The sequence below is a fragment of the Paenibacillus sp. J22P90 genome, from assembly GCF_059692195.1.
Map to the genome: position 1 here is coordinate 1 of NZ_JCAUAY010000016.1, position 57,671 is coordinate 57,671.

Consider the following 57,671-nt stretch of genomic DNA (forward strand, 5'->3'; position numbering starts at 1 on the left):
GATGGCGGAGGGGACCCACGCGTTCCCATCTCGAACACGACCGTTAAGCCCTCCAGCGTCGATGGTACTTGAACCGCAGGGTTCTGGGAGAGTAGAACGTTGCCAAGCAGTTTCCTTTTTGGAAACTTTGATCTATGACGCGGGGTGGAGCAGCCCGGTAGCTCGTCGGGCTCATAACCCGAAGGCCGCAGGTTCAAATCCTGCCCCCGCAACCAATGATTTGAGTCATTAGCTCAGTTGGTAGAGCACCTGACTTTTAATCAGGGTGTCGTAGGTTCGAATCCTACATGACTCACCATTTGCCTTATTTACAGTATGCGCGTATGGCGGAATTGGCAGACGCACTAGACTTAGGATCTAGCGGGTGACCGTGGGGGTTCAAGTCCCTCTACGCGCATCAAACATCCCCAAGTCGTACTTTACGGCTTGGGGATCCCTATGCGGAAGTGGCTCAGCGGTAGAGCATCGCCTTGCCAAGGCGAGGGTCGCGGGTTCGATCCCCGTCTTCCGCTCCATTTTTTATTAAGCGCCCTTAGCTCAGCTGGATAGAGTATTTGACTACGAATCAAAAGGTCGGGAGTTCGAATCTCTCAGGGCGCGCCATTTTTATCACAAATGTATCGGGACGTAGCTCAGCTTGGTAGAGCACCTGCTTTGGGAGCAGGGGGTCGCATGTTCAAATCGTGTCGTCCCGATCAAGAAAGAAAGCATAGAATGTCAGCTTCAAGCTGATAGATTCTATGCTTTTTTCGTTTGTCCGCAGGTTATCCGGATTTACTATTTTCTGGGCATCAAGATTCCATTGGTGTATAGTAGACAAGGAAGAGGAGGTTACTACATGGAAATACGCTGGAGAAGGAATCTATTTATTTTATGGATTGGAGCATTCTTTTGCGCGATGGCGTACACACTCTCGATCCCGTTTATTCCTATATTTTTGCAGGAAGACTTAGGTATACATAGCGGCTTGGAGGCTTGGTCAGGGATTACGTTCTCAGTGAGCTTTCTGGCGAGCGCGCTCATCGCACCTTATTGGGGCTCTCTAGCGGACAAATATGGCAGGAAACCGATGCTGCTGCGCTCAGGGCTGAGCTTAAGTGCTGTTTATTTTTTAAATTATTTCGTGAATGATCCTTATACGTTTATTATAGTCCGTGTACTGCAAGGCCTTATGGCGGGCTACATCCCTGCATCGATGGCTTTGGTCAGCACGAACACACCGGAGAAGCACGTTGGTTATGCCCTGAGTGTCATGTCAACGGCGACGGCTGCGGGAAGCATTCTAGGACCCCTGTTTGGCGGTATGCTCAGCCACTGGGTCGGGACGAGAGAGTGTTTCTTAGCGTCAGGTTTCATTGTACTGATATCGGCTGTCATTGCAGTAGTCGGTGTAAAGGAAGTGCATCACAAGAAAGCAGGCGCACGTCCAAGTGTGTTTCAGGACATTAAGCAAGCGACTGCGAATAAGCGGTTATTATCCATTTTTGGATTAACCCTGTTAGTGGCGACCTCGGTGATGATTTTGGAACCACTTTTAACCATCTATGTGGTGCAAATCGGAGGAAGCGCCGAGGGGGCATCGCTGAGCTCGGGCATTATTTTCTCGGCTGCAGGCGTTGCGACCGTTATCATGGGGTCAAGGTGGGGCATTATCGGGCAGCGAATCGGCTATGACAAAACACTGCTCATCGGCTTAATCGGCGGCGGTATTGGTAATCTACTGCAGCTGGCAACGCATCATTTAGTCGCATTTGGGGTGCTGCGTTTCAGTTATGGGTTGTTTTTTGCCGCGGTCTATCCAGCACTGAGTGCCCTTATTGTAAAATATTCAGATGCTGACTTCCGTGGACGAGCGATGAGTTTGAATCAAACGTCAAATCAATTGGGCATGATGATCGGTCCTTTGATTGGCGGATTTCTAGGCGGTTGGGTGGGGATCCACTCCGTATTTTTATTAACGGGGTGCTCGCTGCTCGTAGCAGCTGGCTTGCTGCAGGTCAATCTTAGAAAGCAAATGAAACAGATATCGGCTGACTGAGGTTTTAACGGGGATAGATTGGTTAATACAAGATACAAGTGAACACAAACTTGAACACAGAAGGAGCAATCAGCAATGTTGAAGAGAACGTTAGGACGTTTGAACAAGGAAACCTCTGTTGTGATGTTTGGAGCAGCTAGTCTTGGTCAGGTCACACAGGAAGAGGCCGATGCCTCGATCGCCTACGCGTTAGCGCATGGCGTCGAGCATTTTGATACAGCGGCGAGCTATGGAGACGCAGAAATACGGATGGGCCCGACGATTAGCCGGGTGCGGAATGACATTTTTTTAGCTACCAAAACAGGGCAAAGAACGAAAAAAGAAGCAAAGGAAGAAATCTACCGTTCCTTGGAGAGAATGAAGGTGTCGTCAGTAGACCTGCTGCAGCTGCATGCGGTTGGATCGATGGAGGAATTGGACCGTTGTACGACCAAGGGTGGTTCGTTGGAAGCTGCGTTAGAAGCGCAAAGCGAGGGCATTGTGAAAGAGATCGGTATTACAGGTCATGGGCATGAGGCGCCTGCTGTACATTTGGAGGCCTTGCGCAGGTTTCCATTCGCTACGATCCTATTCCCGTTGAACTACTATATGTACGGGTTGTCAGAGTATCGTGAGGCGGTAGATGCCCTGATGGAGGAAGCGAACAAGCAGCAGACTGCGATTCGGGTCATCAAAGCCATTGCGAAAGCACCGTGGATAGAAGGGGCGGAGCGTCCGTATGCGACGTGGTATGAGCCTTTTGATCAGCAGCAGATTATCGATGCATGTGTGCACTTCGTGCTATCGTTCCCAAGCGTGTGTGGATTTGCGAGCGCAGGGGATGTGCATTTATTTCCTAAGATCGTGGATGCGGTCGAGCGCTATGGCTCGATGAACAAAGATGACGTGGAGCGGATATTGAGCGGGATTAGCGGGTATACGAGCGTTTTTGGAGCGCCGACGTCGATCGCTTAATGTGAACAATAGGAGGAGCCTTCACCCGATTGTGGGTTGAAGGCTTTTTTGTGTCCATTTGCACACATACGACACTTAGTGGAGGGGCTCTACGAATAGCTATGAGGTACGTTAGGAGGAATGAATATGTTTAAATTATTAAAAGCAGTACCTCGACGCTTCTGGCAAGCTTGTGTTGCAGCAGTCCTAGTCGTGGGCGGGAGCATGGCGTTAATGAGCTATTTTTACATAAAAGGACTTGATGTGTCGCTATTGAATCAGCCGCTTCCCGAGACAACTGTTGTGCTCGATAAGAATGGGCAAATGGCATCTGAGCTGTCCGCGTCAAGAATCAATGCTGTTCCTTTTAAGGAAATCCCGCAGGTGTTGGTCGATGCCATTGTCGCCGTGGAAGATAGACGGTTCTATGATCATAAAGGTGTAGATGTGAAGTCGATCTTCCGTGCTGTTGCCCGCGACGTGCTGAAAGGCAGCTATTCTGAGGGGGCTAGTACGATTACGCAGCAGTTAGCACGTAACTTGTTTCTTACTGCGGATAAAACGGTAGGTCGTAAATTGCGTGAAGCTGCTTATGCCATCAAAATTGAGAGCAATTACAGTAAGGATGACATTTTGGAAATGTATCTGAACAAGATCTATTTCGGGGAAGGCAGTTGGGGTGTCCAGGGGGCCGCGAATACGTATTTTAATAAAAATGTGACAGACCTCACCTTGCCAGAGGCTGCGGTGTTGGCTGCATTGCCTAAGGCGCCAAGCCATTATTCCCCTTTTCAGGATGAGGAGCAGGCACTGGAGCGCAGGAATACGGTCCTTAAGCTGATGCAAAAGGAAGGCAAAATATCTGAGCAAGCGTATGAGAAAGCTGCTGCTTTACCACTTGGAGCCGTGAAGACGGTCAATACGAATGAGGCGAAAGGGAGATATCGCGCCTATGTGGATGCGGTGATTGAGGAAGCGGTGACCCTATATGGGTTTACCGAAGAACAATTGCTGACTGGCGGCTTGCGTATTACGACAGAGCTCGATCCTGCCGTTCAAAAGGCAGTCACTGAGGTATACAGCAATGACAGCCTATTTCCAAGCAGTAAGCCAGATCAGCTGATTCAAAGCGGGGCGGTTCTGGTCGATCAGCGGACAGGCGGCGTTAGGGCTCTAGCTGGTGGGCGAGGTGAGGGGGTATTTCGAGGCTTCAGCCGTGCGACCCAGTTAAAAAGACAGCCAGGATCAGCCTTCAAGCCCATCGTTGTCTATGGACCAGCATTGGAGCGAGGTTACAAGCCGTCCTCTATGCTGTTTGATGGCCCGCTTAATATCGGAGGCTATCAGCCTCAGGATTGGGACCACCAGTCGAGGGGGCAGGTATCGATGCAAGAGGCGATTACTTCTTCATGGAATATACCAGCGGTCTGGCTTTTACATGAAATCGGCATCGACAATGGCTTGCAGTTTGCGAAGTCATTGGGGATAAGTCTACCGACACAAGACAGGCAGCTGGGGATAGCGCTAGGCGGGCTTTCGGAGGGAGTTTCACCGCTGCAGATGGCGCAGGCTTTTAGTGCTTTTGCAGCGAAGGGAGTTATGAATCCTGCACACCTGATCTCTAAGATCGAGACCAGCGATGGACACCTACTAGTTCAAGCGAAAGGGCAGGGGCTGTCCGTGATGCGGGCGGAAACAGCGAATGCCATGACAGCGATGCTGCAGACAGCCGTCGCACAAGGTACTGGGAAAAATGCGGCCATGAACCGTCCCGTTGCCGGGAAATCCGGTACGACACAGCTGCCAGCAACGAAGGAATTTGAGGGGATTGGCAGCGGAAGCGCCAAGGATGCTTGGTTTGTCGGCTACACACCGGAGCTGACGGCTGCGGTATGGGTCGGATATGACCGAACCGATGCGGCGCATTATTTAACCACCTCAGGCGGTGCGGTGCCTGCTGTATTATTCCGGGAAATATTGAGTCGAGCCTTAGCTCAAACACCTGTTGTTCCTTTTGATATCCCAATGAGTGTGGTAGAAAAGCCTCAGAAGGAAGGCCCTGCTGCTCCGCCTTATGGGGATATATCACCCGAGAAGCCTGATAAGGATAAGGGGCCTAAAAAGCCGCCTGAACACAGTAAAGGACACGGGAAAGAAAAGGACAGATAGAAAGAAGCCCTCGAGATCCGAAGAAGGATTACGAGGGCTTTGTTTTGGTTTTTTTAATTAGTCGCGTCTGTTGTCGTTACCGTGATTTTTCTCGTTTTTCTGATTATCTTTGTTTTTATCATCCGTTTTTTCTTTGCCTTTTTCAATCGTCTTATCTCTGTCTTTGTTGATTTCTCTATTGTTGTTATCTTTGTTATTATCTTTGCCACGATCTTTGTCATCATTTTTATCATCATCACGATCTTTGGCATGCATGTTTAAATGAACATTCAATTTAGCAGCATCGAGATTGTACTGTTTGGCAAGCTGCTGACCAAGAAGCTTCTTCGCATCAGGGGAGCTTAAGTCAAGTGAACCAAGCAAATTAGCGATCCAAGCTTGGGCTTGAGCACCTGTTAGGTGAATATTGCCTGCATGCGGAGACTGGATTCGTAAATCAATCTGCGATCCCTTATTTTGCTTGATATGCAGGTTAAAATGCTGCCCATCCACGCTGACATCCAGATCCGCTAAGTCAGTTTTGTTTTCTGACGGCGTCGCTACAGGCTTGTTGTCCTTCTGTGTCGCAGGAGTAGCCGTTGGCTCAGCAGATGGGCTAGGTGCTTCTACGACAGGAGCAGGCTGCACACTTGGAACGGGAGTAGGAGACGGTGCTGTTGATGGAGCAACCACGGTTTCGGATGTTCCTTTTACGTAAGCTACCTGTTTTTTGTTATTTAAAATAACCTCAATCTCATCCCCGGCCTTTAAATCACTCGGCTGAGCTTTCTGCTCATTAAGATACACCCAGACGGATGAAGCTAATGGAAGGGTCTGATCACCAGCATCCGTATGTAAAGTAAGCGTATCGGCGGTCAGGGCTGACAGTTTGCCATGAATGGTCGTTGACGTCGCTGAGTTGGATGACGTTGAAGCATAAGCTGTCCAACCACAGAGCATCAGGGTAGCTACAAGTGCAGCAGCAATAATTAGTTTCATGCGTTTTAACATGTAAAACACCTCCGCTAACAACTTTCGCAGTTAGGGGAGGTTTTAGGACGGTACATATCAATCTACTTACAAAAGATGGGGAAACTAGTCGTTATCCGACTGTAGGCGCTGCATGAATTCCTCAGCTGCGCTATAGCCTTGCTGACGCAAATACCAGCTGTTAGCAGCGGCTTCAATCAGACCGGCGACATCGCGCCCAGGCTGCAGTTGGATTTCAATATGTGGTATCGGAATGTCCATATAGTCAGTGAAAGTCGGTTCCAGCTCCAGATCATTGTTCAGAGCATGCTCCTGCCACTTCGTTAGCTCAATATCGAGCACGATGCGTGTTTCGTCTTGAAAAGCCTTGCGGCCATAGAGCCGCGAGACGTTAATGAGTCCAACGCTGCGCAGCGCGAGGAATTCCTTCGTTTTGCCATTGTGCGTACCGAGCAGTGTTTCAGGGCTAATCTTCTTCAGCACCACAATATCATCGGCGACAAGTCGGTGGCCTCTGCGGATCAGTGTGTGGGCTGTTTCGCTTTTGCCAACACCAGATTTCCCTCGTAGCAGGATACCGATCCCCGAAACATTGACGCAAACGCCATGGACGGCAATTTCCTGAGCTAGTGATTTACTCAAATATAAATCGACTAAGTCCTGAAATTTACTCGTTGCAGCACCCGTACGAAGAAGAGGAATTTTCTCTTCCTCGCAGTATTTCGTTAAGTATTTTAAGCCTTCCTGATTTCTCGTTACGACGAAACAAGGCGGATGGTATTTGACAATATTACCTATATGCAAATTTCTTTCATTTTCACTGAGTTTATGCAAGTAGGTAATTTCTTTGCGACCTAATAGCTGTACATGTGCTTGTGGGAAATATTCAAAATAGCCGACAAATTCCAGCCCTGGGCGGTGTGCCTTGGTTTTGGTAATAGGGCGATGGAGCTCCGTATGGCCAGCGAGAATTTCGAGAGAAAAGCGGTCAACTAAGTCTTTTACAGTAACAGGCTTCAAACGGGAGATCCTCCTTCGAGTTGTGCTTACTATGTGGGAATAGTAATATACATTTCTACCTTTACTAGATTCTCTTAATGGTATTAACAATCCTGCTATGAAAGCGCTTGAACTCCTTATAAATAGCATATTATCAGCTTATCGGTTTTTCTCATTGCTTTTGTAAGTTATGTTGATATGATTAGAGAAAAAGCAGCAGGGGGATTGAATAGAGTTATGGAAGCTACATACAAAAACTGTCAAAGTTGCGGGATGCCTCTTGCGCGTGATGAGCATGGCGGAGGTACGGAGAAGTCAGGTGCCAAGAGCAAGATGTATTGCAGTCATTGCTATCAGGATGGCGCGTTTACATTGCCAGATATAACGGCGGAGCAGATGAAGGAACGAGTGAAGGAGAAGATGGTGGAGTTCGGTTTCCCCCGGTTTCTTACGGGACTATTCACCAGAAATATTCCGAAGCTAAAAAGGTGGTCCTCCCGTTAGTCGTAAGAATAACGTCACAAATAACGCTCTGTACCATGTTGGTGCAGAGCGTTTTCTCAATTTATTTCCTTTTCGCATCCACCTCTCTGTATGTAAAAGCAGCTATCTGTGAAAGCCGCATTTTTTGGCAAGTGTTGGCCATGTTGAGAGAAACATGCTTTCCCACCTGTCTTCAGGTAATACGAGGATCCATCTCGCGATTTGATCCAAGCCCATTTCGTAAAGCGTGTGCAGTACTTCTTCTTTTTCTGATCCGGTTTTTAATGCTAACATCTCAAAACCACCTCAATCGAATGTATTCAAACAATTATGTATATGCGAAGTTTTGAAAGTATGTGACGTTTATTTTCAAAATGCTTTCATAGCACAGAAAAGAGCGCGCCCATTGGGTTCCATTTGGTGAAAATAGGATCGCATTTTTACTTAGGCTTGTCTCGTAAACGGAGGAGAATAATTGTATGTTTCAAGTTAGAATGGAACAAATTGAGCCCAAATTCGGATTTAAGCCAGCAGGGGCATGCGGGTTTGAATTGAAGCAGTTTCAGGTGCCTGAAGATGTATTTATGGTGTATGAGTTAAAAGAAGGGGATGGCGTCCCACCGTTGAAAGGCGAGTTGGTGTATCCGGGGGCTTTTTTTTTAATGTGAGGGTACGAAACGGCTGGAAGCGGAACGAGGGTACGCTATTTTTGGGAAAATGGGCTATTGTGCAAAATTGAGGAACGTAGATCCGCTATTTGCTCGTAATTTAGGCATATTTTGACCTAAATGAATGAAATAGCGGACTGACGTTCCGTTTCACTGGAAAAACAGGCTAATTCGGTCAAATAGCGAACTGACGTTCCGTTGGCTGTCTCATTTTAGCTGATTGCGTATGCTGGGATCGATGGTCTGGAGCACCTGAGCAAGCTGCTCGTCAGAAATAGACTCTCGTCCATAGCGGACACGATTATAGGCACTGGTAAGTGCGTGAACCGAAGCTTCTGTAAGCTGTGTTTGATGCGTGAGCTCCCAGCCTGTTTCGTTGGGGGTAAGCGAGCGCTTAAAGGTATAACCGCTCTTACCAGCCTGCCCAATCAGTAAACGGTAAAGGTATCGGATCCGTTCCTGATTGTTCGGCAGCTGTGACCAAGAAGGCTCACGAACGGAAGAAGGCCACAGTTTGGAACTTGCTTTTTGCCACCATACATTGGGAAGCTCTCTCCAGTCGAGAAGGGCTTCTTTCTCATCGGTATAGCCCTCGGATGCATAGCCTTGATCGCGTCGTAACGACTGCTTCCAGAAGCGGCGAATGAACGAGAGTAGGGCTGGTGCGAGCTTCATCAGGATCAGATAGAGACAGGCTAAAACAAGTGCAATCACAAGGATATAGCCGACAATTTGCACAATCACCTGCAAGAGCATGCCAAACCAGCCTTGTTCATGAGGTTCAGCTGGCGGAATTACCATAGGCGGTTGCGCCGAAGGGCTGGTTTCAGGTACTTCAGGTGGAGCATCAGATGACATCAGTCCGAGCAGCCAAGCTAAGGTGCCACGGAGAATGCGCAGCAAGATCTGCTTCACTTGTTGGAAGTAAGCAACCGCAGCGATAACGGCAATAAAGCCGATCAGCCAAATGCGGCTGGAGCGTTTCACGGTTTGAGACAGCGATGAGGCAGCAGCACGATCGTTACCTGCTAAGGTAGCGCTAAGGAGCTGAGCGCGATTCATTATAAAGAAAAATAGGATCAGGGTAGCGAATCCGAGTCCGTTTAAGGCTATTTTATACGAATGCATATGCTCCATACGGGTCATGATGGGAACACCAATGAAATACATAATACCCGAGATCACAAATATGCCGGTGGTATAAAGGTAGAGCCACCCATCCTTGGTGTACCGAATCCCTCGATAGACGAGCAGGGCTCCGATTGCCGCACATAAAGCGACGTGCAAAGGATCCATTTGAAATAAATAAGATAATGCATATCCTATAGCAGCGCAGATTAGGAGCTCATAACCTTTTCGAGATAGCCAGTTGAACTGTCCGAAATAGGCGCCGATTATGAAGCAGAGCAGCAGATGGATACAAGTTAGTACAAGCATACTATCAGCCACATAGACTTGAGCTAACGTGACTAACGGGGCGAAGATAACAAGCTCGGCGCAACCGAATAGGAATGTAAAGCCGCATGTGCGAAGGAAATTATAAAGACGATTTGACCGAGAATTCGTTGGATTAAGCAAGGGCTTGAGCATCGGATGGAGCCGCCTCCTTCTCACTGATGACGTCAAGAAGGTTGTGATCTAACGGAACAATGAAGACGGAATGTCCTAATGCTTCTAGTCGTTCGATGCTGCGGGTGATGCCATCGGAAACGAACGCTGTCAGCAGAATGATGTCCAGCGCTTCCCCTTCTACCTCGATACCATAATCGAGAAAGTCCTCACAGGAGCGGGCACAAGAGATCGCGAGCTTCGCCATCGTTTGAAAAAGATGCTCTAACTGCGACCAGCCACCGTCAGGTGCGCAGTAAACGGGAATCCCCGGCTCATTCAGCAGCCAACCGTTATAGCCAAAACCAACAGGAACCCCACGGCTTACCGCATGTTCGGCTAGAGTGGCTGCGTAGGAGAGCGCTTTTTCGACGAGTTCAGGGTCTGTAACAGCATCCCACATCGTTGCGGTCACTTGACTATTCACGACGATAAGTAATCGAGGATCGGCGGTGAACTCCCGGTTATAGACCTGAAGACGCTGGCTGCGCGCTGTAGCTTTCCAATGGATGCTATTCATCGTATCGCCATAGCGGTATTCTCTGGCACCCGAAACGAGAAACGGATCAGGCATAATCCAACGCTGAACCGTCACGTCGCCTTGCCAACGGCTGGAAAGAAGCGGGATGTCATCGCGATTCACCAAACGCGGATATACGAGCAGCTCGACATGAATGCGATGTGTGGTCGAAGCTGCTTGCAAACCGACGCAATCGCCCATGGTCGCTGCAATCGTTTCCAGCTTGTACCAGCCGCGTTTGGCTGCATGTACACCATGGCGCCGCACGATACGGGTATAAGGCATGAGGCTGAACAAGCTGCGGTGATTTTGAAAAAGGGAGCCGCTGCTCACTTCCAGATTATTCATTTGGTTGAAGCGGAGGCCCGCATGAATCGTTGACTCCAGGCGCAGCCAAGGAATTGGTGCGAGCTTGCGGTTTACGATCGTTTCGATCATGACAATATCGTCGCCGACATGGCAATGTGTCGTATTGAAGGTTCGTTCAATGCGGAGTCCGCGAAACCCCCAGCGGGCGAAAAATTGAAACTGGAGGAGGAATAGAACGGCAGCGATGATTACAATCCAGCTTATGCTCATCCGTTCGTTACCCTATTTTCACTTCCGTTGGAACGGGAGTAGCAGCAAGTACGCTCGTCAGCAGCGCAAGCACCTGCTGATCCTGCTGGCGTGAGCGCGTGCGCAGCAGGATGCGATGCGCCCAGACGGGCGCAACCAGCGCCTTGACGTCGTCCGGCAGCACATAATCGCGGCCGCGCAGCGCCGCGTATACCTGCGCCGCCTTCATCAAGGCGCGAACACCGCGCGGGCTGACGCCGAGCGCGGCATCCGCATGCGTGCGCGTCGCTTCCGCGAGCTGCACGATGTAGCGCAGCAGGTCGTCGCTGACGCGCACCTGCGTGAACTGCAGCTGCGCCTCGAGCAGCTCCGCGCGGCTCACGACCGGCAGCAGCTGATCCAGCGGATCCTGCTGCTGGTAGCGCTGCAAGATCAAGACCTGCTCGGCTGCCGTCGGATAGCCGAGGGACAGCTTCATCAGGAAGCGGTCGAGCTGTGCTTCCGGCAGAGGGAAGGTCCCCTGATTCTCGACAGGGTTCTGCGTGGCGATGACGAGGAACGGCGCTTCCAGCTTGCGCGTTTCCCCGTCGATGCTGACCTGGCGCTCCTCCATGCTCTCCAGCAAGCTGGACTGTGTGCGCGGCGTCGCGCGGTTAATCTCATCGGCGAGCACGATGTGAGCGAAGAGTGGGCCTGGGCGGAATTCGAATTCGCCAAGCTTTTGGTTGAAGAAATTGATGCCGCTTACATCAGACGGCAGCAAGTCAGGCGTGAACTGGATCCGCTTCATGGAGCCGTCGAGGGAGCGGGCTAGCGCTTTGGCCAGCTGGGTTTTGCCAGTGCCGGGCACATCTTCGAGCAGCACGTGGCCAGAGGCGATCAGCGCGATGACCAAGAGCTCGACGGTGTCGTCCTTGCCTATAATAACGTGTCCAACATTTTCTTTGATCAGGGATGCGATGCGTGCAATAGGTGCGATATTCAAAATGGTTAACCTCCTAAATAATGTATGATGCGAATGAATGCAATTCTGTGATCTGAGATGATGCTCGTCGGGCATAGGGAACGTCGTTCCGCTATTTTGCTAATTTTGGCTAGTCTTAGCGCACTGAGGTTCCCTATCGTTGTCGGGGTGGGTTGGGTATGTGGATTCCCATTCGGTTTCTATTTGTTTCCATATCTGGAGTAACCATGTGGTTCATCCGGTTAAAGATGTAGACGTGTCAGGATTTACATATCCTCAATCCTAATTTTAACACTCGACAGGGTATTTTTACCAACCTTTCCTCGTGCACTTCTCTCGCACCTCTCGATTTCCATTTGTATATTGGGTAGCCAGTGAGTACAATGGTGGTGATAATTAGAAATACGATGAACGTTGTTGCTAAAATGGGGAGTCCTGGGAGGTCAGGCATGTACAAGCTGCTGTTGGTGGATGATGAAGAGGATGTGCGCGAAGGTGTCGTCCGTGAAATAAATTGGGAAGCGATTGGCTTTGAAGTCGTCGACAAGGCGGAGAATGGGAAAGAAGCGCTGGAGATGGTGGAGCGTCTGCAGCCAGATGTCGTCGTAACGGACATTCAGATGCCGTTTATGAATGGGTTGCAGCTCGCAGAAGCAATTAGAGAGCGCTTTCCCACCATAAAGCTCATCATCCTGACAGGGCATGATGAGTTTGAGTATGCTCAGCGGGCCATTAAGCTGCATATTGATGAGTATGTGCTGAAGCCTTTTTCCGCGCAGGAGCTGGTGAATGCCCTTTTGAAAGTAAAAGGACACATCCAAGAGGAGGTTGCGCATCGTGAGGATGTGCAGCTGCTGAAGGAGCATTACCGCAAAAGCATGCCTGTGCTGAAGGAGAATTTCTTAGCGACATTAATGAATCGCAAGCTTCCGCGGGACGAGGTATTTGAGAAGGCAGCGAACTATGGGATTGAGCTCAGTGGAAATAGCTATGTGGTGGCTGTTTTGAGCATCGATGGAATCTTTATTTCGGAAGAGGATTCGGAGAATCGAGAAGAGATCTCGAAGTCGCTGTCACTGAAATATTCCGAGGATCAGGCGTTGAAATATTTTGCCCTCTTAAATATTACCGAGGAAATAGCGAATAAGCGCGGACTAGGCCTTGTTTTTATGCATAATGATCAGGTTGTGTTGTTAGCGGCGAGAGAGAATAGAGACAAGGAAGCGGCGCTGCAAGAAACGATGCGGGTGTTGGAAGAAATTCGGCAGAGTGTTGAAAAATATTTGAAATTCACCCTGACGGTTGGGGTCGGCAGTGTGATGAAGGATGTCACGAAAATCAGCTATTCGTATGAAGATGCGGTGCTTTCTCTCGACTACAGACTCATTCTAGGCAGCAATCGCATGATTTATATTGATGATGTGGAGAAGCGCAGCGTTGATAAGATTCGGTTTGACGATGTGAAGGAGCACGCGTTGACACGTTGTATCAAGGTAGGCACGATACAAGAGATCCGGGAGACGATTGATGAGCTTTTTCAGGGTATCGAGGCTGGCGTGTCGGTCAAGGATTATCAAATTTATTTGCTTGAAATTCTTACGTGCATTCTGAAAGCAGCGAAGGACTCTAATCTGAATGTCGATGAGGTATTTGGTGAGAGCTTTATTCCTTTTACCGAAATTAATAAGTTCACTTCCTTGGAGGAGGCGAAGCATTGGTTGGCCGAGCTGTGCGCGGGCATGATGAATCATATTGCAACAGATCGTCAATACACGTACAAAAACCTCGTAGATTTAGCGAAGGATTACACGAAAAGCCACTATCATGAGGGCGATATCAACATCAACAAGGTGTGCGGACATTTGCATATCAGCGCGGGGTATTTCAGTTCTATTTTCAAAAAAGAGACGAAAATGACCTTCGTGAACTATCTGAACCATATTCGAATGGAAGCTGCGAAAGAGCTGTTGCGTTCTACAGATATGAAAGCGCTGGAGATCGCGGAGAAGGTGGGCTATGCGGATGCGAATTATTTCAGCTTCTCGTTCCGTAAAAATGTTGGCGTTTCCCCAAAGGAGTATCGCAATAACAGCGCCAAAGGGCTGTAGCAACTAGAAAGGGGAGAATCGCTTTGAAACGCAGAGTGAGTGCGCTGCTAAGGGCTTTATATAACGTTATACTCGACACGATGCGGGTTAAAAGTATTCAGTTTACGATTACGTTGTCATTCATCCTTATTACCGTGACGGTTATGCTCGTCGTGTCCTTAGTCCTCTATAACAAGTTCTCCAAAACGGCAGAAGAGAGCGCCTTTCTGAATACTGCACAGGTCATTGAGCAGGTACAATTCAACCTGGAGCAGTATATCAAGGGGATGTCGGATACGTTTGAGGTCGTGGATGCTAAAATTGCAAGGAGCCGCGGCATCCCGTCGGACAAGCTGCTTGAACAGCTAGACACCATCGCGAGTACGCGTGAGGATATTGTGTCTATTCATCTTTTTACCGCGGATGGCGGATTAGTCACGGGTGTGCCCTCGACAGAGATGCGCAAAAATACACGGCTGCTCGAGCAGCCGTGGTTTCGATCTGCCCTCGACAACCCGAACCATCTCACTTTTTCCTTGCCGCATATCCAGAACCTATTCAAAGATCCTTACAAGTGGGTAGTTTCCATGAGTAAAGGGGTCACGATCGAGCAGAATGGGAACATGGTGGATGCGGTTATTTTGGTGGATATTAATTTCAAAACGCTGGACGATGTGTTCCGCACGGTTTCGCTGGGGAAGAAGGGGTATGTCTATATCATCGACGATTCGGCTGGCAGCATTGTGTACCATCCGCAGCAGCAGCTTATTTATATTGGGCTAAAATATGAGAATGTGGAGCAGGCGCTCAAATTTTCATATGGCCGCTATATGGATGTAAGTGAGGGTGAGTCACGCTTAAACGTTGTACGGACAGTCAATAATATCGGCTGGAAAATTATCGGGGTCTCCTACATGGATGAAATGGTGACGACGCGCAAGGAAATTTCCACGTTTATGATTTGGCTGCTCGTGATCGTTTTGCTCTTTATTTTGTTGATTTCCTCCTTCATGTCCGCGCGTATATCACAGCCAATTAAACGACTCAAGAAGTCGATGGAGATGGTGGAGAAAGGACATTTTGACACCTATATTCATGTTCGTGGTGCGGATGAGGTTGAGCAGCTGTCGCGGCGATTCAATCTGATGGTATCCCGTGTACGCGAGCTGATGGATCAGAGTATCGAAGAGCAGGAGATTAAGCGAAAGAACGAGCTGGAGGTTCTGCAATCGCAGATTAATCCGCATTTTTTATACAATACACTCAATTCGGTCGTTCGTATGGTTGGTAACGGGAGGAATGAGGAGGTCGTGACGACGATCACGTCGCTATCAAAATTTTTCCGGATCTCGCTGAGCAAAGGGAAAAGTATTATTACGATTGGGGAAGAGATCGAGCATATTCGCAACTATTTGATTATCCAGAAAATGCGCTATAAGGATAAATTCGAGTACGAGATTCGCGTCCCAGATGAGGTGCTTCCCTACAAAACGCTCAAGCTGATTCTGCAGCCTTTTGTGGAGAATGCGCTCTATCATGGCATTGAGTATATGGTGGACGAAGGGCTTATAGAGCTGTCTGTCACGATGGAAAAGGGCAAAATTGTGTTCGAGATTCGCGATAATGGGGTAGGCATGTCGGAGGAAACGCTCAAGAATATTATCGCGGGTCAGGTGAAAAGTGACAAAGGCTCGGGGGTCGGACTGCGAAATGTGCATGAGCGGATACAGCTGTATTTTGGCATGGAGTATGGGGTTCATGTGACTAGTGAGCTTGAAGAAGGCACAATCGTCACGATTACGATTCCAGCCTTACTCGATGGGGAGGGAGAATAGGTCGATGAGAATAAAACCCATGATGATTGCCGTGCTTATCGCCTTGCTCTCCATGTCATCTTGCACAGAGCGTGTCGAAACGATGCCTACGGAACAGAAGAAGCATTTGGAGGTCGTTCTCCGCAGTCAAGAAGGCGACTATTGGAAGACGGTGAAGTTAGGAGCAGAGGTCGCGGCGAAGGAGTTCGATGTTGCGCTGGACTTCCGAGCACCAGGCGATGAAGCAGATGTGAAGGGGCAAATTGCTCTCATGGAGCAGTCCATTTCTAGTAGTCCAGATGCGATTGTGTTGGCGGCTAATGATTATATGGAGCTGTCTGCGGTCGTTGATGAAGCGGATAAGGCGCATATTCCTGTTATTACGATCGACTCTGAGGTTGAGACGAAGCGCGTGCAGAGCTTTATCGGTGCGAATCATTACGAAGCGGGTCAATTAGCAGGGAAACAACTGATCAAGCTGATCGGGAAGAGCGGGCAAATTGCGATCGTGAGCTTTAAGCCAGGAGAGCGTAATACCGAACTGCGGGAAAAAGGACTGTTGGACGAATTAGCGAAATACCCCGACGTTCAGGTGATCGATAAGGCGTACAGCATGACGGATCGGGACCTGGCTGCTCAGCTGACGGATAAGATCATTGATAAGCATCCCGAGCTGGATGGGATTGTAGCACTGAATGAAATTTCCTCAAGCGGCGTTGCCAGCGCGGTTCAGAATCGGAATTTACAAGAGAAGGTGAAAATCATTACTTTTGATAGTACCTCTGAGGAATTGGAGCTGCTGCAAGAGGGGATTATTCAAGCGACGATTATTCAAAATCCATTTAGTATCGGCTATTTGGGTGTGAAAAGTGCTGTGGAAGCTGTTGAGGGTAAAAGTGTGCCCAAGCGCGTGGAAACTGGGATTAAGGCGATTGATTTGAGCAATATGTTCTGGTCGGACAATCAAAAACTGCTATTTCCTTTTATTAAGTGATGAAAAAGTGATGAGAATTTCGATAGAAGACATGAGGATATTGCATTTGTTTATGTTCTTTGAACCATTATAGTAAGGAATGTAAACAAACAACATACCTTTTAGGGAGGGTCTTACTTTGAAAAAATTACTTACACTTGCCGTAGCAGGCGCACTAGTGGCAACCGTTGCAGGTTGTGGAAATAAAACAGAAACTCCAGCAGCATCAACAGCTCCAGCAGCTTCCACAGGTGCAGCAGCAACGACAGCTCCAGCAGCTGGTAAAAAACCAACAATCGGTGTAGCGATCTATAAATTTGACGATACGTTCATGTCTGGTGTTCGTGCAGCGATCTCTGATGCAGCAAAAGATAAAGCGACTGTTGATATCGTAGACAGCCAAAACTCCCAACCAACACAAAACGATAAAGTTGACCTTTTCATCACGAAAAAAGTGAACGCACTTGCCATCAACGCAGTTGACCGTACAGCGGCTGGCGTAATCATCGATAAAGCTAAAACAGCTAACATCCCAGTTGTTTTCTTGAACCGTGAGCCACTTGCTGACGATATGAAGAAATGGGACAAAGTTTACTACGTAGGCGCTAAAGCTGAACAATCCGGTACTATGGAAGGCCAACTATTGGTTGACTACTTCAAAGCTCACCCAGAAGCTGACAAAAACAAAGACGGTAAAATCCAATACGTTATGCTTAAAGGCGAGCCAGGACACCAAGATGCTGAGCTTCGTACGAAGTTCTCCATCCAAGCGATTACAGATGCTGGTATGGGCGTAGAAAAAGTAGCAGAAGATACAGCTATGTGGGACCGTGTTAAAGGTCAAGAGAAAATGGCAGCATTCCTAGCTTCCAGCGAAAGCAAAATCGAAGCTGTTCTTGCGAACAACGATGACATGGCGCTTGGTGCAATCGAAGCATTGAAAGCAAAAGGCTATTTCAAAGACAACAAATTCCTTCCAGTTGTTGGTGTAGATGCAACAGCTCCAGCTCTACAAGCACTTAGCGATGGAACGCTTCTAGGAACAGTACTAAACGATGCGAAAAACCAAGGTGCAGCAACAACAAGCGTAGCAGCAGCTCTTGCAAATGGTCTAGTACCAAGCAAAGAAACGACTGGCTATGATGTAACGGATGGTAAATATGTTTGGATTTCCTACAAAAAAATCACAAAAGCTAACATGAACGAAGCGAAGTAATTGTAAGTACGGGCAAGAGAGGCGATATGTGAATAACAATCGCGCTTTTGCCTTCCTTTTTTGGAAATATAAACCCGTGCCAAGATAAAGAGAAATAAGCTTCGAATAAAGGCTTCACTTTGTGGGGATTATCGTGAGCTGTAGGGGGAGTTACCATGACTGTACATGACTATTTATTGGAAATGAATCAAATCTCCAAAGAGTTCCCCGGCGTCAAAGCGCTGGATAACGTCACCCTCAAAGTTCGTCCAGGAAGCGTACACGCGCTGATGGGAGAGAATGGAGCGGGGAAATCGACGCTGATGAAATGCCTGTTCGGTATTTACAAGCCCGATGGTGGAGAAATAAAGCTTAATGGAGAAGTAGCTTCGATTACGAACTCCAAAGATGCGTTAGCAAACGGTATTTCTATGATTCACCAAGAGCTTCACCCTGTTCCACATCGCGATGTGATGGAGAACATTTGGTTAGGCAGATTTCCGCTAAAAGGGATCGGACCTTTGAAACTAGTGGACCATAAAAAAATGCGTACAGACACAGAGAGTTTGTTCAAACAACTCCAAATGGATATTAATCCGGATACACTTGTTGGTACGCTATCGGTATCCAAAGTGCAATCTATTGAAATTGCTAAGGCAGTATCTTTCAATTCGAAAATCATTGTTATGGATGAGCCGACTTCATCGCTTACGGGTAATGAGGTTGAACAGTTGTTTCGCATTATTCGCGACCTGAAAAGCCGCGGTGTTTCGATCATCTATATTTCACATAAAATGGAAGAAATTCTTGAGATTTCGGATGAAGTAACGATTATGCGCGATGGTACTAAGATTGGTACATGGGCATCATCTGAACTGACCACAGATATGATTATTTCGAAGATGGTTGGACGTGATTTGAAGGAGCGCTTCCCAGAGCGCAGTAACGTACCTGAAGGCGTATTGATGAAGGTAGAGGACCTGACTTCGGTTGTTCCTAAATCATTCAAGAATGTGTCTTTTGAGCTGAAAAAGGGTGAGATTTTAGGTGTTGGCGGTCTTGTAGGCGCGCAGCGGACAGAACTTGTCGAAGCTTTGTTCGGATTAAGAGCAACAACCAAAGGGACCATCTCCATTCATGGAAAACAAGTGAAAATGAAGTCGCCGATCGATGCGATTAAGAATAAAATTGCGCTTCTGACGGAAGAACGCCGCGTTACTGGGATTTTCCCAGTGTTATCTATTCTTGAGAATACGGTCATTGCGAACTTGGATCGATACATGAAATTTGGATTTATCCAAGAAGCGAAGCGTAAAAAAGAAGTTAAAGAAAGTATCGAGAAGCTTCGTGTTAAAACGCCTCATATGTATCAACTGATTAAGAATCTATCTGGTGGTAACCAACAAAAGGTATTGCTGGCCAGATGGTTGCTGACTGAACCGGATGTACTCTTGCTTGATGAACCGACTCGGGGAATTGACGTAGGAGCGAAATTTGAGATTTACTCCATCATTGCTGACCTTGCGAAGCAGGGAAAAAGTATTATCATGATCTCTTCTGAAATGCCCGAGCTTCTTGGGATGTCAGACCGAATTATGGTTATGTGTGAAGGACGTCTTACGGGCATTGTAGAAGGAAAAAAAGCAACAGAAGAAGAGATTATGCGCCTTGCTGCACAGCATATGGCATAATGGAGGGAGCCTAGAACTATGACTACCAAGACAGAAACATTGAAATCCAGAGACTTTAGCGGGTTCATTACTAAATATGCTATTTACATCGTACTAGTTGTTCTAGTTATTGGGATCGCGATTTATGATCCACGATTTTTATCCGTAAGTATCCTTCGTGATATCTTATTGCAGTCTTCCACACGTGTCATTATCGCGTTGGGGGCAGCGTTCATTCTGATCACAGGCGGAACGGATTTGTCCGCAGGGCGCATCGTTGGTTTATCCGCGGTAATCTCCGCATCCATGCTCCAAACCGAGGAGTATGGCAGAAGATTTTTTCCAGACTTACCGCAATTACCGATGATTGTACCAATTGCGATTGCGATCGTAGCTGGTTTATTAGTGGGGTTAATTAACGGGATTGTCGTTGCTAAGTTCCGAGTCCCGCCATTTATCGCCACGTTAGGTACGATGGTTGCCGTGTATGGTGCGAATTCCTTGTACTTTGATATGAAACCGAACCAATCCCAACCGATCGGTGGTTTGAGACCGGACTTTGGCAGCCTGGGAACTGGCGCAATTGGTTCCAGCTCCACATATTCCATTCCATATATCGTTATCTTCGCGCTCGTTGTTTCCGTTATCGTATGGATTGTTTTCAACAAAACGAAGCTTGGTAAATATATGTACGCGATTGGCGGAAACATTCACGCCGCTGTCGTATCTGGTATTAACGTAAATCGTTACTTGATCTACATCTACGCGATTGCTGGCGCACTTTATGGACTTGCAGGGGTGCTTGAAGCAGCTAGAACAGGTGGAGCAACGAACAACTATGGTAACATGTACGAGCTTGATGCGATTGCAGCTTGCGTCGTCGGTGGTGTATCGACTTCTGGTGGTATCGGAACGGTTCCTGGTGTTCTTGCTGGGGTATTGATTTTCAGCGTTATCAACTACGGTTTGACGTTTATCGGTATCAGCCCGTACTGGCAATTGATTATCAAAGGTGTGATCATCGTTGCTGCGGTAGCGTTTGATATGCGGAAATATATGAATTCGAAGTAAGTAGTGCAGGCTGTCGAAATTATCGGCAGCCTTTTTTATTGGAAGAATTGTAAGCGTTTACGTAAAAGGAGGTAGGACTATGAAGACTAATCACAGCAGGGCTATTTCTTTACAAACGAAATTGGTGGGGGCATTTGTTCTCGTCTCTTTGCTCGTTGGGATTACCAGTGGATTATCTTATATCTATATTAAAAAAGTGGACAACTCTTATACCGAACTGCTCGATAAGAACGTGAGACTGCTTCAGGATGTCGCTGAGATTAAAGAAAAAACTCTGATGCAAACGAGCTTATTGTTTGGGTATGTGCTGGACCCGACGAAAGACAGGGAAAAGCGTTTAACGGATATGAACGGGGAGCTCTCTTCGATCATCAGTAAAATGAAAGATGCCAATGGGAATGAGGAGGAGCGATCCGCAGTCGGGGCAATGCTGGAGGCGAATCAAACCTTTGCGAGGCTGGTTCAAAAAGTGGTTGCTTATGGTGAAAAAGGAGACACCTCGCTAGCGAAGGCGGAAGCCATGCAGTGGGCGATTCCAACTACGGAAACCTTGACTCAAGCGGCGGCTAAAATAGAAGAGCTCGAGGCCGTCATCCAGGCAGATGCTTCAGCTCAAAATCATAAGACCGTTGTATCCACGATTAGGACGTTAATTTGGGTGAGTGGCGCGGCGTTAGTATTCGCATTAGCTTTGGGTATCTTCGTGTCGCGCTCGATTGTAAAGCCTGTACGAATGATGGTGAGAGCGGCTGATCGAATCGCGAATTGTGATTTATCTGTAGGCGATGTTGGGGTAAAAAGCCGCGACGAGCTGAGTGACTTGGCGACTGCCTTCAATCAGATGAAAGGCAATTTGCACGGCTTGATTCGCCAAGTTGGCCATAGTGCGGAACAAGTAGCCTCAGCGTCAGAAGAGCTTAGTGCGAATTCCAATCAAGTTAGTGAGTTATCGGAGCGGATCACAGGCACGATGCAGGTGATCTCGCAAGGCACGAACGCGCAGGTGGGCAGTGTACATCAAGGCGTTGCCATCATGGAAGAAATGTCAGCCGCGGTTACGCAAATTGCCAGTGTGACACAAACGGCGAATAAGCAGTCTTTGTTCGCCCAGCAAGAGGCCGGGGAAGGCACGGTGGCGATTGATACAGCGGTAACGCAGATGCAGGCTATTTATGGAAAGATGAAGGAGCTCGCTGTTTCTGTAGAAAGATTGGGTCAGCGTTCGGAGAAGATCGTGGCTGCAAACGCGATGATCGCGGGTATTGCGCGCCAGACCAACATGCTGGCGCTCAATGCTTCGATTGAAGCGGCACGTGCTGGCGCCGCGGGGAAGGGGTTTGCAGTGGTTGCGGAGGAAGTCCGCAAGCTATCCATGCAGACCGGCGCAGCGGCGGAGGAAGTGGCTTCTCTCGTCACGAGTATCCAGGAGGAGACGAGGGACGTGATGCGCTCCACCGAAGCGGGCAGCCGCGAGGTGGAGACGGGGCTTGGGGTCGTCGGCGAAGCGGGAGCGACGTTTGGGCGTATTCGTTCGGCGATGGACGAGGTCGCTCGGCAGATCGAGGAAGTGGCTGGCTGCTCGGAGGCGATCTCCGAGAAGACGCTCGTCGCCGTGGGCGTGATTCGCGCCATCGACGAAGTCGCCGGGCAGACCGCCGCGGGAGCGAAGAACGTCTCCGCCAACATCGAGGGCCAGTACGCGAGCATGGAGGAGATCGTGTCCTCCGCGACGGTGCTGAGCAGCATGGCTGCGGAGCTGCAGGGGTTGATTGGGCGGTTTCGGGTGTGAGGAAAATACTACCCATATTTTTACAAATATAGTATAATGGGAGTAATTAAATGGTGGTGAAGCACACCCCTGTCTGGCAAGCGTAGTTTATACGTCTGCTAGTCAGGGGTTTTTGCATTCAACTGCCTTTACAAGGAGGAAGCAGAACAATGAGGCAAGCATTGCTGTATGAAACACCTGAAGAGTTTGCTTGTATGATGATTAGGCATTTTGAAGAAAGTTTAGGCATGCTAATCCAGCAGAAAGACCCTGTAAATGAACCTCTTTTGTTGAGTATTATGGAAGCAGGTGAGGAGGAGATGATAGTCAGTCTTCACAGTGTATTTCAAACCTATCATAATTCAGGAGACATAAATATAGCGATCGCTTATTTGAATGGCATACTAGGTGTTACTGAGTATTGCAGTAATCAAGATGCAGTCATGAAGCTTGATTCTTCGTATATTTATCCAGTACTTCGGGATAAACGATATGTAGAAGAAGCGGGTAAAGGATTGGATATGATCACGGACAAGATTATTCCAGGTATGCGTGTTCTTTTTCTTGAGATCAAGACGGAGAATAACAAAATTGTGACTAGGAGTATGTTAGAAGCGAATACAATGCTAACGGAGGAGAAGGTCAAGAGAATCGGATACCGCAATCTAAGGTCTGAGGGTTGGACAAAGCCAAGGTTAGTGCTGGCAAGCCCAGCTAAGAAAACCTGTACGGTTGATGTGTTTATAGACAATCCTTTTCCCTTCGAGTGCCAATTTCTGAATCCGGGTTGGATACAGGAATATATGCCAGAGAATTTTCTGATTGCCTTTACGAATCGGAAACAGACGCTTGTCATGCGTTCAACGGAAGCGATCGATTCAGAGGTTACTGCCATCAGATTGGCTAAGAAAGCAAAGTTTGTTGATGTTGTTCGCAGAAGCTATTTGGTGATGCCTAAGCCAGTATCTGACCAGATTTATTGGGTACAGAAGGGAACATTTCATTTACTGAATATTGGGTAATCGAGCTTCGATAGAAGATTTATTCATGATATAATTATTGTACGGATATGGGTTGGAGGTGATGGGATGCGGTGGGAAGAAGTGCAAGAGAGGTTCCCTAATGAATGGGTTGTATTAGAAGCAACGAAGGCACATTCGGAAGAAGGTAGTCGATATATTGAAGAAGTTGTGGTCATTGACAAGTTTAATGACTCCATGGCAGCAATGCGTCGATATAGTGAATTGCACAGGCAAGATCCTCAACGTGAGTATTGTTTTTTTCATACTTCTAGAGCAACTCTAGTAGCCCGTGAACGCTACGTTGGAATACGAGGACCAAGATGAAGTATCATGTACACTTCGGTCTCCCTTTTGTAACTGCAAGCATTCAATTTCGTGGACAGAAACTATTTCTGGAGAAAATATTGTTAGATACGGGATCGGCGAGTACTATTTTTAATGCTAATGTAGTTGGGAGAATTGGTGTTATCCCTGAATCCGATGATATCCTTGATACGATTCGAGGCGTAGGTGGCTTTGAATATGTGTATACAAAGAATTTTGAGGCTATCTTCCTTGATGGTATTTCCTTAAATAATTTTCAAGTTGAAGTCGGTAATATGGACTACGGTATGGAGATTGATGGAATCCTTGGATTTGACTTTATCCAAACTGCGAATTTAATTATAGATACGACAACAAAGCAAGTCTTTACCATTGATCACATAAATGAATAATTTCCTAACACCATATGGGCTGTCCTGAAGTAGATTCATCTACTTCCATGGACAGCCCTTTGTCATTCTGCAACGGCTCAAGGACATCTTTCCTTTCACAATACCTAAGAAGAAGCAGATATGTCCTGTGTGTCCTGCATATAATCCTATATCAGCATACTTTGTACGGTAACAAGAAACGAATAATGGTCACCTTGTGAACTCGGGGAGTTGAGATCCAGAAGAGAGGAGTTATTCCCTTTGATTGTAACCGCAAATAAAATCATGAAATTGTTTGTGATTACGGGTGGGGTCGTTGTGTTTGATATTCTTGTGCTTTCTCCAGGATTTCTAGGGATCGCGATCGGCAATCGCGCACTGCAGACGGCATTGACGGTATCGATTCTGCTCGCGAGCACGCTAGTCTTGCTATTTGGCATTCATAGCGTATTAATGAAGCGAACCATTCAACTCCCCGTCAAACAGATGAAGAGTCCTGAGGATTTAGAGGGTGCGTTAAAACCATTCAAAGGTGTGAAACCCTTAACGCAGGAAGTCGCGCTTGCTGTGCACCAATTGGAGCGAATGCGCAAAAAACAAGAGACGCTGCGCAGTGTACTCATCCAGAGATTTGACCCGAGTGGACTCAGCTTTCAAAAGTTTGCTGCTACGACGCAAGAGGTGGAGAAGTTATTTTTTCACAATATACGGAGTATGATAAACCGTCTACGTGTGTTCGATGAAGACGAGTTTCAAAGTATCGCCAAACAGAGCGCGAGTACGTTGTCCCCACAGCTTCTTCAAGAAAAAAGAACCGTGTATAAGTCACATATTTCGTTCATTACAACCTCCTTACATATGAATGAAGAGATTTTGCTCAAATTGGATAAGTTGCTGTTAGAAATTTCCCGACTGGATAGCTTGGAGATTGGTGATATTGGACAAATGCCGGGCATGCAAGAGATTGATGATTTAATCAAGCAGACACAATTCTACAAACAGTAGAGGTGGTGCTCAAAACATGAATAAAACGAAGTTTTTCTTTGTCTCCTTCTTTATTGTGGTTATTGTATTTATCGGGGTGTATGCGGGCGTATCTGTCACAACCAATTTAGGAAAATCCCCAACTCAAGTTACTGCGGAAAATGCCGCTAAGCAGTTGAAGAAGATTTATGAGAAAATCTCCGTGGCTAACGGAACGCCGGTCAAAGGCCAGATCGACATTAATCCGACGGATGTGGCTTCGTCCTTGCCGGATATTTCAAAATTTCCGATTACCGTGAATAACACGACGGATTATTTTGTGGAAATCTTCTCATCGACGGAGAAGTCGGGTAGTGGCGTGGATGGTTGGTTAACGGACGTTGCGAATGAATTTAATAAAGCTAACATTCTTGTGAATGGGAAAGCTGCATCAGTTAAAATTCGCAATATTGCTTCTGGAACGGCGACGGATTATATCAAGTCGGGGAAATATGTGCCCGATGCTTTTACCCCTTCGAACGAATTATGGGGCGAGATGATCAAAGCGGGCGGCCCGAAAATACAGCTGGTCACGAACCGTCTTGTAGGTAATGTGCCAGGCATCGTCATTTCTAAAAAAAAGTATGATGCTCTCGTTGCGAAGTATGGATCCATCAATGTAAATACGGTCACGGAAGCTATTTCAAATAATGAATTTGCTATGGGTTACACAGACCCGTTTGCGAGCTCGACTGGACTTAATTTTCTGGTAACGGCATTAAGTACATTTGATAATAAAAATCCCATTAGCGACAAGGCTGTTCAAGGCTTTGAAAAATTCCAAACGAACGTACCGTTTATCGCGTCTACAACGATTCAAATGCGAGATGCCGCTAAGTCAGGGATGCTGGATGGTTTCGTGCTGGAATACCAAACTTTTCAAAATGCACCAGAGCTTACGAAGGATTATGTCTTTACACCTTTTGGCTATCGCCATGATAGCCCGCTCTATGCCGTAGGTGATGTGCCGTTTGTAAAGCTTGATATCATTAAACAATTTGCGGAATTTGTTAAACAGGCGAAATATCAACAAATGGCCACGGATAAAGGGTTTAATGGGCTAGAAAATTATAAAAGCGAACTCGCAGCGATAGATGGAAGCACACTTTCTTCTGCACAAAAGGTCTGGAAGGAAAAGAAGAATGGCAGCAAGCCGATTGCAGCGGTCTTCGTCACGGATGTATCGGGCAGTATGGACGGTAAACCGATTAGCCGATTGAAAGAATCCTTGCTCAAGGGACAGAAAAATTTAGGCAAAGAAAATAGAATCGGACTCGTTTCCTATTCGAGCGGGGTGACGATCAATCTTCCCATCGCCAAATATGATACGAATCAACAATCGTTATTTGTAGGTACCGTGAATAGTCTGCAAGCAGGCGGCGGGACTGCAACCTTCGATGCCATAGTCGTCGCGATGAAAATGTTAGAGGATTACATGGCTGTGGAGCCTAATGTGAAGCCGCTTATTTTCGTATTAAGCGATGGCGAGACGAATGCAGGGCACTCCCTGAAAGACATCCGAGGCTTAATTGAAACCTATCAAATCCCTGTCTACACCATTGGTTATAATGCTGATATTGGGGCGCTTCAGAGTATCTCGAGTATTAATGAAGCAGCAAGTATTAATGCGGACACCGATGATGTCGTTTATAAAATAAGTAACCTGCTTAACGTTCAGATGTAGGATTAACATACTGTCTATTAGGGGGGAGCCAGCATGTCATTTTCATTGGATATTACAGGAGTTGAAGAGCTTAAGGCCGTTGTAGAGGAGCAGGTGAAGCCAGTTCCAGAGGAAGTCCTTAAACTGAAAGCGCAGGCGGATCAGAATGTGCAAACGATCATGGAAATAGATCTCGATTCGCTGGAGAAACGAAAAAATATTTTGGCAGCAGTAGAAAACTTTGGCATAGAGACGATGCGAGCATCTTCACAGAAGAATGCTTTACTTCAAGTCACGATAGGGAAGCTTTCGAAGTCTGGGGATGAGGGAGGCATCGTGGCCAAAGGACTTGGCGAGCTGCAATTACAAATGAAGGATCTCGATCCAAGCGGGCTCGACTTCGCCAAACGCGGGTTTTTAGGGAAGTTTTTTAACCCAGTAAGGTCCTACTTTCATCAGTTCGATAAAGCAGATGTGGTCATTGCCGAGATTATGGAGACGCTGAATAAAGGGAAAGTAGGTTTGAGGGACGACAATACGACACTTCTTCTCGAACAGCACGCGCTTCGCGATCTAACGAAAAAGCTTCGCAAAGAAATTCAACTGGTCTCCTATATGGATGAAACCATCGAAGAACAAATCGCGCTCGCCAAAGCAAGAAATGATGACCCTGAGAAGATCAAATTCATTACAGAAGAGGTACTGTTCCCACTTCGTCAGAGGACACTGGATATGCAAGCCATGATGGCGGTCAATCAACAAGGATTTATCACCTTCGAGGTCGTTATCCGAAATAATAAGGAGCTTATCCGAGGGGTTGATCGGGCAAGCACAGTGACGGTAGCGGCGTTGCGGGTAGCCGTTACGGCTGCCAGTGCATTGGTCAATCAAAAGGTGGTACTGAAACAGCTCAATGCTTTGTATACAACAACGAATACGTTCATTGAACATACGGGGCAGATGCTGAAGCAACAGGGTGTCGAGATACATAAAGGTGCGATTGAGGCTAGTATTTCTGCCGATTCGCTCAAAAAAGCATTCGCTGACAGCTTCGAAGCTTTGCATGCAATTAGTACCTACAAGCAAGAAGCGCTGCCGAAAATGCGTGAAACGATTAACCAATTCCGTGAATTAGCGGAAACGGGGGAAAAACAGATTTTACGGCTGGAAAAGGGAGCGGCGGTGGGTCTGTAATGGAACAAAAGCAACCTCGGACTTCGTAAAGTCTGGGGTTGCTTTTATTTTGAGGGATGCGTCTGGCCTAGTCGCGAATCTCAACAATCAACTCAATTTCCACTGGTGTGTGGAAAGGCAGATCGCTAGTGCCGATAGCGGAGCGGGCATGCTTACCATTTTCGCCAAAGATTTCAACGAGGAAGTTAGACGCGCCATTGATGACATAAGGCTGGTCGCCAAAGCCAGGTGCGCTGTTGACGAAGCCGAGCATTTTTACGATTTTGACTACACGATCTAAGTCGCCTAAATAGCCTTTCATAACTGCTAAGCAGTTGATGATCGTTTGACGAGCTGCCTCTTGACCTTGCTCAATTGTGATTTCACGGCCGAGTTTACCTTCATACATCAGCTCACCGTTAATACGGCAATCTTGACCGGACAAGTAGATCAGGTTCCCTGTTTGGTTACATGGGAGATACGTGAAACGCGCTTCTGGGGACGGGGGAAGTGTGACGCCAAGCTCTTGCAAACGTTGTTCAATAACGGACATATAAATGACCTCCAAGTCAAAGTTAAAGTTAATTTTTAATTTTAATGTACGGGCTAAAATTTAGTGTCGGCAGCAATGCTGTGCACGAATGAAGCTGCCTTCCCGCGCATGTGTGTGTTGACCACCGGTCAATGAAAGGGCGCCATTCACCACGACATGCGAGATGCCATCCGGATATTGTCTCGGATTTTCGAATGTTGCATGATCCTGAATGGTATCTGGATTGAACACAGCGACATCGGCGATGTAGCCAGGCACGATCAATCCGCGCTTACCAAGCTTGAAGCGTGACACAGGGAACGAAGTTACTTTGCGTACCGCTTGTTCCAAGGTTAATATGCGGTGCTCACGCACGTACTTCGCAAACACCCGAGGGAACGTCCCGTATAAGCGGGGATGCGGTTTGCCTGTATCGCAAGTGAGACTATCTGAGGCGATCAGTGATTTATCGTATGCAACAACTTGCTGTACATCCTCGTCAGACATGTGGAAGTACACAATGGAGATGCGGCCTTCTTCTTCTAAAAGCAAGTCCATCATACAATCCGCTGGATGCTGCCCGCGAATTTCGCTGATCTCGGCAAGGTGTTTGCCTTCGAGATGGCGGTTGGTCTCCGTATGCATAGCGGAAAGGAACACACTTTGCCAACCTGTGGAGCAGACCAGGTTGTCCCACGTCGTCTGTTCGTGGCTCAATTCTTCACGAACACGGGCACGAAGTGAAGGATCGCGAAGCACTTCCAGCGCGCTTTCAATCCCGCCTTCAAGTACCCAAGGGGGAAGGATTGTGGTCAATGAAGTCGATCCTGCATTATATGGATACACATCGCAAGTGACGTCCATGCCGCGTGAGCGGGCATCCTCAATTAGCTCCAGCGCATCGTTGATTTGCCCCCAGTTGCGCTTGCCTGCGGCTTTGAGATGGGAGATGTGCAGCGAAACGCCAGCCTTCTCCGCGATCCAAATGACTTCCTTGACGGAAGGCAGTAAGTTGTTTCCTTCACCGCGAATATGCGTGGAGAAAAGACCGTTATACTTCGGCAGCACGGAGCATAGCTCAGCGATTTCCTCTTTGCTGGTATAGCTGCCTGGGGCGTACAAGAGTCCGATGGACAAGCCAATCGCTCCAGCACGCAAGCCCTCTTCCAGCATAGCCTTCATCTGGGCGATTTCAGGTCCGGTTGCTGGTCGATTCGCGAAGCCCATCACGGCAATACGCAATGCCCCATGAGCAACGTAAGTAGCCATATGCTCGGATGGACGTGAATTGGCAACCGCATCCATATACTCGGCAACGGATTCCCATGGCCACTGCCATTTGGTCTGACCAAGCACCGGCTGAACATAGCTTTGAAGCAATTCAGCTTGAGAAGGGACGAAGGGAGCGGGAGCAAGACCGCAGTTGCCAACGACTTCGGCTGTTACGCCTTGACGCATTTTGATTTCACTGTGCGGGTAATCGAAAATCATCAGATCGGAATGGCAATGACCATCAATAAAGCCAGGTGAGATCACTTGTTTGTTCACATCAATGACCCGCGTGGCTTCCTCATGAAGCTGACCTACAGCGACGATTTGATTACCTTGAATGCCGACATCGCCAGCAAACCATGGATTTCCTGTGCCATCGACGATGCGACCATTTTTCAAAAGTAGATCCAACATGATGCTGCACCTCCAAAATTTATTCCAGCATGCCCCGTGCGAGCACAGGCAAGCGTTCAAATGTGTCTCCAGTTTGCATCACAACATGATTGTGCAGGTTTACGGTACTGCAAATATGATTTGGAATAATGCGCAGCTGATCACCGACTTGCAGGTTGGCTGCTTGGGCCAGCGGGCCAAGCTCGACCATGCCGTGCTCTTCGTTCATCCGCACGAGAAGGGCATCTTCCAGGCCATGAATATGGCCGAAGCCGCGCAGCTGCAAGGGATTCGTCCCTGGCTGCACGTCCGTGGCGAAGGTTTTGCTGCCGCCGTCGACGATCGCCAGATCCGCGGACGGACGGCTCACGACGGTGACGAGCACGCTGCCGGCGCAGTCTTCAAGCTCACAGACGCCAAGCTGCGCCTGCATCCGGTCTTGATAGACGTAGGTGCCGGGGCGAACCTCCGTCACGCCTTCCACCGCCGCGGCATACAAAGCCGTCGGCGTAGAGCCTACGCTGACATCAGCGATAGCGATGCCAGCGGCTCTAAGGCGTTCGGCCAGCGCGACCATCAGCTGGCCCTCTTCAAGACCGGCGGCTGCCACGTCGAGCGTGGGCTTGCCGGCCAGCAGAGCGCCGCGGAACGTGTAGATACCGGTGAGCCGCAGATGCGGCATCCCCGCAATCTCCGTGGCAAGCGCGACGGCCTCTTCATACGGCACACCGGTTCTGCGCAGCCCGGTGTCGATCTCTAACCGAACCTGCAGCGAGTGGCCGAGCTTAGCAGCAGTTTGCTCCATGAGCTTAGCGCCAGCCAAGCTATCCACAGCAACGATGAGCTCAATTTCCTCACTAAGGCGAATAGCTCTCTCAATTTTAGACACCGTCACCAACGGATACGCGATGAAGATGTTATGAATGCCATGCGCCGCCATCACTTCAGCTTCAGACACTTTAGCGACAGTAATGCCGACGGCGCCAGCATCGATTTGAAGCAAAGCGACGGCAGGGAGCTTATGCGTTTTCGCATGCGGTCTTAACTTCACACCGCGATGCCCCTTGACCCGGTCGGCCATCGTTTGAATATTGCGAGTCATGATGTCCGTATCGATGATCACACAAGGGGTTTCCAAGGAGATGGTCATAGGGATTCACTCTCTTTCGCGTTACTTTTGCCTTCTTCCAGATGGCTGTATAGGGTATATTTCGAGATGTTTAAATACGTGCAAATCTTCTCGCCGCCTTTTTTAATCAGAAAAGCACCCTTGGCGTCAAGAAGCTGGATCATCCGCATTTTATCTTCTTTGGTCATAACGGCGACGGGCTTGCCGACAACCTCTTGCGCTTCCTGAATGAGGGCATCGAGCAAGTCGCTAACGCTTGTGACGAACGATTCCTTCACTTCAGCAGGTTGGCCTGCCGGGTTGATCAAGTTTTGCAGTGTTTTTTCGGCCACCATCAGATCCGTAATGTCCATGTTGATACACAGGGAACCGATGATTTTGCCTGCTTTATTTTTCATATACATCGAACTGGAGCGCAGAATGCGGCCGTCCTTCGTTTGTGTTAAATAGTTGAATTTGTTGCCGTTTACATGATTGCCTCGCAGCAACTCAAGACCTAGATTCGTGCCGGGATCTCCAACTTTGCGTCCAGTGATGTGACCGTTCGCAATGGCGACGATGGTGCTTTCGTAAGAGCCTGTCAAATCATGCAGTACGACCTCGCAGTTCTCGCCGAATTGAGCAGCAAGCCCTGTCACCAGATCGCTCAAAAATCCGAATTCATCGTGAATCGATTCCATGCTGGTTATCCCCCTCACAGGTTAAAGGTTATTCTGAGCAAAATAGTAACACAAACTTTTTAGTTGTCAAACAAAAAGTTTGTTAGACTGAAAAAAAGTATGATTTTCCAGGGGGGCTCATGATATTATGTTAAAAAGATCATGGTAAGAGAAAAGAATGGAGGATTTCCCATGATGCGGTGGTTTGCCAAATCTCTCAATCGTAAGCTCTCATTGCTTATTTTATTCGCCGTCGTTTTGCCGCTGCTTACAATGGGAACCGTATCCTACCGGATTGCAACCTCGGTGACGGAGGAGAAAGCGAAGGAAGCAGGGATGAATACCCTGAAGCAAATGACGGATAAACTCGATTTCGTTATACAGGATGTCGAGAATAGTTCGATTTTCCTGATCGGTCAGCGGGATGTCCAGTCGTATTTAGGCAAAGAAGAAAGCGATATCAACCTGTATTCGCAGCTCATCGGGACCTTATGGAACTTATCCTATTCCAAAAAGTATATTGCCAACATTACGATTACACCGAAGAATAGTAACCCTGCTTTATTTACAACCAGCATCACGAATTCAGGCTTAGCACCGCTACTGCAACAGTACGAGACGGTATATAAATCAGCGCCTAAATGGTGGTCACCCCTCTATGAAATCCAAACCTCTGATGGTTTAAAAAAGGTGATTTCACTGGTTAGGCCCATTCGGGATTTTAACCTGTTCAAAAACTTAGGCACGTTATCCTTTTCTCTAGATCAATCGGAGATTGAGCATTATTTGACCGATACTGGTTGGGAAACAAGCGGTTTTGTCGTCTTAGTCGACGCGAATAATCGTATTCTTGCTGGTGGCGATCCGAAGTGGCTCATGAAAAACATGGCTGATATATTCCCAAACCTGGAGGGACTATCGGAAACGAGCGGTGTAACGAATGTGCTGGATGGGATGCACCCGTATACCGTTCTCTACAATGGGCTTCCGCGGATCGGCTGGAAATTGGTCGGCTTCATTCCGACGGAGATTTACCAGAAGCAAAATAACTTCGTTTTGACCGTAACAGCTGTCACAATCATCATTGCGCTCCTGCTGGCGATGGGGCTGGTCATTTATTTCTTACGATGGGTCACGAATCCCCTGATGAAATTGACCAAATATTTAAAAGATCTGAATCCCGATGAAATGATTCCGACGTTAGAAGTGAAAAGTGTGGATGAGGTTGGCTTGCTCGTTCATAGCTATAACAAGCTTAGTGATCGGATCAGCCGTCTGAAGGATCAAGTCCAGCTCAATGAGGCGATGAAGAAGGAAGCGGATATTATGGCGCTGCAAGCACAGATTAATCCGCATTTTTTATATAACACCTTGTCGTCCATCCATTGGATTGCCTTGATGAATAAGGATCGACAAATTGCCGAGATGGTTGGCGCGCTTAGTGACTTTTTGCGTTTTAGCTTAAATAAGGGAGAAGAATTCTGCACCGTTCAGCAGGAGGTTTCCCATGCACAGAACTATTGCTATATTCAAGCGATTCGGTTCCCGGAACAGTTCGAGATTGAGTTCTTTATTGACCCTGAGATGACTCAAAATGTGATGCTGAAACTGCTGCTTCAGCCTTTGATTGAGAACAGCCTGATTCACGGCATTCAGAAGAAGAAAACGAGAGGACACATTTATGTGCACGGCGAGCTGCGTGAGCTTGATATGAAATTTGTGGTCGAGGATACGGGGATGGGTATGGATGAGGCCAAGCTGCAAGACATCTTGGGGCAATTGGCGCAGGCGAATCAGAAGCTAGGCATTCGAAGTGAAGCAGATGAAGAAAGGAAGAAGGTTGTGACTAGCTATGGACTCATCAATGTGCACCGTAGACTGCTGCTGCATTATGGCTTGGGGGCAGGTCTTGTCGTAGAAAGTACGATTGGGACAGGCACACGGATTACGTTTACCATTCCTCGTGAGATTGGAGAATCGTCGGTATGAGAATTTTGATTGTGGATGACGAGGTTATTATTCGAACGGGGCTATGTACCGTTATTGACTGGAAAGAGCTTGGGTTGGAGCTGCTGCCTGCAGCTTCTTCGGCCGAAGAGGCTTTAGAGCGCATTCCGCATGAGAAGCCGCATATTGTTTTGACTGATATTCGGATGTCGGGGATGGATGGCATCGAGCTTGCCCGGGAAATAAAGCTGATATTGCCCGATACAGAGATCGTGATTCTCACGGGCTATGATGATTTCAGCTATGCCCAACAGGCGTTGCGCGGCGGTGTAACGGACTATTTGCTGAAGACAAGCCGTCCAGAGGAGATCATTAAAGCAGCTTTAAAAGCGAAGCAGAACATCATGGATAAATGGGAGTCCGTGAAAAAGGACAACCTCCAGCAGGCTGCGCTGCGCTCCCAATTGCTTGAACGAGCGCTGAATCATGGCCTGCGCGATGATGAAGAGGCACGGACCCAGCTGCACCAGTGGTTTCGCCAAAAAGGCGTCGATACCGCGGCGGGTGAAAGCACGGGGGAAGGGCACGTCAGACAGGTGCTTCTTGTCGCATGCTCCGGATGGGCGACCTTCGCTAATCTGCTGCAAGGTGCTGCGGAAAATATGCTGTACGAGCTTCTCCCTTGTGTGACGCTGATGAGTAAGGATCATTTCGTCGTCGTTGTTCGCTACGAGGAGGGGGTGACCGATACGGCAGGGCTGAACGAAGCATTGAAACGTGTCGCGGATACACTCAAATGCTCTGTATTCGCAGCGCTTGGTCCTGTTGCATTTGACGATGAGGGACTTCGTGCCTCTTTTCGGACAGCTAAGGACGTTTTCGCCTATCAGGGGCTGCTTGGTTCGGCAGGGCTTTACACATCGCAAGATATTCGGGAACGCAGTGGGAGTCGCACGGTTTGCACGGAGAAAGAGGAATCGGAGCTTGCCGCGATTCTTATGAATGATAATGCGACAGACCTTAGACATTGGGTCAATCAGAAGGTACGGGCACAGCTGGAGGATGCCGCGGCAACGCCGCTTTCCGTTCAGGGATACTTACAGTCCATGGTGGTAGCTGGACATCGTTGGTTAGAGCGAGCGAGCACGGCTCAGCAGGATATGTCCGCCTTAAGCGTCCTTTCCAAGCTAGAGGGGGAGGGGCGTCCAGAAGAAGAAGTATTCAAGGTGCTGTCAGCGATCATGAGCATTTATCACCAGGGACTTGATCAGAATAAGTATGCGTACATCCATAAGGCGATTGCCTATATTCGGGACAATTTGCATCAGCCGATTTCGCTCCAGCAGGTTGCGGGATTCGTCCATATCAATCCTAACCATTTCAGCGAGGTTTTCAAACGGGAGACCGGCTGTACCTATATTGAGTTTGTGACACGGGAACGAATGAAACTGGCAACGGACATTGTGCAAAGCACGCAAATGAAAGTGAGCGATATTGCCCGCCGAGTGGGCTATGAGGATATCAAATATTTTACCCAGCAGTTCAAAAAGCACACAGGAAGAACCCCTTCAGAGTATCGACAAGGAGGCAAAGACTGAAAAATGTCCCCCTTCGCGCCGAAGTCTCTCCCGTACCTGTACAGAGAAATGTCCCCTATACTAAAGGAGTAACGAAGAAAGCTTGCAAATTAAGGAGCTAGTTGCTACGAAACTATTAGGAGGTCCAACAAATGAAAAAGTCATTTATCGTTACAGTGGCGGCTGCGATGTCACTTTCGTTGTTAGCAGGTTGTGGTTCAAGTGGAACGACAGACGGGGCGCAGGGAAGTACGGCACCAGCTAAAACAGAAACAGCGAAGCCTGGTGAGAAAGTTAAACTTTCAATCTGGCATAACTATACGGGCGAAGATACGCGTGCCAAAACGATGCGCGAATATATGGAAAAATTCAAGAAGGACCATCCGAATATCGAGTTGGATATTCAGGGGATTCCGCCCGATGGATACCGTCCTCGTCTTAAAACCGTAGCAGCAGCGAATGAAATGCCAGACCTATTCGTTATGTGGCCAGGTGTTATGACGAAGGAGTTCGTCGGTGGTGACTTGATTCAACCGATCAATGAGCTTCTCGACAGCAAAGCGGAGTGGAAAGGCAATTTCTTGCCGGGATCTTTTGATGATTTCACAATTTCTGGCAAAACTTATGCGGCACCTATGGCTTTATCGCCAACATCCATTCTTTACTACAACAAAGAAATCTTCAACAAATATAACGCACAACCGCCAAAAACTTGGGATGACCTGATGAAGCTGGTGGATACGTTTAAAAAGAATAACGTGACGCCAATCGCGCTTGGAAACAAAGCGGCATGGGTTGCACAATCCAGTATTTTGAGTTCCTTGGCCGACCGTGTAACGGGAACGGATTGGTTCTTGAAAGCTGTTGATCAAAACGGTGCGAAGTTCACGGATCCTGAATTTGTTCAGGCGCTAACGTATCTGCAACAGCTTGGCAAAGCAGGCGCTTTCCAAGAGGGCTTCAACAGCATTGATAATACGCAAATGGAACAAATGTTCGCGCAAGGCAAAGCGGCTATGATGATCGACGGCGGTTGGGCACTTCCGAACCTGGCAGCGAACGCTTCTAAAGAAGCGCTAGCCAACATGGCTGTTACTGTACTGCCATCTGTACCGAATGGTAAAGGCGATCCAAATACGCTATCCGGTGTTGTTGGAACAGGTCTAGGGATGAGTAAAAAGGTAACAGGCGCGAAGAAACAAGCAGCTTACGAGTTGATCTATGCGTTGTCTGGTCCAGAAGCACAGAAGTCGATTTTGGAAGGCAATCAGCTGGTTAGCTACAAAGTAGCGTTGGATACATCGAAAGTAACATCCATCTTCGCGGAAGTTTACAAAATGATGGGCACTGTGAAAATGACGCCAGTCTACGATGGCAGACTTAGCTCTGCAAGCGCAGACGTTGTGAACAACGGACTTCAAGAGCTTCTGATGGGCGGTAAACCAGAGGATGTTGCCAAAAAAGTACAAGAAGCACAAGCGAAATCTCTCGGTAAATAAGGTGTGACATAGGACTCCAGCCTCTGCTCGGCTGGAGCCCTTTTTCTAAAAAAGCTTACAAGGAGGGGCATCATGAACGTGTCCGCAAGAATAAGAGGATTCATTACCATAGGGCTCCTTCCAGCCTTAATCATCTATTTGTTTTTCGTTATCGTTCCGCTCTTTTGGTCGGCGTACTACGGGTTTTTCGACTGGAAAGGTATCGGGGCAGCCAAATTCATTGGTATGGACAATTATATCGAAGTATTTACAGATCCGATTTTCTGGAAAGCTTTTAAAAACAACATGCTGATCGTAGCCGCTTCCGTCTTCGGACAAGTGCCGATCGCGATGATCTTAGCGCTTCTCCTTATGCGCAGCACACCGTTTCAACGTATCATTCGAGCTTCAGTCTTTATGCCAATGGTATTGTCTTCTGTTGTTGTCGGGATTATCTGGGGATACATTTACCACCCGGAAATCGGTATTCTGAACTTCTTGCTGGATGGCGTTGGTCTAGATAGCTGGAAGAAAGCTTGGCTCTCCGATCCGAAAGTATCGATGTTCGCACTGATGGTGCCGATCATCTGGAATTATATTGGTCCTTACATGATTATGTTTATTGCTGCTTTACAAAATATTTCACCGGAAATTGAAGATGCTGCCCAATTGGATGGCGTCGGACCGGTTCGCAAGCTATTTGCCGTCACACTGCCAATGATTTGGGATACGGTGAAGGTTGCCATCGTGCTTTGTATTTCAGGCTCCTTGAAGGCGTTCGATCTGATTTATGTCATGACAGGCGGCGGACCTGCGCACTCCACGGAATTGCTGGCTTCCTATATGTACAATAGTACGTTCAATGTGTATCGTTTTGGGTTCGGTAGTGCACTTTCCACAGCGATTATTATTTTAAGCCTGCTCTTGATTGTAGGCAGTCAGTATTTAATGAAGCGAGACTATCGCTAACATCGATAATTCGTCAGGAGGGACATCTATGAAGCAGGTTGTAGCGATGCAGACGGGTTTTCCCGCTGGAGCTAAGCAACGTAAAATATGGTCACGCGGCGCCATTAATATCGTTCTATCCTTATATGCGATCGTCACGTTGTATCCATTAATATGGTTATTTATAAGTGCTGTTAAATCCAATGAAGAATTTCATTCCCGGCCTTTTTTGCTGCCGACCGTTTGGAAGTGGGATAACCTTGTTCGCGCCTGGAAAGTTTCAGGAATGGGGCTCTCCTTGTGGAATTCGACAGTGGTCACAGTGTTATCGCTCGTATTAACCTTGGTTTTAGGCGCATTGGCAGCCTTTGTTATTGCGCGGTTCGAGTTCAAATTAAAAGTATTTTTCACCGGATTGTTCTTGCTGGGAATGCTAATTCCAATCCACAGCACGCTCGTACCACTCTTTATTATCATGAAAAAAGTAGGTCTACTGAACACGTACGGGGCACTTATTCTGCCTTATGTCGCATTTGAGCTGCCGTTAGCCATCTTCATTGTAGCTGCGTATCTTGTGAGTATTCCAAAAGAAATCGAAGAAGCCGCGCTGATTGATGGCACGGGCTACTGGGGCATTTTCTTCCGCATGATGCTTCCGCTAAGCTTACCAGCGCTATCAACCGTTGCGATTCTTGGTTTCTTGCGATTCTGGAATGACTTCGCTTTCGCGCTTGTCTTCATTAGTAAACCTGCGCTCAAGACTGTACCGCTCAGCTTATCTGCCTTCGCGACGGGGTACATGACCGATTATGAATTAACGATGGCTGCACTAGCGATTGCTGTGCTTCCGACGATCGTTGTGTTCTTGTTGTTCCAAGAGCAGATTATGAAGGGCATGACGGCGGGGGCTGTGAAGGGGTAGGGACACTATCTCAGCCAAAGCAACACAAACAAAACAGACCACCAAGCAGATTCCTTTGCATGGTGGTCTGTTTTGTATTATTTCCGCAAGCGAAACCCCTAGTTTTGAGATCGCTTTTCACGATACTGACTTGGTGTTTGCCCAGTTGCCTTCTTAAAAGCGGTAAAAAAGTGGCTCTTAGATTGAAAACCAGACTGAGCGGCGATCTCCACGATTGACCAATTGGTTTGCAAGAGCAATTCTTTCACTTTCTCAATTCTGTTCTCTAGAATGTAGTCCGAAACAGAGAATTGATAGTGTTCTTTAAAAATTAATCTTACATAGTTCACAGATAATGAGACATGTTGGGCAATATCGTCGATGGTCAGCATTGGATCATGAAGATGATTGGCGATGTAGGTTAGGATATCGGTGAATACTTCTTCCTTTTGTGCATGACGATTCGACATGTCTTCCATGAGATTTAGCAGTAATTGTTCAAGCCAAACCTGAACTTCCCGAAGGTTCGTAAATTCATTTAATTTATGCTCAATCTCTTCCATGGTAAGGGGGGCATGGATTTGTTTGAAAGATTTCTGCAAAGTGAACAGGAGCTGAGTAAGCTGCAATTTGGATTCATTGGCTGGCAATACTTTTAATTCTTCAAACAAAGTATGTAACAGTTTAAGGACAGCCTCTTTGTCCCGAACACGTATGGACTGAATTAATGTAATGAGCTGGTCAATATCCATCCCGCTGACTTGCCCTTCTTTGACTATGGTACTGAGGTCACTTTGTCTGAAAATAAGGTTATCGCCAGTAATAAAACTGAGCTTGGATAATTCGTAAGCGGATTGATACACCTTATAAATATCTTCGGCAGGAGAGGTTGTGGATTCACTGAGTCCAACCACTGCGGGAATATCAATCCAACGATGTAATTGAAGCTTGGCTTCTTCCAAAATTTTGACAATGGTGGCCTCCGATTGTTGTTCGCACTCATGTGAAGAGAAGAGCATAACGATATGGTCAGAGCCTAAGTCCGCGGACTCAGAGGTTAAACCATAGTTCGTGACAACCTCGCTAATTATATTCTGCATCGCAAATTTCATCAGTTTACGAGACTGGAAGCTATAGTTTGCGTTAAATTTACTATAATTTTCGATTCGAAAAACAGCAAATCGAACCGGTTCATCTAGATTAATTTGGATCATCTGCCCAAGCTCTTCCTTCAACGAGGAGGTGATCGTGTTACTTGAAATCCACTGACGAAGCAGTTCCCCTTTGACAATGTGACCGCTATTTTTAATAGAACGGTCTTGTTCCTCGACACGGTCCACAAGTGTATCGAACCCGGAATGGATTAGTTTATATCCTTTACTAAGTGAGTACCAAGACATATCCTCTTCGATTGCTTTATTTCCATTGTAATAGTTGCGAATTTTTTGGAGCACCTCAACAAAGGGTTTGTAGGTCTGTTTGGACAGAAAATAAAGCAATACCAATAGGAAAGCAATCATGATAAAAAAAGAGCCTAAGATTTTTAAATTTAGCTGAAACAGTTTTTCTTTCCAAATGCCTAAAGGAGAGACCAGATACAATTTCCAACGATCCCCTGCTAAGGAGATGGATTGAACACCCCATTCTTGCCCGTCATATTTCCAATCAAAACCTTCAACGACAGCATTATCAACGGGTTGATCATTGTTCTTGACGTTGGCACCGCTTAAAAATTGATGAAATGCTTTCTCAAAGTCATGATTGATGTCGCCCATTAACATGGAGTTATCCGAATCAAGAACCAACAGCTTGCTTTGGAATTCATTGTTGCCTAGCAGAAGTTCTTCTGTAAGCATTTTCTGATCTAATACAATGGCTAATCGCCCTTGTTGGGTGACATTAATGTCTTCGCTGGGGAAGAAGAGCATAATCTCTGAATTGTTGTTCAGCACTTGTTTGGTGAATTGAAGAGGTCCTTCAGGCTTTTGAATAATTTTTTGCAGAAATTTTTGATCGCTAAATCCATCAAAAGGACTAGCGCCGCCATTAGCTGCAAGGATTTCTCGAGTAGCCGGGTTAAAGAGATAGACATCTTTAACAAGTCGCTCAGAGGCTTTAAAGTCGTTAAGCGACAGATCAACCAAGTGATCCAGGTAGGTATCTCTTTCTTGGGTTGTGAGCCAATACCCCACATTTCGGTTTTGATACAAGTTAGTGCTATTAATTTTTAACCGTTGAAGGATTAATTCCATGCTGTTTTTCACATGTGTAATCTTAATAGAAGCAACGTCATTGACTTCATTAATGGCGTATTTTGAAATTTGACTCGTTAAGTAGTAGGAATACAGACTAGCCATCGTTAAAAACAAAAAAGCCACCAATAAAAAAATTCGCATATACAAACCTTGCATGCGATTCAGCTTTAGCATCTGACGCTCCCCCAAGATGTGAGTTTAGGTAAGTTTTCACATAGATTTTACCTATATATATTGTGGATGCGCCTTGCCTAAATTGCAAGACTGTAAACCCGAATCGTGAGTATTCAAACTGGGTATGAGAAGCAGAACCTAGGAATCGTTCATTTCAGAACCACCTATAGATTCAGAACTATTCAACCATGCATTCATCCATTATGATCAGGGCAATCCATCGATTCCAAGCATGCATGCGAGATCGAGAAGAAAGGTGACTTCATGGAAAAGATCGTTGTACATCGTGAAAGGGTGCGTGAGCGTGAGAATGCGTTAATCCGATTGGTAAAGTTGATGCACCTTCATAGGGTTCACTACTTTATGCTAGTGCCAGGAATTCTATATTTTATCATTTATAAATACTTGCCGATGTATGGAGCTATTATTGCATTTAAAGATTTTAATATTACCGAGGGTATCGTAAACAGTCCGTGGGCGAATCCCTGGTATAAGCATTTTAAATACTTTTATGATTCTCCCTACTTTGGGCAAATCATGACTAATACGTTATTGATCAGTGTTTACAAGCTGGTATGGTTGATGCCTCCAGCCATTCTGCTGGCTATTTTATTATCTGAAATTCGTGGGAAGTACGTTCGCAATGTGGTTCAATCCATTTTGTATATGCCGCACTTTATTTCTTGGGTCATTATTTATGGGATTTGTCTCTCCCTATTTTCAGAGGCAGATGGTCTTATTAATATGATGCTCAAGGATGTTGGGTTGAAGGCAGTTCCTTTCCTAACAACAAACGAATGGATACGCTCTTTAATTGTAGGAACAGACCTCTGGCAAAACTTAGGTTGGGGCGCAATTGTGTATTTAGCTGCTATAGCGGGAATCGATCCAACGTTATATGAGGCGGCGAGAGTAGACGGTGCAGGCAGAATTCGTATGATATGGCACATTACTTTACCGGGCATTCGAAATGTTATCATCCTGATGTTTATTTTACGCTTAGGGACGATATTAGACGCAGGATTTGAACAAATTTATGTGATGTACAACATCCAGGTGTATGAAAAAATCGATATTATCGACACGTGGGTGTTTCGAACAGGCCTTGAACAGTTCAATTTCAGTCTTGGTGCAGCTGTAGGTCTCTTTAAATCGCTTATTGCTTTAATCCTAGTCATTGGGGCAAATAGCCTAGCGAAGCGATCGGGGGGGAGCATATGGTAATGAATTGGAAAGAGCGGCTGTTTAGTAGTGTAATCTATGTAATTCTGCTGCTATTATCCGTGTGCGTTTTGTTCCCGTTGCTATACGTGCTAGCGGTATCCCTGACTCCCTTCAGCGAAGTATTGAAGAATGGCGGATTTGCGATCATACCGAAAAAAGTGACCTTCGAGGCGTATGCCTTATTTTTAAATACGTCTACCATCCCAAGAGCTTACGGTATTTCATTCTTTGTTACGGTAATTGGTACGATCATCAATGTTGCGCTTACCGTATTAATGGCGTATCCACTTAGCAAGAAGACGTTGCCGGGACGCTCACTGCTATTATTTCTCATCATGTTTACGATGATGTTTAGCGGGGGGATTATTCCTACCTATTTGATCGTGAAGGCAACAGGGCTCTTGAACTCGGTTTGGGCCATGGTTATCCCTACAGCAGTAGGAACATTTTCCTTATTGATTACGAAGACATTTTTTGAAAATATTCCGGAATCCTTAATTGAGGCTGCTCGCATAGATGGTGCTTCGGAAAGCAGAGTTCTACTCAGCGTTATTTTACCGATGTCGCTTCCTGTTATTGCAACGATCAGCACCTTCTATGGTGTGATGCATTGGAATGAATTTTTCAATGCGATTATGTATATAACGGATTCTTCCTTATATCCACTGCAAGTGGTGTTACGCAATATATTGAATGCTTCAATGTCATCTGAAATCAATCTGGAACAGACCGTTCCTGCAACGACACTTCAAATGGCAGGTGTCATCTTGACCGCACTTCCAATTGTGACTGTCTACCCATTCATCCAAAAGTATTTCACCAAAGGAATGCTAGTTGGCGCAGTGAAGGGTTAGCAGTTAACATATAGCTACACGAAAAAAATATAAGGGGATGTACGTATGAAGAAAACGTTGAAATTATGTGCTGCCGCATGCTTATCTTTAAGTTTGGTGCTTAGTGGATGCGGTTCCAAGAGTGAAGTAGCGAAAACAGAAGGCGCTACGAGCAGTCCCAGCGCGACAAGCGCTCCAGAGAAATCAACCACTCCCGTTAAATTGAGTGTGCTCGTATCTGGACCTGGACTAAGTGAGGATGACAAAGCGCTTCAAGGAGAAATCGGCAAAAAATTAAATATTAATTTCGATTTTAATGCCATTGCCCCAGGCAGCAATAACGAATATGTCAATCAAATTAACGTAAGAGTCGCATCGAATAATGCGCCGGACGTTTTCACCGTCTCCAACGATCAGATGATGCAGTTTACCAAGCAAGGCGCTATTCTAGACCTTACGAAATATTTAGATAAAATGCCGAATGTCAAAAAGGCCTACACGGAAATTGATTTAGCCAAAGGGAGAGTCGATGGTAAGCAGATGACACTTCCAAAACGTGCAACTGTTCCTTATCGAGCTCTGATGATCCGCCAAGATTGGCTGGATAAATTAAAGCTGCCTGTACCGAAGACGATTGAGGAGCTAGCAGCGACGATTAATGCTTTCCACGATAAAGATCCAGACGGCAATGGGAAGCAGGATACCTACGGCTTAACGGGATATGGCTTAGATGCGTTCGCGCCAATCTTCGGTGCATTTGGAACTAGTTATGGCTATTTTAACGCATCGCTATCAATTGGAAATTTAATCGTTAAAGACAATAAGGCCATGTACTCCACCACACAACCGGAAATGAAGCAGGCCCTGACTTACATCCAGAATATATTTGCAAACGGTGCCATCGATCCAGATTTGCTGACGAATAAAGGCACTGCCGCACCAACAAAAGCTCAAAAGGGCCAAGTGGGTATCATCTATGCGAACTGGTCTGATATGTTCAAGGATGAGCACATTAAACTAATTACAGAAACGAACCCTAATGCGAAATTCATCGCCATTGATCCTCCTGTAGGCCCTGGAGGCAAGTTTATGGGCGCGTTTGACGACAGTGCTGCGGACTGGCGTGTAGCTTTGCCAAAATCGTTGGAAAAAACACCGGAGAAATTGGATCGAGCATTAGCTTATTTGGATTATATAACGGGCGCTGGCGAGGGCCAAAACTTAGTGATGTTTGGTAACGAAGGCGTTCATTATACCAAATCAGGCACGACAATTACGCCACTTCCTGAGATGTCTAAGCTTGGAACGACGTACCAATTGCAACTAACAGGCAGGGACGAACTTCCGTATCTGTACACCAAGTTTCCTAAGCAAAAAGAGTATATTGATCAAGCTGTGAAACAGCCTTATATTAAAGTGTTCAATAACTTCTCGGCCATCCCTGAAGGGGTGAATAAATCCGATAAGGATCGCTATGAGAATGAAGAAATGATTAAATTTATGTTTGGCAAACGTCCTTTATCCGAATTTGATGCGTTCCTTAAAACCTTAAACACAACGTACCAATTGCAAAAATATGTGGATGAAGCAAGTAAAGCTTTCAAAAATCAGGGTTTAATCAAATAAGGCAGACACATGTTCAAGGAGATAAGGCAAGCTTTATCTCCTTGCTGTATTTTTGCATTCATAATTAGAAAGGTGTGGTTTAACAATTATGCAAATGTGGAAATGGATCGGTCATAAAGTCGTTGCCGTGTTCGTCATGATGGCTTTGACAGCTGCTGTAAACCCAATGTCTCTGCTCCCAGAATCTACAGCACATGCAACTGTAAATGGTTATGTAAAAAGAAACATCGATAAACTGTATGAGGATTTGAATGGCAATAACGTTCAGGACGTTGCTGAACCTGATTTTCGCTATATCTCAGTCAATATTCCTGATGCGCTATTAATTAACATTTACTCGCCAATGGGAAATGATTCAGATCGCTTTCGAATCCCCTCGGATGATGAGCTGTTGGATGCGGTGAGGACGGTCAAGGCAATGGGCGGCAGAGTATTTCGTGTTTTTGCGATGAGTTCTAGTCCGACATATAATGCGGTTCGAATGATTACTACGAATAGTGCAAGTCCCGGTGCAGCCGTAACTTTAAATGAAGATGCCATGAAGGCGTTTGATAGATTACTGCAATATTGCAATCAAGAGGGAGTGCGAGCTTCGATTGGATTTACAGATAACTGGACCTATGTTGGGGGGTATAGTGATTATGGAGCGAACTTTTTTACACCAGGAAATGCCACCAATTTAAAGTTTAAAAACATGATTTCTCAAGTTTTGAATAGAACAAATAGCTTTACAGGTGTGCAATATAAAAATGACAAAGCCATCTTTGCTTGGGAGTCCGGCAATGAATTGAGTGCCAGCGATGATAGTGTATTAGATACATGGGTCTCTGACCTAGCGAATTATGTAAAAGGGATCGATGCGAATCATCTATTCATCGACGGTAGAAACTCGCCTGCTACTTTTTATAATCGATATACAGTTATGAGTAATGCGAATATTGATGTGCTATCCTACCACACCTATATCAGTTTATCAGGCATGAATGCTGTGCAAACTCTGACGGCCATGCGTAATTACACAAAGGATCAAAAAGTGCTGAATGTGGGAGAAATTGCGATGACTATGCCCACGAGCACGCTGTCGAGTTTCTTGGATGAGTTGATTAGTGGGGGAACCAGCAGCGCAAGCTGGTGGGCTCTGAGGTTTCATGCTCGAGAGGGCGGTTTCTATCATCACGCATCCTTTGAGGATCTTCACTGGCCAGGATTCTCCAATACAATAGGAGTTGCAGATATTGCGACAGAGAAGAACATACTTACACTTTTGGCGGATCATGCCTACGAAATCCAAGGATTAACAAGGCCTGCCATTGACGTTCCATTGCCGCCAGTGCTTTTGCCAATCCCTGATACAGGTCACATTTCATGGCGAGGATCTACAAATGCAAGCGCCTACGATGTGGAGAGAGCGACAACTAGCAGTGGACCTTGGACGGTCATTGCTGCAGATTTCATGGATAATGTGATTGTCAACCGTTCGCTTCTGTCTGATTCGTCGACAGCTCCGGGAGAATCCTATTATTACAGAGTAAAGGCTAAGAATTCTTCCGGCACTTCGGGCTATTCCAATGTAGTTGGGCCAGTCGTGGCAAGCTCGAGATGGTTAGTAGACAATTTATTTGATACATCGAAAATGAGTTCGGTTTCTTCCAATATGGTTATTGCCAAGAGTTACTCCAATAAGGAGGTAGGGAATGATCTAGCTGTTTTATATAGAAATGATGCCAATCCTGGAGAGGTTGTATACAATACCCAGGAACAAATGAGCAAGTTTAGAATTGAAACGTATTCGTACAATACAACCGATGTAAGTGTGATGACTTCGTCAGACGGGATAACCTATTCTAGCTTTACACCCGTCATAACCTCCTATTCGGGAAGCTATAACAAACCTAAGGTGGTGTATTCCTCATCCACTATTCCTGTGGGAACGAAGTATCTGAAAATTTCAGAGCAAGGTGCTGGTCAACCTTACAAGAAGATTAGTCGGATCGAGATCGAATCGGGGCTCACGGCTGTTGTACCTCCGACACCTACTAATATAGCTCCGTCAGCAACATTAACTGTAGATTCGTCAAATGTCAGCTATCCTAAAACAAAAGCGGTGGATGGAGTCAAAAACGATAACAATAGCCGCTGGATTTCTGCAAATACCGCAGGAACTCATGTCTTTCAGATGGATTGGCCGACGGCTAAAACAGTCAGTAGCGTCAAGCTTTGGAGTGGTTCGGTGACGGTTGCTGGCACCCAAATTCGGGACTTTACCATTCAATATTGGGACGGTAGTGCTTGGCAGGTGCTCGCAACAGTCGTGGATAATACGATAGACGCCTACAACGGCGGTCAAAATAATGAATTTAACTTTGTGCCGATTACAACGACAAAGCTTAAGGTAGACATTACCGACGGCTGCGATTATTTGACGTATGAGGACGCTAGAATTCTGGAAATCGAAGTATACGGGTATTAATCATTAGGGATCATTGCTAAGGAAATACGCAGGTTGGAGGCAGGTAAGCATGGATGAACGAATCAAGAGGGGAAATCTGGAGCACCACGCATACGATTTCATTGTTGCGGGTGGAGGTTTGGCCGGTGTGTGCTGTGCTATTGCAGCAGCAAGAGGAGGGCTTCGCACGGCCATTATTCAGAATCGACCTGCATTCGGAGGCAATTCCTCTAGTGAAATTCGCATCGTTCCTGTGGGGAGTGTCGATTTCAATTCTTGGACGATGGAGAGCGGGATCATAAGTGAGATTCTGCTCGAGGATCGGGCAACTAATCATGAGAAGTTCGGAGATGGCGCGATTAACACGCTTTATGACTTGAATCTGTATCAAGCCATTCTGAAGGAACCGAATTTGACGGCCTATTTGGATACACAGGTAAACGGAGTTGAAGTAGATCCGGAAGCGGATGGCGTTAGTTCCAAGCTGAAGGCGATTTATGCGACTCAACTTGGAAGCGGGAAAGAATTTAGATTTACAGCCCTTCAGTTTGCCGATTGCACGGGGGATGCTGAGCTTGGCTATTTGGCGGGAGCCCCTTATCGTTATGGCAGAGAGGCGAGAAGTGAATTTGGAGAACTGCTGGCACCAGTTGAAGCAGACAATCACACCATGGGAAGCAGTATCACCTTCTATGCTCGCAATACCGGCAGGCAAGTACCGTTTACGGCGCCTGCCTGGGCACACCGATACGAAACCGCTGAAGATGTAGGGATATATCGAGATATTAATAACATTAAACATGATCGCTTAGCCGGTTTTTGGTGGATGGAGCTTGCGTATCCATTTCATCAGGTCGATGACTTTGCAGCGATGAAGCACGAATTGTTGCGGTATGTGCTCGGATACTGGGATTTCCTTAAGAACCGGAGCAAGTATCAGGATACACTGTCCAGTTATTCGATTGATTGGATTGGCATGTATCCCGGGAAAAGAGAAAGCAGAAGGTTAGAAGGCGATGTCATCGTATCGGAGCGTCATATTTACGAAGATCCGTGTTGGCCCGATCGCGTAAGCACCTCTGGCATGTTTGTTGATATTCATATTAATGGAGGTCTCTTAAATATAGGGGAACCTCCAGAGCTTTCAAATGGGGATGCCAGTTACAAGGATTACACGTTAGTTGCGCCATATTCAATCCCGCTGCGCTCGTTATATAGCCGTTCTATCACCAATCTATGGATGGCAGGACGCAATATGAGTGTAAGCCGAGTAGCACTGGGTTCTGTTCGTAATCAGGTTATTCTGGCGAATATCGGTCAAGCAGTAGGCACAGCTGCAGGGTATGCAATCCGCCATCGAGTCTCGCCAAGAGAAGCTGCTGACAGAGCACATGGACATATCCAAGCGATTCAGCAACAATTGCTGCTGGATGATGTACCAATTATTGGACTGCATAACGATGACAAACAAGATTTGGCAAGAGAGGCGACAGCGACAGCATCGAGCGAGCAAGTCTTGTATCTGAACGAGCCGGATAAGAATACGCTGGTTCCACTTGACTCAACGTGGGCCCAGGTGCTCCCAATAACCTCTGACCGAATCGAGTCCGTGGAGTTTTACTTAAGCAACACTTCAGAAGAAGCGGTTACGTTGAAGGTATCTGTCTATCAACTGGAGCGTATATGGGATAAAGATGAGGGGGTTCCTGTTGGCACCTCGCAACTCCACATTCCTCCACTGCATAAAGGGTGGATCAGTATGGAGCTAAACTTCCCTGTAGTTGCGGGCAAGCCGCACCGTATTGCATTACAAAACAGTGAGCACATCGCCTGGGCCAAATCGGTCGAACAAGCAACAGGGACACTGGCTCAGTATTACGTCAAGTGCGAGGGAGGACCTCAACCCGAAAACAGGCATTATCCTTCATTTCAGGAAAGTGAGCTGATCATCCCTCCTTATGAGCGTTGGAACGAGATCAAACGAAAACACTTTTCGTTCGCATTGAAAGTACTTCCTTGCCCTGCTCCCTATAGGCCAGATCAAGTATTGAATGGAATTGCCAGACCATTCGCGATGCCGGGTTTGTGGATATCGGATCGAGCTAGCGAGCTTCCGCAACATGTGGCGCTAAGATGGGAAGAAGAGCGGACTTTTAACCAGGTTGTTGTAAATTTCGATACAAATTTAAATCAGAGCTATGCGTATATGCCTGCTTTTTGGAAAGCGCCGGAGTGCGTGAAGGATTGGCGATTATGGGTGCTTGTCCAAGATGAATGGCAATGTGTGTATGAAGAGAAAGGTAACTATCATCGCAGAAGAACGGCTACATTTGATACAGTCACAGCGACGGCTGTGAAGCTTGAGGTGCTCTCCACGAATGGCGATGTCAGTGCCAGGGTGTACGAGATTCGCGTCTACTGCAAGTAAATAAGAAGAGAGTGCTCCACGGTATTCTGTCGTGGAGCACTCTCTTTTTGTGTTGTCCACGTGTCATTCTACGTGGACGATTTCCCCTTGCGCGTCATCTCCGCAAGAGAAACCCACTGCTCATCGGTCACCTCGAGCAGGTCGTTGAACTGCCCGGCGCCTTGCAGCCACTCGCCGCCGTCAATCGTGATCACTTCGCCGTTAATATAGGCGGCGTAGTCCGAAATCAGATAAGCGGCGAGGTTCGCCAGCTCATCTTTTTCCCCAACGCGCCCCATGGGGACGCGGTTCAAGAGCTTCTGCGACAGCTCGGGCGTGGGAGCCAGTCGGCTCCACGCGCCGTCGGTCGGGAACAGACCCGGCGCGATAGCCACTTGCCGGATCCCGTACCGCGCCCACTCGACGGCGAGTGAGCGGGTGAGGGCGAGCACGCCGGCCTTCGCGGCGGCGGAAGGCACAACAAAGGCGGATCCGGTGGAGGCGTAGGAGGTGACGATGTTTAGCATCGTACCTCCAGTGCCTTGCTCGATCCACCTTTTACCCAGCTCCAACGTGGTGTAGAACGTCCCGTGGAGCACAATGTTCAGCACCGCATCGACCGCTCGCGGTGACAAGTTCGCAGTCGGGCTGGCAAAGTTGCCCGCCGCATTATTGATCAGCACATCGATGCGACCGAAGTGCTGCTCCACAGCTGTGATCATGGCAGCAACCTGCTGCGGATCACGCACATCGCAGGGATGGTAGAAGACATCCCCGCCGCCAAGACTCATTTCAGCTGCGGCTTGCGCTAACACTTCTTCTCGTCTGCTCGTGATAGCCAGCTTAGCCCCGAGCGACAGGAACTTTTCACCCATGGCACGGCCAAGTCCTGTACCGCCGCCAGTAATAAGCACGACTTTATCCTGAAGTAATGCTCCATCGAACATAGAATTCACGCTCCTTTTTTCTCATGGTATGGATATTAATTTCATGAAATTTTTATGTCCCTATTGTAATGGATAGCGCTTACATAAATGCTGTAAACCCATGTTCTCACACCAACAACCTTACTGTCCAGTACCCTTAGATGCATTGTTATCGTGCACAATCCTTGTACTCTGTGTTGGGCAGAACGCTAATAATAGTTGAAATTGACCGTCGTAATGTTGTATTCTAGTCAATAAAAATTAGCGACAGAGGAGTGGCAAAAGTGGAGATTAAAGTAGATGATTTATCCGGTCCTGAAGTAAGAGCGCTCATTATGGAGCATCTTTTACATATGCAATCGTTATCCCCGCCAGAGAGTACGCATGCTCTGAATTTGGATGGTTTGAAAAAACCGGATGTGACCTTTTGGAGTGGTTGGGAACAAGGAGAGTTAGTCGGATGCGGGGCGCTTAAAGAGCTGGATCCTCAGCATGGGGAATTAAAATCGATGCGAACTTCCTCAGCACATCATCGGAAGGGCGTTGCACAGCAAATTCTTGAACACATTATTAATGAAGCGAAGCGACGTGGCTATACACGAATCAGCTTGGAGACGGGCTCCATGAAAGCATTCGAACCTGCTCGGAAATTATATGAAAAGTTTGGTTTTACCTATTGTAAGCCGTTCGCGGATTACACGGATGACCCGCTAAGTTCATTCATGACGTTGGAATTATAAGATCCTAATGACGGAGGCCGACAGTGTGTTGCTGGAGGTCTTTTTTCTGTTCGGATTCTCTCGGAATAAAGTGATAGTGTAACGCTAATTGGACGAATGAACCACTTTCGGAGTGAATAAGACGATGGGATCATCTTATTCTTTCAAATCCAGCAGAAATTAAAGCTTAATGGAAGTAATAGCGCTATGCCATACCTCTATCCCAAAGAATTCAAGAAAGATAATGGAAATAAGATGATGCGATAACGCTATTGTTTTGACACCCAAACGTTTTACCCGCAAATATGCGAAAAGGGAGGTCGCAATCGACCTCCCAACGCATTCCCTTACTTACTCAGCCAAAACAAACTTCTCTAACACATGCCGCACGCCATCCTCGTTATTGCTCTTCGTCACGAAGTTCGCCAACGCTTTAAGCTCAGGCAGCGCATTCTCCATCGCAACGCCAAGGCCTGCGACTTCAAGCATTTCCCGATCATTCCATGCATCGCCAAGCGCAATCACTTCATCTAATGTGCAGCCGATGTGCTCAGCAAGGAACGTAATTGCATGACCCTTCGTGCCTTCCTTGTGCATGAACTCCAAATAGTGCGGCTTGGATTTCGTAATATGCAGCTGGTCACCCAGCAGAGGAAGGAGCTCCTCGCGGATTTGGTCGCATACTTCCGGTTTATCAACAATCAGCATCTTAGGCTGCGGAATATGAATCCATTGACGCAGATCGCCAATGATATAAGGCGTCTTGGACAAGCTCACATATTTTTTAATTTTATCGTTATCCTCAGCTGCATAAAGCTCGTCACCATGGTAAAGCTGAAGATGATAGTTGTTTTTCTCACAGTAATCGAGCAGGAAGCGAGCAGCTTCTACAGGCACGGTGCGTTCGTAGAGGACTTCTTCGTCTAGTAGATTTTTAATCAAAGCCCCTTGATACGTAATAATAGGGACATTGAGTCCGATGCGATTCGCAATTTTGGCAGCAGAAGGGAAGCTTCTTCCCGTGGCAATGGTAACCGTTACACCTTTGGCAACGGCTTGATGCATGGCATCAACCGTCTCTTGCGAAATCGTCAAATCATCACGCAGCAGCGTATCATCCAAGTCAGCAGCAACTAATTTATACGTCATGTTTCTCACCGATCCTATTCGTTATCTCTATTAAAATTCTGCTAATAGCATACCCGAATTACTAGAGAATTGCTACAATAAGCGGATAGAAGATAGCTAAAAGGAGGCACTTTCACAATGACATCATCTTATACGAATGACTTGGAAAAATGGCTTAGAGCCCATGCGAACGCGGCAAATGCACCTAGCATGGAAGCTTATATGAAGAATCACTTTCCTTTTCTTGGCATTAAAAATCCGGAACGCGTGGCGGTAACGAAGCAATTCACGAAGGAGCATGGTTTCCCGAAAGGGGAGGAGGCCGTTCGTATCGCCGAAGAACTCTGGGCACTACCAGAGAGGGAGTTCCATTACACGGCACTGCTCATGCTCATCCAAGTGAGAAAAACCGTAAATGCCGAGCACATTAAGGTGCTGGAGCAGTTCGTCATTACGAATTCTTGGTGGGACACCGTGGATACGATCGCTGATCACTTGATCGGCTTTCATCTACAGCGATTCCCAGAGCTGATCCCAACCTATGTGGAGAAATGGTTAGCTTCTAATAACATGTGGCTGCAGCGAACAGCGATCTTATTTCAGTTGAAATATAAAAAGAAGACCGACGTCCCATTGCTATTTCACTGCATCACAACAATGGCTCATTCGAAGGAGTTCTTCATCCGTAAAGCGATTGGATGGGCACTGCGCGAGTACTCCAAAACAGATCCTGCAACGGTGCAGTCTTTCGTCGATAGCACGGAATTATCACCGCTAAGCGTGAGAGAGGCTTTAAAGGTGATCCAGCGGGAATTACCAGAAAATTAGAACTTTATCGGCAAGTCCCTCTAGGCTGTTGACACTGAGAATCATTTTCATTATTATGAAATGAGAATCAATATCATAGATCGATATAATCAGGAGGGTTCCCCGTGTTTCAATTGAACAAAACAAAAACAACGAAAGTATCTTTCACTGTTCTTTCCGTATGTATGGCAGCAGTACTTGTAACAGCTTGCGGAAGCAACAAAGATACAGCAAGCACAGCAACACCAGCAGCTTCAACAAAACCTGCAGCTTCAGCTACAGCAACACCAGCTCCAGCTGTTGATAAAGTTGTTAAAGATATCATGGGACACGACGTTAAAGTTCCTGCAAGCCCGAAAGCCGTTATCGCTTCCTACTTGGAAGATCCGCTTCTTGCACTTGGTGTTAAACCAGTAGTTCAATGGTCCGTAAAGGGTACAACGGTTCAAGATTACCTGCAAACACAACTAGCTGGCGTACCAACGATCGGTTACGATCTTCCAGTTGAACAGGTTTTAAAAGCAACTCCTGATTTCATGATCGTGGGCAGCGAATCAGCAGTTGAGAAAGGTCTTTACGAGCAATACTCCAAAGTCGTTCCAACATACGTATTGGGCAGCGAAGTAACAGCTGACTACCGTAAGACGCTTTTGAAAATTGGCGAACTTCTCAACAAAACAGATGCAGCGAATGCAGCGCTTAAAAAATATGATCAAAAAGTAACAGAAACTAAAGCGAAATTGGCAGCAACCGTTGGCGATAAAAAAGTTGCCATCCTTTGGTTAACGAACAAAGCTTTCTATGTTGTTAACGGTAAAGTAGCGAGTGGTGCTGTTGCCTATGGCGATCTTGGTTTGAAAATGCCTAACATTTTGGCTGTCTTGCCAGATGCTAAAGCGAACTGGACAGCGATTTCCCTTGAGAAGCTTGCACAATTGGATGCTGACTACATTTTCTTGGTTAATAGTGATAAAGGCCAAGCTGGAAACTTAGAAGATCCGCTATGGAAGAACGTTCCTGCTGTTAAATCAGGAAAAGTATTTGAAATGGATACGAAGAGCAGCTGGTTGTACAACGGTGTAATCGCAGGCGAGCGTGTCATGGACGATATCGTTAAAGTCATTAAATAAATTGGGGGCTAGTATATGATGGGGTCAGAAAAGCAAGTTACCTCAGCCAATCCCCCATTGAAATCGCGTCCGTTAGCTGCATCAGGCATTATTTTGGGCGGACTGGCTTTGTTGCTGATTAGCCTAGTTGCTTCTATTTCGGTAGGAGCAGCAGATATCTCCTTCGGTGAGGTATGGCGAGCCATCTTTCATTTTAATGCGGATTCAACACAGCATTTGATTATTCAACAATTAAGGCTTCCGCGCGCGATCGCGGGAGCGTTGGTTGGAGCTGCATTTGCTGTAGCAGGAGCGATTATGCAAGGCGTGACGCGTAATCCATTATCAGACCCCGGTATACTCGGTATAAACGCAGGTGCAGGCTTTACGCTTGCCCTGTGTTTTGCCTTTTTACCGCAGCTTCCGTTTCACTACGTCATTCTATTTTGCTTTCTTGGTGCTGCAATAGGAACGGGGCTTGTATATGGCATTAGCGCGATGACTAGGGGAGGCGCTTCGACTGTTCGCATCGTTCTGGCAGGTTCAGCTGTCAGCGCTTTGCTTCTGGCGCTAAGTGAAGGGATTGCGATTACTTACCATATCGGCCAGGATATCGCATTTTGGCTGGCAGGTGGGGTTGCGGGTACGAAATGGCTGCAGGTTGACATCATGCTACCTTGGATTCTTGGTGCTTTATTATGCGCTTTTGTCATCTCACCGTGGATTACGGTGTTAAGCATGGGGGAAGATGTGGCAACGGGTCTCGGTTTACGGATCGGGCTTGTTAAGCTAGCATCCTTCGTGCTAGTTCTTGTTCTGGCTGGTGCGTCTGTGGCAGCTGTAGGAGCGATTGGATTCATTGGTCTTATTATTCCGCACATTGTTCGCTACCTTGTTGGCGTTGATTATCGTTGGATTATCCCGACTTCAGCCGTGTTAGGTGCATTGATGGTTGTTGCTGCTGATATTGGAGCCCGTATGGTGAACCCTCCTTTTGAGACGCCGATAGGTGCAATTATCTCGCTAGTTGGCGTACCCTTCTTCCTCTACCTTGCGCGTACTAAGGGGAGGGACTAATTATGACAACGATGCAGCATGGAAGCACGAAAAAAACAAGATCGACTAAAGCAATCACAGTCATGTCGATATTAGCTCTTCTTATTATCATTGTTTTTATTATAAGTATGAACACAGGCGTCATTCGTTTGAGCCCTCTTGAGGTGCTGCGAACGTTCTTTGGAGGCGGCACTGCAAAGCAGGGGATTATCCTGTTTGATTTTCGGTTGCCGCGTATCGTCATTTCGATCTTAGTTGGGGCTGGGTTAGCGGTTTCCGGCGCGATCCTGCAAGGGATTTCGCGAAATATGCTGGCCGATCCAGGGATACTTGGTATCAATGCAGGAGCAGGACTTGCGATCATTCTGGTCGTATCCTTTTATAAAAATAATGCGTCAGGTCCATTGTTCTTCATGCCGATGATCGCGATGTTGGGGGCAGGCTTGGCCGCGCTATTGATTTATACCCTTTCGTACATAAAAGGTAAGGGCATCTCGTCATCCCGTCTACTCCTTGTCGGGATCGCAGTTTCTGCGGGTATTGCTTCCCTGATGCTGCTGCTCAGCATTCGCTTGGATCCGACGGATTATCAGTTCGTACAGGTCTGGTTAGCCGGAAGTATATGGGGGACGAATTGGAAGTTTGTTCTCGCTTTATTACCGTGGATTGTCATCCTTATTCCTTACGTCATGTACAAAGCGAATGTGCTTAATGTGCTGAACTTGGGGGAGATGACGTCCATTGGATTAGGGATACGGATGGAAAGAGAGCGACTTGGCTTGCTGGCTGCGGCTGTTGCGCTTGCAGGCGCATGTGTGGCTGTCGGCGGCGGGATTGGCTTCGTAGGTTTGATTGGTCCCCATCTGGCCAGAAGGTTAGTTGGACCCAAGCATCAATACTTAATTCCAGCTTCTGCGCTTACAGGCGGGCTGCTGCTTATCATCGCGGATACGATCGCGCGGGGGATGTTCCAGCCAACGGAAGTTCCGACGGGCATCGTGGCCGCTGTGATCGGGGCACCATATTTTCTATATTTGTTAGTTCGGACGGCGAGGGCATAGAAGAGGTCGAATAGAAATCCACAATGGGCTAGATAGCCTGTTGTGGATTTTTTAAATTCTAGATACATGATTGTAAATGTTAGATTACTTAACGCATATACTAATAAAATAAATTATTTGTCATATATATTGACATAATACTTACATTCGTTTAAAGTAATTAAAATTCTTCTCTAGCACGCTGGTGCCATAGAGAGCAAAAGATGAGATGGGAGATGGCTTGCATGCGAACAACTGATTTGTTAGCGAAATTGCCTAAGGTAGATCTTCATTTACACTTGGATGGTAGTGTGAAGCCCGAGACGATTTTGGAACTCGCACTCCAACAAGGCATTTCACTTCCTGTGTACGATACAGATGGGCTCATCCCGCATATGCGAGTGACGGACAATTGCGGCAGCCTGATTGAATACCTAGGCAAATTCGATTTTACAACCAAGTTCCTACAAACTGGTGCAGCCTTAGAGCGTGTCGCTTATGAAGTTGTAGAGCAATCCGTGGAACACAATTGTCGTTATGTTGAAGTTCGCTTCGCGCCTCAATTGCACCGTAACAAAGGGTTGTCGCTGGAAGAGACTTTCCACTATGTCACGCAAGGATTGAAGAGAGCGCAACGCGATTTTGGAACGAGATTCGGTGTAATTGCTATCTGTATGCGAAATCACACGTGTGCTGATAATTTGGAAGTCATTGAGGCGGCGGCAAAGTTCGCAGGAAAAGGCGTCGTAGCTGTTGATTTAGCTGGGGATGAGGCGAACTATCCGCCTGAATTTTTCCGTGAAGTGTTCGCTAGATCACATAAGCTGGGCATTCCTGTTACCATTCATGCAGGTGAAGCCGCAGGTGCGGTCAATGTCTATGAGGCGGTCACACATCTGGGGGCCACGCGAATCGGCCACGGAGTAAGGCTGAGGGAGAATGCCGATATTTTAGAAATGGTAAAGGACCGCAAGATTCCATTAGAGATGTGTCCAATCTCCAATATTCAAACGAAGGCA

At 46.9% G+C, this 57,671-nt stretch carries 47 protein-coding genes, 6 tRNA genes and 1 rRNA gene (1 of these 54 running past the window's edge); 41 read left to right on the forward strand and 13 right to left on the reverse strand.

Annotated elements, in window-relative coordinates:
• From rrf to AC58UX_RS30950, 10 genes are all read left to right on the forward strand, one after another.
• A 5S ribosomal RNA gene (rrf, locus tag AC58UX_RS30905) occupies positions 1 to 108 on the forward strand; the annotation flags it as partial.
• Positions 109 to 138: 30 nt separating this feature from the next.
• Positions 139 to 215 (forward strand) — tRNA-Met (locus tag AC58UX_RS30910).
• Positions 216 to 222: 7 nt separating this feature from the next.
• Positions 223 to 298, forward strand: a tRNA-Lys gene (locus AC58UX_RS30915).
• Positions 299 to 317: 19 nt separating this feature from the next.
• Positions 318 to 397 (forward strand) — tRNA-Leu (locus AC58UX_RS30920).
• A 43-nt stretch (positions 398 to 440) separates the two neighbouring features.
• Positions 441 to 515: transfer RNA gene (locus AC58UX_RS30925), tRNA-Gly, on the forward strand.
• A gap of 11 nt (positions 516 to 526) precedes the next feature.
• Positions 527 to 603: transfer RNA gene (locus tag AC58UX_RS30930), tRNA-Arg, on the forward strand.
• An 18-nt stretch (positions 604 to 621) separates the two neighbouring features.
• Positions 622 to 695: transfer RNA gene (locus tag AC58UX_RS30935), tRNA-Pro, on the forward strand.
• A 143-nt stretch (positions 696 to 838) separates the two neighbouring features.
• Positions 839 to 2,038, forward strand: a complete 1,200-nt coding sequence (locus AC58UX_RS30940; protein WP_497259921.1) for an MFS transporter — start codon at positions 839 to 841, stop codon at positions 2,036 to 2,038.
• A 75-nt stretch (positions 2,039 to 2,113) separates the two neighbouring features.
• A complete protein-coding gene (locus AC58UX_RS30945; protein ID WP_497259922.1) occupies positions 2,114 to 2,992 on the forward strand; it encodes an aldo/keto reductase in 879 nt (292 codons plus the stop codon).
• A gap of 126 nt (positions 2,993 to 3,118) precedes the next feature.
• The gene (locus tag AC58UX_RS30950) at positions 3,119 to 5,140 is read left to right on the forward strand and encodes a transglycosylase domain-containing protein (RefSeq protein ID WP_497259923.1); all 2,022 of its coding nucleotides are present in this window, start codon (positions 3,119 to 3,121) and stop codon (positions 5,138 to 5,140) included.
• 57 nt (positions 5,141 to 5,197) lie between these two features.
• On the opposite strand, the gene AC58UX_RS30955 is transcribed toward AC58UX_RS30950, so the two are convergent.
• Together AC58UX_RS30955 and hprK are read right to left on the reverse strand one after the other, a co-directional pair.
• Entirely contained in the window at positions 5,198 to 6,130 is a 933-nt protein-coding gene (locus AC58UX_RS30955; RefSeq protein WP_497259924.1) for a hypothetical protein, read from the reverse strand.
• An 84-nt stretch (positions 6,131 to 6,214) separates the two neighbouring features.
• Positions 6,215 to 7,129, reverse strand: a complete 915-nt coding sequence (gene hprK / locus AC58UX_RS30960; RefSeq protein WP_497259925.1) for an HPr(Ser) kinase/phosphatase — start codon at positions 7,127 to 7,129, stop codon at positions 6,215 to 6,217.
• Between the two features lie 216 nt (positions 7,130 to 7,345).
• Between hprK and AC58UX_RS30965 the strand changes: the two genes are divergently transcribed.
• Entirely contained in the window at positions 7,346 to 7,612 is a 267-nt protein-coding gene (locus AC58UX_RS30965) for a zinc ribbon domain-containing protein (RefSeq protein WP_497259926.1), read from the forward strand.
• A 102-nt stretch (positions 7,613 to 7,714) separates the two neighbouring features.
• Here AC58UX_RS30965 and AC58UX_RS30970 read toward each other — a convergent pair whose 3' ends face one another.
• The gene (locus tag AC58UX_RS30970) at positions 7,715 to 7,885 is read right to left on the reverse strand and encodes a hypothetical protein (RefSeq protein ID WP_155993910.1); all 171 of its coding nucleotides are present in this window, start codon (positions 7,883 to 7,885) and stop codon (positions 7,715 to 7,717) included.
• A 185-nt stretch (positions 7,886 to 8,070) separates the two neighbouring features.
• On the opposite strand from AC58UX_RS30970, the gene AC58UX_RS30975 reads away from it, so the two are divergent.
• Positions 8,071 to 8,259, forward strand: coding sequence for a hypothetical protein (locus tag AC58UX_RS30975; protein ID WP_497259927.1), 189 nt, complete (start codon positions 8,071 to 8,073; stop codon positions 8,257 to 8,259).
• 207 nt (positions 8,260 to 8,466) lie between these two features.
• Here the strand turns inward: AC58UX_RS30975 and AC58UX_RS30980 are convergent, their stop codons facing one another.
• The 3 genes from AC58UX_RS30980 to AC58UX_RS30990 are packed head-to-tail and all read right to left on the reverse strand — an operon-like array spanning position 8,467 to position 11,930.
• Positions 8,467 to 9,849 (reverse strand): DUF4129 domain-containing protein, encoded by a 1,383-nt coding sequence (locus tag AC58UX_RS30980; protein ID WP_497259928.1) that lies wholly within the window; start codon positions 9,847 to 9,849, stop codon positions 8,467 to 8,469.
• Positions 9,830 to 10,966, reverse strand: coding sequence for a DUF58 domain-containing protein (locus AC58UX_RS30985; RefSeq protein WP_497259929.1), 1,137 nt, complete (start codon positions 10,964 to 10,966; stop codon positions 9,830 to 9,832). The genes AC58UX_RS30980 and AC58UX_RS30985 overlap by 20 nt, the downstream gene beginning before the upstream one ends.
• 7 nt (positions 10,967 to 10,973) lie before the next feature.
• Entirely contained in the window at positions 10,974 to 11,930 is a 957-nt protein-coding gene (locus AC58UX_RS30990; RefSeq protein ID WP_497259930.1) for an AAA family ATPase, read from the reverse strand.
• Between the two features lie 428 nt (positions 11,931 to 12,358).
• On the opposite strand from AC58UX_RS30990, the gene AC58UX_RS30995 reads away from it, so the two are divergent.
• The 13 genes from AC58UX_RS30995 (at position 12,359) to AC58UX_RS31055 (ending at position 28,084) form a co-directional block, all read left to right on the forward strand.
• Positions 12,359 to 14,017, forward strand: coding sequence for a response regulator (locus tag AC58UX_RS30995; RefSeq protein ID WP_497259931.1), 1,659 nt, complete (start codon positions 12,359 to 12,361; stop codon positions 14,015 to 14,017).
• Between the two features lie 80 nt (positions 14,018 to 14,097).
• Positions 14,098 to 15,831, forward strand: coding sequence for a sensor histidine kinase family protein (locus tag AC58UX_RS31000; protein ID WP_497259972.1), 1,734 nt, complete (start codon positions 14,098 to 14,100; stop codon positions 15,829 to 15,831).
• A 4-nt stretch (positions 15,832 to 15,835) separates the two neighbouring features.
• Complete coding sequence (locus AC58UX_RS31005) at positions 15,836 to 16,804, forward strand: substrate-binding domain-containing protein (protein WP_497259932.1); 969 nt, start codon at positions 15,836 to 15,838, stop codon at positions 16,802 to 16,804.
• A 118-nt stretch (positions 16,805 to 16,922) separates the two neighbouring features.
• Positions 16,923 to 17,999, forward strand: coding sequence for a galactose ABC transporter substrate-binding protein (locus tag AC58UX_RS31010; RefSeq protein WP_436233985.1), 1,077 nt, complete (start codon positions 16,923 to 16,925; stop codon positions 17,997 to 17,999).
• Between the two features lie 155 nt (positions 18,000 to 18,154).
• A complete protein-coding gene (locus AC58UX_RS31015) occupies positions 18,155 to 19,669 on the forward strand; it encodes a sugar ABC transporter ATP-binding protein (RefSeq protein ID WP_497259933.1) in 1,515 nt (504 codons plus the stop codon).
• 18 nt (positions 19,670 to 19,687) lie between these two features.
• Complete coding sequence (gene mglC, locus AC58UX_RS31020; protein ID WP_497259934.1) at positions 19,688 to 20,719, forward strand: galactose/methyl galactoside ABC transporter permease MglC; 1,032 nt, start codon at positions 19,688 to 19,690, stop codon at positions 20,717 to 20,719.
• Positions 20,720 to 20,798: 79 nt separating this feature from the next.
• Complete coding sequence (locus AC58UX_RS31025) at positions 20,799 to 22,508, forward strand: methyl-accepting chemotaxis protein (protein WP_497259935.1); 1,710 nt, start codon at positions 20,799 to 20,801, stop codon at positions 22,506 to 22,508.
• Between the two features lie 149 nt (positions 22,509 to 22,657).
• Positions 22,658 to 23,509: a DUF1444 domain-containing protein gene (locus AC58UX_RS31030; RefSeq protein WP_497259936.1), complete on the forward strand. Its 852-nt coding sequence runs from the start codon at positions 22,658 to 22,660 to the stop codon at positions 23,507 to 23,509.
• Between the two features lie 66 nt (positions 23,510 to 23,575).
• Entirely contained in the window at positions 23,576 to 23,833 is a 258-nt protein-coding gene (locus AC58UX_RS31035) for a hypothetical protein (RefSeq protein ID WP_497259937.1), read from the forward strand.
• A complete protein-coding gene (locus tag AC58UX_RS31040) occupies positions 23,830 to 24,225 on the forward strand; it encodes a retropepsin-like aspartic protease (RefSeq protein WP_497259938.1) in 396 nt (131 codons plus the stop codon). The genes AC58UX_RS31035 and AC58UX_RS31040 overlap by 4 nt, the downstream gene beginning before the upstream one ends.
• 240 nt (positions 24,226 to 24,465) lie before the next feature.
• Positions 24,466 to 25,209, forward strand: a complete 744-nt coding sequence (locus tag AC58UX_RS31045; protein ID WP_497259939.1) for a hypothetical protein — start codon at positions 24,466 to 24,468, stop codon at positions 25,207 to 25,209.
• A 16-nt stretch (positions 25,210 to 25,225) separates the two neighbouring features.
• A complete protein-coding gene (locus AC58UX_RS31050; RefSeq protein WP_497259940.1) occupies positions 25,226 to 26,911 on the forward strand; it encodes a vWA domain-containing protein in 1,686 nt (561 codons plus the stop codon).
• Positions 26,912 to 26,944: 33 nt separating this feature from the next.
• The gene (locus AC58UX_RS31055; protein ID WP_497259941.1) at positions 26,945 to 28,084 is read left to right on the forward strand and encodes a toxic anion resistance protein; all 1,140 of its coding nucleotides are present in this window, start codon (positions 26,945 to 26,947) and stop codon (positions 28,082 to 28,084) included.
• Between the two features lie 67 nt (positions 28,085 to 28,151).
• On the opposite strand, the gene AC58UX_RS31060 is transcribed toward AC58UX_RS31055, so the two are convergent.
• Genes AC58UX_RS31060 through AC58UX_RS31075 form a run of 4 tightly spaced genes read right to left on the reverse strand, consistent with a single transcriptional unit; the run spans position 28,152 to position 32,069 of the window.
• Positions 28,152 to 28,616: a RidA family protein gene (locus tag AC58UX_RS31060; RefSeq protein WP_497259942.1), complete on the reverse strand. Its 465-nt coding sequence runs from the start codon at positions 28,614 to 28,616 to the stop codon at positions 28,152 to 28,154.
• 60 nt (positions 28,617 to 28,676) lie between these two features.
• On the reverse strand, positions 28,677 to 30,281 hold the full coding sequence (locus tag AC58UX_RS31065; RefSeq protein WP_497259943.1) for an N-acyl-D-amino-acid deacylase family protein: 1,605 nt from the start codon (positions 30,279 to 30,281) through the stop codon (positions 28,677 to 28,679).
• 19 nt (positions 30,282 to 30,300) lie between these two features.
• A complete protein-coding gene (locus AC58UX_RS31070) occupies positions 30,301 to 31,383 on the reverse strand; it encodes an alanine racemase (protein WP_497259944.1) in 1,083 nt (360 codons plus the stop codon).
• A 23-nt stretch (positions 31,384 to 31,406) separates the two neighbouring features.
• Entirely contained in the window at positions 31,407 to 32,069 is a 663-nt protein-coding gene (locus AC58UX_RS31075; protein ID WP_497259945.1) for a helix-turn-helix transcriptional regulator, read from the reverse strand.
• A gap of 171 nt (positions 32,070 to 32,240) precedes the next feature.
• On the opposite strand from AC58UX_RS31075, the gene AC58UX_RS31080 reads away from it, so the two are divergent.
• From AC58UX_RS31080 to AC58UX_RS31100, 5 genes are all read left to right on the forward strand, one after another.
• The gene (locus tag AC58UX_RS31080; RefSeq protein ID WP_497259946.1) at positions 32,241 to 34,037 is read left to right on the forward strand and encodes a cache domain-containing sensor histidine kinase; all 1,797 of its coding nucleotides are present in this window, start codon (positions 32,241 to 32,243) and stop codon (positions 34,035 to 34,037) included.
• A complete protein-coding gene (locus AC58UX_RS31085) occupies positions 34,034 to 35,593 on the forward strand; it encodes a response regulator (RefSeq protein ID WP_497259947.1) in 1,560 nt (519 codons plus the stop codon). Before AC58UX_RS31080 ends, AC58UX_RS31085 begins: the two co-directional genes overlap by 4 nt.
• Before the next feature lie 131 nt (positions 35,594 to 35,724).
• Positions 35,725 to 37,071, forward strand: coding sequence for an extracellular solute-binding protein (locus AC58UX_RS31090; RefSeq protein WP_497259948.1), 1,347 nt, complete (start codon positions 35,725 to 35,727; stop codon positions 37,069 to 37,071).
• A 72-nt stretch (positions 37,072 to 37,143) separates the two neighbouring features.
• The gene (locus AC58UX_RS31095) at positions 37,144 to 38,019 is read left to right on the forward strand and encodes a carbohydrate ABC transporter permease (RefSeq protein WP_497259949.1); all 876 of its coding nucleotides are present in this window, start codon (positions 37,144 to 37,146) and stop codon (positions 38,017 to 38,019) included.
• A 28-nt stretch (positions 38,020 to 38,047) separates the two neighbouring features.
• Positions 38,048 to 38,920 carry a carbohydrate ABC transporter permease gene (locus tag AC58UX_RS31100; protein ID WP_497259950.1) on the forward strand — a complete coding sequence of 291 codons (873 nt, stop codon included), beginning with the start codon at positions 38,048 to 38,050 and terminating at the stop codon, positions 38,918 to 38,920.
• Positions 38,921 to 39,018: 98 nt separating this feature from the next.
• On the opposite strand, the gene AC58UX_RS31105 is transcribed toward AC58UX_RS31100, so the two are convergent.
• On the reverse strand, positions 39,019 to 41,328 hold the full coding sequence (locus AC58UX_RS31105) for a helix-turn-helix domain-containing protein (protein WP_497259951.1): 2,310 nt from the start codon (positions 41,326 to 41,328) through the stop codon (positions 39,019 to 39,021).
• Between the two features lie 264 nt (positions 41,329 to 41,592).
• Here AC58UX_RS31105 and AC58UX_RS31110 point away from each other — a divergent pair, with 264 nt between their 5' ends.
• From AC58UX_RS31110 to AC58UX_RS31130, 5 genes are all read left to right on the forward strand, one after another.
• Positions 41,593 to 42,552, forward strand: a complete 960-nt coding sequence (locus AC58UX_RS31110; RefSeq protein ID WP_497259952.1) for an ABC transporter permease — start codon at positions 41,593 to 41,595, stop codon at positions 42,550 to 42,552.
• Positions 42,546 to 43,406 carry a carbohydrate ABC transporter permease gene (locus tag AC58UX_RS31115; RefSeq protein WP_497259953.1) on the forward strand — a complete coding sequence of 287 codons (861 nt, stop codon included), beginning with the start codon at positions 42,546 to 42,548 and terminating at the stop codon, positions 43,404 to 43,406. Before AC58UX_RS31110 ends, AC58UX_RS31115 begins: the two co-directional genes overlap by 7 nt.
• A gap of 45 nt (positions 43,407 to 43,451) precedes the next feature.
• The gene (locus AC58UX_RS31120) at positions 43,452 to 45,011 is read left to right on the forward strand and encodes an extracellular solute-binding protein (protein ID WP_497259954.1); all 1,560 of its coding nucleotides are present in this window, start codon (positions 43,452 to 43,454) and stop codon (positions 45,009 to 45,011) included.
• A gap of 94 nt (positions 45,012 to 45,105) precedes the next feature.
• Positions 45,106 to 47,481, forward strand: a complete 2,376-nt coding sequence (locus AC58UX_RS31125; protein WP_497259955.1) for a discoidin domain-containing protein — start codon at positions 45,106 to 45,108, stop codon at positions 47,479 to 47,481.
• A 49-nt stretch (positions 47,482 to 47,530) separates the two neighbouring features.
• Positions 47,531 to 49,888 (forward strand): FAD-dependent oxidoreductase, encoded by a 2,358-nt coding sequence (locus AC58UX_RS31130; protein ID WP_497259956.1) that lies wholly within the window; start codon positions 47,531 to 47,533, stop codon positions 49,886 to 49,888.
• A gap of 68 nt (positions 49,889 to 49,956) precedes the next feature.
• On the opposite strand, the gene AC58UX_RS31135 is transcribed toward AC58UX_RS31130, so the two are convergent.
• Positions 49,957 to 50,814 carry an SDR family oxidoreductase gene (locus tag AC58UX_RS31135; RefSeq protein WP_497259957.1) on the reverse strand — a complete coding sequence of 286 codons (858 nt, stop codon included), beginning with the start codon at positions 50,812 to 50,814 and terminating at the stop codon, positions 49,957 to 49,959.
• Positions 50,815 to 51,077: 263 nt separating this feature from the next.
• On the opposite strand from AC58UX_RS31135, the gene AC58UX_RS31140 reads away from it, so the two are divergent.
• On the forward strand, positions 51,078 to 51,533 hold the full coding sequence (locus tag AC58UX_RS31140; protein WP_497259958.1) for a GNAT family N-acetyltransferase: 456 nt from the start codon (positions 51,078 to 51,080) through the stop codon (positions 51,531 to 51,533).
• 330 nt (positions 51,534 to 51,863) lie between these two features.
• Here AC58UX_RS31140 and AC58UX_RS31145 read toward each other — a convergent pair whose 3' ends face one another.
• The gene (locus AC58UX_RS31145; RefSeq protein ID WP_497259959.1) at positions 51,864 to 52,661 is read right to left on the reverse strand and encodes a Cof-type HAD-IIB family hydrolase; all 798 of its coding nucleotides are present in this window, start codon (positions 52,659 to 52,661) and stop codon (positions 51,864 to 51,866) included.
• Between the two features lie 117 nt (positions 52,662 to 52,778).
• Here AC58UX_RS31145 and AC58UX_RS31150 point away from each other — a divergent pair, with 117 nt between their 5' ends.
• The 5 genes from AC58UX_RS31150 to add all read left to right on the forward strand — a co-directional run.
• Positions 52,779 to 53,468: a DNA alkylation repair protein gene (locus AC58UX_RS31150; RefSeq protein WP_497259960.1), complete on the forward strand. Its 690-nt coding sequence runs from the start codon at positions 52,779 to 52,781 to the stop codon at positions 53,466 to 53,468.
• Between the two features lie 104 nt (positions 53,469 to 53,572).
• The gene (locus AC58UX_RS31155; protein WP_497259961.1) at positions 53,573 to 54,577 is read left to right on the forward strand and encodes an ABC transporter substrate-binding protein; all 1,005 of its coding nucleotides are present in this window, start codon (positions 53,573 to 53,575) and stop codon (positions 54,575 to 54,577) included.
• Between the two features lie 15 nt (positions 54,578 to 54,592).
• Positions 54,593 to 55,633 carry a FecCD family ABC transporter permease gene (locus tag AC58UX_RS31160; protein ID WP_497259962.1) on the forward strand — a complete coding sequence of 347 codons (1,041 nt, stop codon included), beginning with the start codon at positions 54,593 to 54,595 and terminating at the stop codon, positions 55,631 to 55,633.
• 2 nt (positions 55,634 to 55,635) lie between these two features.
• Positions 55,636 to 56,673 (forward strand): FecCD family ABC transporter permease, encoded by a 1,038-nt coding sequence (locus AC58UX_RS31165; RefSeq protein WP_497259963.1) that lies wholly within the window; start codon positions 55,636 to 55,638, stop codon positions 56,671 to 56,673.
• Between the two features lie 224 nt (positions 56,674 to 56,897).
• Positions 56,898 to 57,671 carry the 5' portion of an adenosine deaminase gene (add, locus tag AC58UX_RS31170; RefSeq protein WP_497259964.1) on the forward strand. It continues 264 nt past the right edge of the window, so only the first 774 of its 1,038 coding nucleotides appear in the window; it begins with the start codon at positions 56,898 to 56,900; its stop codon lies beyond the right edge, outside the window.

What these genes read in the sequence shown, in the direction of transcription:
- AC58UX_RS30940 (WP_497259921.1), top strand. Translation starts at nt 839, where the DNA reads ATGGAAATACGCTGGAGAAGGAATCTATTTATTTTATGGATTGGAGCA.
- AC58UX_RS30945 (WP_497259922.1), top strand. Translation starts at nt 2,114, where the DNA reads ATGTTGAAGAGAACGTTAGGACGTTTGAACAAGGAAACCTCTGTTGTG.
- AC58UX_RS30950 (WP_497259923.1), top strand. Translation starts at nt 3,119, where the DNA reads ATGTTTAAATTATTAAAAGCAGTACCTCGACGCTTCTGGCAAGCTTGT.
- AC58UX_RS30955 (WP_497259924.1), bottom strand. Translation starts at nt 6,130, where the DNA reads ATGTTAAAACGCATGAAACTAATTATTGCTGCTGCACTTGTAGCTACC.
- AC58UX_RS30965 (WP_497259926.1), top strand. Translation starts at nt 7,346, where the DNA reads ATGGAAGCTACATACAAAAACTGTCAAAGTTGCGGGATGCCTCTTGCG.
- AC58UX_RS30970 (WP_155993910.1), bottom strand. Translation starts at nt 7,885, where the DNA reads ATGTTAGCATTAAAAACCGGATCAGAAAAAGAAGAAGTACTGCACACG.
- AC58UX_RS30975 (WP_497259927.1), top strand. Translation starts at nt 8,071, where the DNA reads ATGTTTCAAGTTAGAATGGAACAAATTGAGCCCAAATTCGGATTTAAG.
- AC58UX_RS30980 (WP_497259928.1), bottom strand. Translation starts at nt 9,849, where the DNA reads ATGCTCAAGCCCTTGCTTAATCCAACGAATTCTCGGTCAAATCGTCTT.
- AC58UX_RS30985 (WP_497259929.1), bottom strand. Translation starts at nt 10,966, where the DNA reads ATGAGCATAAGCTGGATTGTAATCATCGCTGCCGTTCTATTCCTCCTC.
- AC58UX_RS30995 (WP_497259931.1), top strand. Translation starts at nt 12,359, where the DNA reads ATGTACAAGCTGCTGTTGGTGGATGATGAAGAGGATGTGCGCGAAGGT.
- AC58UX_RS31000 (WP_497259972.1), top strand. Translation starts at nt 14,098, where the DNA reads ATGCGGGTTAAAAGTATTCAGTTTACGATTACGTTGTCATTCATCCTT.
- AC58UX_RS31005 (WP_497259932.1), top strand. Translation starts at nt 15,836, where the DNA reads ATGAGAATAAAACCCATGATGATTGCCGTGCTTATCGCCTTGCTCTCC.
- AC58UX_RS31015 (WP_497259933.1), top strand. Translation starts at nt 18,155, where the DNA reads ATGACTGTACATGACTATTTATTGGAAATGAATCAAATCTCCAAAGAG.
- mglC (WP_497259934.1), top strand. Translation starts at nt 19,688, where the DNA reads ATGACTACCAAGACAGAAACATTGAAATCCAGAGACTTTAGCGGGTTC.
- AC58UX_RS31025 (WP_497259935.1), top strand. Translation starts at nt 20,799, where the DNA reads ATGAAGACTAATCACAGCAGGGCTATTTCTTTACAAACGAAATTGGTG.
- AC58UX_RS31030 (WP_497259936.1), top strand. Translation starts at nt 22,658, where the DNA reads ATGAGGCAAGCATTGCTGTATGAAACACCTGAAGAGTTTGCTTGTATG.
- AC58UX_RS31035 (WP_497259937.1), top strand. Translation starts at nt 23,576, where the DNA reads ATGCGGTGGGAAGAAGTGCAAGAGAGGTTCCCTAATGAATGGGTTGTA.
- AC58UX_RS31040 (WP_497259938.1), top strand. Translation starts at nt 23,830, where the DNA reads ATGAAGTATCATGTACACTTCGGTCTCCCTTTTGTAACTGCAAGCATT.
- AC58UX_RS31050 (WP_497259940.1), top strand. Translation starts at nt 25,226, where the DNA reads ATGAATAAAACGAAGTTTTTCTTTGTCTCCTTCTTTATTGTGGTTATT.
- AC58UX_RS31055 (WP_497259941.1), top strand. Translation starts at nt 26,945, where the DNA reads ATGTCATTTTCATTGGATATTACAGGAGTTGAAGAGCTTAAGGCCGTT.
- AC58UX_RS31060 (WP_497259942.1), bottom strand. Translation starts at nt 28,616, where the DNA reads ATGTCCGTTATTGAACAACGTTTGCAAGAGCTTGGCGTCACACTTCCC.
- AC58UX_RS31065 (WP_497259943.1), bottom strand. Translation starts at nt 30,281, where the DNA reads ATGTTGGATCTACTTTTGAAAAATGGTCGCATCGTCGATGGCACAGGA.
- AC58UX_RS31075 (WP_497259945.1), bottom strand. Translation starts at nt 32,069, where the DNA reads ATGGAATCGATTCACGATGAATTCGGATTTTTGAGCGATCTGGTGACA.
- AC58UX_RS31080 (WP_497259946.1), top strand. Translation starts at nt 32,241, where the DNA reads ATGATGCGGTGGTTTGCCAAATCTCTCAATCGTAAGCTCTCATTGCTT.
- AC58UX_RS31085 (WP_497259947.1), top strand. Translation starts at nt 34,034, where the DNA reads ATGAGAATTTTGATTGTGGATGACGAGGTTATTATTCGAACGGGGCTA.
- AC58UX_RS31090 (WP_497259948.1), top strand. Translation starts at nt 35,725, where the DNA reads ATGAAAAAGTCATTTATCGTTACAGTGGCGGCTGCGATGTCACTTTCG.
- AC58UX_RS31095 (WP_497259949.1), top strand. Translation starts at nt 37,144, where the DNA reads ATGAACGTGTCCGCAAGAATAAGAGGATTCATTACCATAGGGCTCCTT.
- AC58UX_RS31100 (WP_497259950.1), top strand. Translation starts at nt 38,048, where the DNA reads ATGAAGCAGGTTGTAGCGATGCAGACGGGTTTTCCCGCTGGAGCTAAG.
- AC58UX_RS31105 (WP_497259951.1), bottom strand. Translation starts at nt 41,328, where the DNA reads ATGCTAAAGCTGAATCGCATGCAAGGTTTGTATATGCGAATTTTTTTA.
- AC58UX_RS31110 (WP_497259952.1), top strand. Translation starts at nt 41,593, where the DNA reads ATGGAAAAGATCGTTGTACATCGTGAAAGGGTGCGTGAGCGTGAGAAT.
- AC58UX_RS31115 (WP_497259953.1), top strand. Translation starts at nt 42,546, where the DNA reads ATGGTAATGAATTGGAAAGAGCGGCTGTTTAGTAGTGTAATCTATGTA.
- AC58UX_RS31120 (WP_497259954.1), top strand. Translation starts at nt 43,452, where the DNA reads ATGAAGAAAACGTTGAAATTATGTGCTGCCGCATGCTTATCTTTAAGT.
- AC58UX_RS31125 (WP_497259955.1), top strand. Translation starts at nt 45,106, where the DNA reads ATGTGGAAATGGATCGGTCATAAAGTCGTTGCCGTGTTCGTCATGATG.
- AC58UX_RS31130 (WP_497259956.1), top strand. Translation starts at nt 47,531, where the DNA reads ATGGATGAACGAATCAAGAGGGGAAATCTGGAGCACCACGCATACGAT.
- AC58UX_RS31135 (WP_497259957.1), bottom strand. Translation starts at nt 50,814, where the DNA reads ATGTTCGATGGAGCATTACTTCAGGATAAAGTCGTGCTTATTACTGGC.
- AC58UX_RS31145 (WP_497259959.1), bottom strand. Translation starts at nt 52,661, where the DNA reads ATGACGTATAAATTAGTTGCTGCTGACTTGGATGATACGCTGCTGCGT.
- AC58UX_RS31150 (WP_497259960.1), top strand. Translation starts at nt 52,779, where the DNA reads ATGACATCATCTTATACGAATGACTTGGAAAAATGGCTTAGAGCCCAT.
- AC58UX_RS31160 (WP_497259962.1), top strand. Translation starts at nt 54,593, where the DNA reads ATGATGGGGTCAGAAAAGCAAGTTACCTCAGCCAATCCCCCATTGAAA.
- AC58UX_RS31165 (WP_497259963.1), top strand. Translation starts at nt 55,636, where the DNA reads ATGACAACGATGCAGCATGGAAGCACGAAAAAAACAAGATCGACTAAA.